Origin of the sequence: Pseudarthrobacter sp. AG30, from assembly GCF_003116525.1 — a bacterium.
Classification (GTDB): Bacteria; Actinomycetota; Actinomycetes; order Actinomycetales; family Micrococcaceae; genus Arthrobacter.
In genome coordinates, this window is sequence record NZ_QEHL01000004.1 from 1 (window position 1) to 57671 (window position 57671).

The following is a 57671-nucleotide window of genomic DNA, read 5'->3' on the forward strand; positions in this document are numbered from 1 at the left end:
GAGCAACTTTCCAAACTTACCGGCTGACTTCCAGCGTGTCAAATCGGCGTCCGCGATCTTCCTCAGCATAAGCTTGGGGGATCGGTTGTCCGCCTGACTCCGTGGAGCAGCGCGGAAATAAACTCTACCACCACTTATTCGGGATCGCCAGTCGGCGTGGAGCGGCTGCCTGGGCCGTCCTCGACCGGCCGGGTTCGCCAACGCGAAGGGCCCGGAATCCTGCCGGATTCCAGGCCCTTCTAACTCACTGCGGAGTGTCCTCGGGTAATCAGGCCGAGGTGGGCGCTCCCGGCTTGAAGTAGGACGCGCCCAGCGGAGGCAGCGTCACCGTCAGGGTGGCCGGTTGCCCGTCCTGTCCTTCGGCGGTGGCTGTCAGCCCACCACTGTTGAGGACGCCGGAGCCGCCGTAGTTGGTGTGGTCGGTGTTGAGGACCTCAGTCCAGGCGCCAGCCGATGGCACGCCCAAGGTGTAGCCGACATGCGGGCCGCCGGAGAAATTGATGGCGCAGACGATCGGTTCACCGTCGGTGCCCCACCTGATGAACGAGAGGACATTACGGTCGGCGTCTCCCCCGTTGATCCACTGGAACCCGGCAGCGACGTTGTCCTGGGTGTAGAGCGCCGGCGTTGACTTGTACAACTCGTTGAGGTCCTTGGTCAGCAGCTGCAGTCCCTTGTGCGCCGGAATGTCTGCCAGCCACCAGTCCAGTCCGTGCTGTTCGGACCATTCTGCTTCCTGCCCGAATTCAGTACCCATGAAGATGAGCTGCTTGCCGGGGTGTGCCCACTGGTAGGCAAAGAACGCGCGAAGGTTTGCCAGCTGCTGCCAGCGGTCGCCGGGCATCTTGCGGAGCATGGAACCTTTGCCGTGGACCACTTCGTCGTGGCTGATGGGCAGCAGGAAGTTCTCCGTGAACGCATACACCAGGGAGAACGTCACCGTGCCGTGGTGCCACCTGCGGTTGTAGGGGTCCTCCGAGATGTACTTGAGCGAGTCGTGCATCCACCCCATGTTCCACTTCAGGCCGAAGCCGAGGCCGCCGTGGCTCGTGGGTGCAGTCACCCCCGGAAATGCCGTCGACTCTTCGGCGATCATGACGGCGCCAGGGTGTGTCTTGTAGACGGTGGCGTTGACTTCCTGCAGGAAGGAGATCGCTTCCAGGTTTTCCCGGCCGCCGAAGCGGTTGGGCCGCCACTCGCCTTCCTTCCTGGAGTAGTCGAGGTACAGCATTGAGGCCACCGCATCCACGCGCAGGCCATCGATGTGGAACTCGTCCAGCCAGTAGAGCGCGTTCGCCACCAGGAAGTTCCGGACCTCGGTGCGGCCGAAGTCAAAGATCAGGGTCCCCCAGTCCGGGTGCTCGCCGAGGGCCGGATCAGAGTGCTCGTAGAGGGGCTCGCCGTCGAAGCGTGCCAGCGCCCAGGCGTCCTTGGGGAAGTGGGCCGGGACCCAGTCCAGCAGTACGCCGATGCCGGCCTGGTGAAGCGTGTCCACCAGGTAGCGGAACTCGTCGGGGTGGCCGAACCGGGACGTCGGCGCGAAGTAGGACGTGACCTGGTAGCCCCAGGAGCCGCCAAACGGGTGTTCCGCCACCGGCATGAACTCCACGTGGGTGAACCCCAGCCATTTGACGTACTCCACCAGTTCCTTGGCCAGTTCCCGGTAGCCAAGTCCCAGCCGCCAGGAGCCCAGGTGCACTTCGTACACGCTCATGGCCGAGTTGTGCGGATCGCGCTGGGCGCGTGCTTCCATCCACTCGTCGTCCTTGAAAGCGTAGGACGGCTCCACCACCCGGGAGGCCGTGAGCGGGGGAACTTCGGTGCCGAACGCCAGGGGGTCGGCCTTTTCGACCCAGTATCCGCCGCGGGTCAGGATTTCGAATTTGTAGCAGGCGCCCGCTGCCACACCCGGGATGAAGACTTCCCACACCCCGGATGATCCCAACGAGCGGAGCGAGTTTTCGCGTCCGTCCCAGGCGTTGAAGTCACCCTTGACGCGGACGGCCTGTGCGTTGGGAGCCCACACGGCAAAGGAAACACCGTTGACGTCCCCCAGCGAAGACTTGTAGTGCCGGACGTGGGCGCCGAGGACTTCCCAGAGTTTCTCGTGCCGGCCCTCGCCGATGAGGTGGAGGTCCACTTCTCCTACGGTGGGCAGGTAGCGGTACGGCTCATCAACCGTCAGCGGCTCTTTGCCCGGGTACGTGACCGAGAGCCGGTAGTCGGGGACATGACCCTGCTGCACGGGTTCCAGCACGGCAACCCACACGCCGTGGGCCTCGTGTTCCATGGGAACTTCGCCGGCCTGGGTGACGACGGTGACTGCTTCGGCCAGGTGCTTGACGGTCCGGACGGTGACGTGGCCGTAGTCGTCCAGGTGCGCGCCAAGGACGGAATGGGGCGCGTGGTGTTCACCGTTCGCGATCTTGCCCAAGGTGCCTTCGTCCACGTGCAGCGGCACCCCCGGGCGGTCAGTTTGTGCTGAGCCTGTCATTTCGTTACCTTCCGATGCTGCGCCGGCCTGATCGCCGGCGCCATTACCGCTCAGGAGCCGCCTGGAGGCATTCACGGGGATCGCCAGCCAGTCGGGCCTGTTACGCATTTCATAAACAACTTCGTACAGCGCCTTGTCCAGCCACAATGCCACAAACAAGGGCGAGGTCCGGTCCACCGTGCCGGGAATGACGGCCCCGTACCCTTCCAGGAAGGCGTCAGCGCAGTCGTCCACCCAGGTGTCCGGGACCTGGGCGCCTTCCTGCTCGCGTTGGGCGGCGCCGGCCGCGTAGTCGAACGACCGCAACATTCCCACGACGTCGCGCAGGGGCACGTCGGGGACGTTCCGTTCGGCGATGGGCCGCAGCGGTTCGCCCTCGAAATCGAGGATGGCCCACCGGGAATGTCCACCGGGTTGCCCTGCGACCTGCAGGATTTGGCCCAGGTGGAGGTCGCCGTGGATGCGCTGCAGGGGGCCCGTGGGTGCCCCGTCAAGGCCGGCCAGGAGGGCATCCAATGCGGCGTCATAGGGGCCGACGGCGGCACGGGCTTCCGCCCAGGCGCTGCGGACGCGGTGGGCTACGGCGGGTCCGATGCCCTTGCCGGCGCCGGGCTCCACGGATTGCCCCAGAGCCTCCGCCAGCCGCCGGTGCACGTTGGCCGTGGCGGCACCGAGGGCCCGTGCCTCCGCCGTGAAGTCGGCACCCTGGCGTGCGGCATCCACTGCCAGCCGCCAGGCATCACGGCCGCCGGCCAGGAATTCGTGGGCTACCGCAAGCTCGCCCTGGACGGGCTTGCCCTGCCCAAGCCACTCTCCGCGGACCCAGCCAAGGGTTGCAGGCACTTCGGGCGTACCGGCGGTGGTCAGCGCCGCCCCGACTTCGATCTCCGGGTTTGTCCCGTCAGACAGCACCCGGAAAAATTTCACCATCGCCGCCGATTCGCCATCGTCCACAATGACTGAACTGTTGGACTGCTCTCCGGACAGCACTTTCACCACCCCTTTGGCGGTGGGAAGCCGGTAGGGGCCGGCCACGCGATGTCCGGTGGCGGTCCCGCTTGCAGCCTTGTCCTCCTGCCGGATGAGCTCCAGCCAGGCGCCGACGAAATCGGGATCGTGCACGGCGTCGTAGACCCAGGGGCGGGTGGGGTCGGTTCCTGCCGCTTCGCCCACGAGCGCCCGTTCCATGCCACCTGCCAGGGCCGGGCGGAAGCTCAACGGCACCTGGACCACGGTGGTGCGGCGGCCGCCGTCGGGCCCGTCCGTGCTGGCACTGAGGAGGAACACGGCCAAAGCTGCGTGGCCGGTGGGGTCCGCCAGGCCCAGGCTGCCCACTTGGGACATGGCGAAGTCGGGAGTCTTGATGGGGAACCAACGCTGCTGCGGCAGCCATTCCTTGAGCAGCGCGGTCAGGGCGGGAGTGAGGATTGGCTGGTTCATCTCAGTTCTCTATCGACAGGATGGGCATGGCCTGGGTGTAGGGCGAAGACGGGTTCGACCCCGCCGTCCGCATCCGCAGCCAGAAGAAGTCATGGCTTCCGATGGTCAACGTGAGGCTTCCGTCATCACCGATGCCCGGGAAGGGTTGGCCGCCGAAAACATCGCGCAGACCCCTCCCCGCGTACTCGGGAACGGCCAGTGTGGCGGCCACGGGATGCTGGGAAAGGTTGAAGGCGCACAAAATTGTTTCGGCCGGGGCCCCGGCCGGGTTGTTGGCCGGCAGCTCGCGCAGGTACGCCAGGACGGCGTCGTGGTCTGCTTGCACGTGTTTGAACCCGCCAAGGCCGAACGCGGGGTGGTTCTTGCGGACGCTGAGGATTTGCCGTGTCCAGCGCAACAGCGACCCGGAGTGGGCGGCCTCGGCTTCGACGTTGGCCATGCCGTAGTTGTACACCAGCGACTGGATGGGCGGCAGGTACAGCTTGCCGGGATCGGCGTGCGAGAATCCCGCGTTCCGGTCCGGGTTCCATTGCATGGGGGTCCGGACGGCGTCCCTGTCCTCGAGCCAGATGTTGTCCCCCATCCCTATCTCGTCGCCGTAGTAGAGGAACGGGCTCCCCGGAAGTGAGAGCAGGAGCGCGTTGATCAGCTCGATCTCGGCCCGCGAATTGTCGAGCAGTGGCGCCAACCGGCGCCGGATGCCGATGTTGGCACGCATCCGGGGGTCCGGCGCGTACCAGCCCAGCATGGCCGCGCGCTCGTCAGCGGTGACCATCTCCAGGGTCAGCTCATCGTGGTTGCGCAGGAAGGTCCCCCACTGGGCACCGTCGGGGATGTCCGGTGTGTCTCGCATGGTTTCGATGATGGGCGCGGCCTTCTGGTCCCTGAGGGCGTAGTACAGGCGGGGCATGATCGGGAAGTGGAACGCCATGTGGCATTCGGGTTCCTCCTCTGTCCCGAAGTACTCCACCACCTCATTGGGCGGCTGGTTTGCCTCGGCGATGATCACCCGGCCGGGGTAGCTTTCGTCCACCATGGCCCGCAGGCTGCGGAGGAACTCGTGGGTGGCGGGCAGGTTCTCGCAGTTGGTGCCCTCTTCCTCGAAGAGGTAGGGGATGGCGTCCGCACGGAACCCGTCGATTCCCTGGTCCAGCCAGAACCTGACGACGTCGAACACGGCCTCGATCACCTTGGGGTTTTCGAAGTTCAGGTCCGGCTGGTGGCTGAAAAACCTGTGCCAGAAGAACTGCCGCCGGATGGGATCGAACGTCCAGTTCGATTCCTCCGTGTCGACGAAGATGATGCGTGCGTCCTGGTACTTCTCGTCCGTGTCGCTCCAGACATAGAAGTCGCCGAAGGGGCCGTCGGGGTCTTTCCGGGATTCCTGGAACCAGGGATGCTGGTCGGAGGTGTGGTTCAGCGGCAGGTCGATGATGACCCGGACGCCACGGGCATGGGCTTCCGCCACGAGCCGCTTGAAGTCGCTGATGGTGCCGAATTCGTCCAGCACGGAGTTGTAGTCCGAGATGTCGTAGCCGCCGTCGCGCAGCGGTGACTGGAAGAACGGGGGCAGCCAAAGGCAGTCGACGCCCAGCCACTGCAGGTAGTCCAGCCGGTCGATGAGTCCGGAGAAATCCCCGGACCCATCGCCGTTGGCATCCGCAAAGGCCCGGACCAGTACCTCGTAGAACACGGCCTTGCGGTACCACAGGGGGTCATGCTGAAGGCCGGGCGCATTTAGCTCGAACGTGCTTTTTGGGGTGAAGTGGCCGGAACTTTGCGGATTGAAACTCACGAATGCATTCTCCTCACGCTCAGGATGTGGGCCGGTTCCACGTGCGGGTCGAGCCGCACGTAGTTGTACTCGCCCCACTCCCAGCTTTGGCCGGAGATCAGGTCGTCCACGTAGAAGCCACCGCCTGCGGTGCGGTCCTGCGGGTCCAGTTCCAGGGCTGCCAGGTCCAGGACGACGCTGCATTCCTTGGTGACGTGGGGGTCCACGTTCACCACGACAATGATGGTGTCCTTGGTCCCGTCGGGGAGGGTCTTGTGCTTGGAGTAGACCACCGTGGATTCGTCGGTGCTCTGGTGGACCGTCAGGTTCTGCAGGTCCAAGAGGGCCGGGTGGTCCCGCCGGATGTGGTTAAGCCGCGTGATGTACGGTGCCAGCGAGCGCCCGGACTCCGCGGCGGCTTCCCAGTCGCGCGCCTTGTACTCGAACTTTTCGTTGTCGATGTATTCCTCGGCGCCGGGCCGGGCAACGTGCTCGTAGAGTTCGTAGCCGGCGTAGACGCCCCACAGCGGGCTTCCGGTGGAAGCAAGCACCGCCCGGATCCGGAATGCCGCGGGACCGCCGTACTGGAGGTATTCGGTGAGGATGTCAGGGGTGTTGACGAAGAAATTGGGGCGGAAGAACGCCGGGGATTCGTGGCTGACTTCGTCGAAGTACGCCTCGATCTCCTTCTTGGTGTTGCGCCAGGTGAAGTAGGTGTAGGACTGCTGGAAACCTGCCCGGCCCAGGGCGTGCATCATGGCGGGCCGGGTAAATGCCTCGGCCAAGAATACGACGCCGGGGACGGCCTTATTCACCTCGGCGATAAGCCATTCCCAGAACCACACCGGTTTGGTGTGCGGGTTATCCACCCGGAAAATCTTTACCCCGTGGCTGACCCACAGCAGCACAACGCGGAGAATTTCGCGGGAAAGACCTTCCGGGTCATTGTCGAAATTCAGCGGATAAATGTCCTGGTACTTCTTCGGCGGATTTTCCGCGTAGGCGATGCTGCCGTCCACCCTGGTGGTGAACCATTCGGGGTGCGTCTGCACCCAGGGGTGGTCGGGGGCCGCCTGCAGGGCCAGGTCCAGCGCAACTTCCAGGCCCAGTTCGTTGGCGCGGGCCACGAAAGCGTCAAAGTCCTCGAAGGAACCGAGATCGGGGTGGATGGCGTCGTGGCCGCCCTCCTTGGCGCCGATGGCCCAGGGCGAACCCGGATCATGCGGGCCGGCCACGAGGGTGTTGTTGGGCCCCTTGCGGTGCTGGACGCCGATGGGGTGGATCGGGGGCATGTAGAGGACGTCGAAGCCCATGGCCGCGACGGCGTCGAGGCGGCGGGCTGCCGTCCGGAAGTTTCCTGAGGTCCAGACGCCGGTGTTGTGGTCCTTGACAGCGCCTTCGGACCGAGGGAAGAACTCGTACCAAGCGCCCCGGCCTGCCCGGTCCCGCTCCACCAGAAGGGGGAACTTCTCCGAGACGGTCACCAGTTCGCGGATGGGCTGGCGGGCAACGATGTCCGCGATTTCCTGGCCGAACCCGGCCGCGAGGCGTTCCTCAGTGCTGCGGGACTGGTCAGCCAGGACCTCCGAGGCATGCCGGAGGGCCGCCTGGTCCACCTCGTCCCGGAAGTCTTCCGCGGAGGCTTCACCGAGCAGCTTGGCACCTTCGGCAAGCATGAGCTCGACGTCGATGCCGGCGTCGATCTTCACCTCGGCGTTGTGGTGCCAGGTGCCGTAGCGGTCGTGCCAGGCTTCGATGACGAAGGACCAGTCGCCGGTTTCCGACGGCGTGAGGACGCCCTCCCAACGGTCGGTCCCCATTCCGCGTTCCCCGCGGGGCGGGGAAAGCCGGACCCGCTGCCGCTCTGCACCCGTGGGGTCCAAGAGGACGGCGCTGACACCAAGTTGGTCATGGCCTTCCCGGAAGGCGGTGGCGCCCACAACGATGGCCTCGCCGGGAAGGGCTTTGGCGGGGACCTTTCCGCCGTCGACGACGGGCTGCACATTGGTGATGGGAAAACGCCCGAACCGCAGACCCTCGGTTATGCGGCGCTGGGGCATTTTGGTGGATGCGGCACTGGTTCCTGAGTTAGTCGTCACAGGCTCGACGTTAGCGAGAAATGCCCAGGATTGCTAAGGCTGCTCCCTAAAATCCATCGCGCCGCCGCCCAATTTCTTCACGCCCCCGTCATTTACCCAAAAGAAACCCAAAGCTTGTTCCGGCCCGGCAGGTTGTCGGTTAGTGTGGCGCAGGTGAAGGCAATCCGCAGGTTTACGGTCCGTACAGTCCTCCCCGAGCCCATCCGGCCGCTGGCCCGGTTGGCCAGCAACCTGCGGTGGTCCTGGCACCGCCCCACGCGCGAGCTCTTCGCCGGGCTGAACCCGCGCCTGTGGGAGGAAAGCGGGCAGGACCCCATCGGCTTCCTGGGCATGGTCAGCCGGGAGGAGTTCCAGCGGCTCGCCGCGGACCAGTCCGTCGTGGACCGGGTCCGCGCGGCCGAAGTGGACCTTGACCGGTATCTCGAGGAGCCGCGCTGGTACCAGGGCCTGGGCCCGGAGGCACCCGGCGCCATTGCCTACTTCTCGCCCGAATTCGGCATCACCGAGGTCCTCCCCCAGTACTCGGGCGGCCTGGGCATCCTGGCCGGCGACCACCTCAAGGCGGCCTCGGACCTGGGCGTTCCCCTGGTGGGTGTGGGCCTGCTCTACCAGGCCGGCTACTTCAAGCAGTCACTGTCCCGGGACGCCTGGCAGCAGGAGACCTACCCTGTCCTGGACCCCGACGGCCTGCCCCTCACACTGCTCCGCGAGCCATCCCCGGACGGCAACGGAAAGGCCTTGGAGGTAGCGCTCCCGCTGCCCAACGGACGCCGGCTCCTGGCACATATCTGGCGTGCCGACGTCGGCCGCGTCCCGCTGCTCCTGCTGGACTCCAACGTGCCCGGCAACGACGACGCCGCGCGGAGCATCACCGACCGGCTGTACGGCGGTGGTGGTGACCACCGGCTGCAGCAGGAGCTGCTGCTGGGCATGGGCGGTGTCAAGGCCCTGCGCGCATTCCAGAAACTGACAGGGTCCCCCGCCCCGGAGGTGTTCCACACCAACGAGGGACACGCAGGATTCCTGGGCATTGAACGCATCCAGGAACTGATGTCAGGGGAACAGGCCCTGACATTCGACGAGGCGTTGGCCGCCGGCCGCGCCTCCACGGTGTTCACCACCCACACCCCGGTCCCGGCCGGCATTGACAGGTTCGAGATCGCCCAAATCAGCCACTTCTTCCAGGCCGGCCTGGCACCCGCCGTCCCGCTGGACAGGATCCTGGAACTGGGCCGCGAAAACTACGCCGACGGAAACCCCGCCGTCTTCAATATGGCCGTCATGGGCCTCCGCCTTGCCCAGCGCGCCAATGGCGTGGCCAAACTGCACGGCGAAGTGTCCCGCGGGATGTTCTCCGCCCTGTGGCCGGGATTCGACCACTCCGAGGTCCCCATCACCTCCGTCACCAACGGCGTCCACGTCCCCACGTGGGTGGACAGCCGGATCTCCAAGCTGGCACGGGACCAGTTCGGCAGCGAAGCGGAAGCACTGGGCAAATGGGACCTGGCCTACAACGTCAGCGACGCCGACGTATGGGCACTTCGCCGCGAAATGCGGGCGGCACTGGTGGAGGATGTGCGCCGTCGGCTCCGTGCTGCATGGAAGAAGCGCGGCGCGGCCGACGCCGAACTGGGCTGGACGGACAACGTCCTGGACCCGGACATACTCACCATCGGGTTTGCCCGCCGCGTGCCCACGTACAAACGCCTGACCCTGATGCTGCGGGAACCTGCGCGGCTCAAGGCACTCCTGCTGCACAAGGACCACCCCATCCAGTTGGTCATCGCCGGAAAGTCCCACCCGGCCGATGACGCCGGCAAGAAGATGATCCAGGACCTGGTGCGGTTCACTGACGACCCCGAGGTCCGGCACCGCATCGCGTTCCTGCCCAACTACGACATCGCGATGGCCAGGACGCTGTTCCCTGGCTGCGACGTGTGGCTGAACAACCCGCTGCGGCCGTTGGAGGCCTGCGGTACATCGGGCATGAAGGCCGCCCTGAACGGGTCGCTGAACCTGTCCGTCCTGGACGGCTGGTGGGACGAGATGTACGACGGCGAGAACGGCTGGGCAATCCCGACGGCCAACAACGACGCATCCCCGGAAGAGCGGGACGACATCGAGGCCGCCGCCCTGTACGAACTGCTGGAAACCCAGGTGGCGCCGCGCTTCTACGGGAGCACGGTGTCCGATGGTGCGGGGGCGGCCGGCCCCTCCACGACCCGGAGCGAGACAGTTCCCACGCACTGGGTATCCATGATCAAGCACACGCTCTCGCACCTGGGACCCGCGGTCTCCGCCGAGCGGATGCTCCGGGACTACGTCAACATCCTTTACCGCCCGGCGGCTGACGCCGGGCGCAGCGCCACCGCGAATTCATATGCGCAGGCCCGGGCGCTGGCAGCCTGGTCTGCCAAGGTTCGCGGCACCTGGCCGCAGGTCCACGTGGAGCATGTTGATTCGGTGGGCGTTTCGGAGGATCCGCAGATCGGCGACACCCTCCAGGTCAATGCGTACGTGGCGTTGAACGCACTGACTCCGGAAGATGTCTGCGTCGAGGTGGCCTACGGAAGGGCCGAGGAGAATGACGCCCTGGCGGACATCACCATGATGGAACTGCAGGTGAAGGAAGACCTGGGCAGCGGCCGCCACCTGTTCAGCGGCTCACTGCTGATCGACCGCTCCGGACCGTTCGGCTACACGGTCCGGGTGCTGCCCCGGCACGAGGCGCTGGCCTCGAAAGCGGAGCTCGGCCTGATCGTCAACGCCTGACCTGGTGTCCGGCCTGCCCCCGGCCGGACACCAGGTGCCTGCGGAGCCCTCAGCTTGGAGCCGGGAGCCTCAGAGCAGGACAGCCGTGACGGCAAGGTCCTTGCCCGCGTACCGTTCTGCGTCCTGCAGGATCTCGCAGATGATCCCGAACGACCGGTCAGCGCGGAACGGGGCCGCAACCTGCCACAGGACGGTCACCGGCGGATTGCCGTTGTCCGTGATGTCGTCCGCGAAGTCGTGCAGCGAATCGTTCAGCGCATCCAGGTTCACACCGTAGTGCTCAGGAAAGTCCAGGACCTCGCCGAAGGTTTCCAGGACGGCGCGTTTGCTGTCGGCCGGCGGGACCACAAGGCTGCGGCGCCCGGCGTCCGCTACCTGCGCCTCCAGCTCTTCGAGGGTCCAGGTGTCGCCGGAAAGAATTTTCATGGGTGCGCTAGCTGCCTTCCGCTATGTACTTGAATGTCGCGTAGTGGTCTCCGGTGTAATACTTCTCCCCGCCGTTGCCTGCCACGATCCGGCGCGCGCCCCGGTCCGGTTCGCCGGGGGTTCGAACCGTGTACTCGCGGTAGTAACCCCGGTCCCGTGCAGGCAGGACGCGCTCAAAGTTGCCGAACACCTGGTCGTCCTGGCTGAACTGGTACGGGCCGCCGGTCCGGATCAGCGCCAGGACGCGGCGTCCTTCCACCGGGAGCGCGGACTCCCGGATTTCCGGCAGGCTGGACGGGTTGGCTCCCCGGTGTGGCGCCGCGCTCTTTCCCGGCGCCGGCGTCCCCGGGCCGCCGGGAGCCGTACTCGCTCCGGAGGCCGCGCCCGGCGTCGTGCCTTCCCCTTGGCCGCCCAACAGCCCGGCCCCGCCGAATGCCACCAGCGCCAGCACCACCAGGGCGGTAAGGAGCAAGGGAAGCATGGAGCGGTTACGCATTGGGGTGTACCTGCCGGCCGGTTGTACTGGGTCTAGGTTCGGTAGATGCTGATGGAGTTGGCCTCGGCAACATCGGTCTCGCCCGAGGCAACCCGGATGCCCTGCCGCTGCTCATGGAGCGGCGATGTGGTCAGGCGCAGCTCGAAAAGGCTCGGCGCCGCCCGCCCGAGGTCCGGCAACGTGATTTGTACATCCGTGGCACCGCCGTTCACCACCACCAGCCCGGCGAGGGCGCCGCCGTCATCGCCCAGCAGGAGTTGCAGGACCCGGTGGTGCGGATCGTTCCAGCGTTCAGCGGACATCGGCTGCCCGAATTGGTCGAACCAGTAAAGGTAGGACTGCTCGTCCCGGACGGGGAAATCATGGGGCTGGGCGGCCAGGAATTCCTTGCGCAGCCGGATGTAGCGCTTGGTGCTGCGCAGCATTTCGTGCGCCTCCGGGGTCAAGGTCCAGTCAAGCCAGGTCATGGCGTTGTCCTGGCAGTAGGCGTTGTTGTTGCCCAGTTGCGTCCGGGCCAGCTCGTCACCGGCAGTGATCATGGGGACTCCGAGCGAGACCATCAGTGACGCCATCAGGTTGCGCCGGGACTGCGCGCGCCTGGCCAGGATCAGGCCGTTCTCGGTGGGCCCCTCCACGCCGTGGTTGTAGCTGCGGTTGTCGCCGTGCCCGTCCCTGTTCTCTTCACCGTTGTCCTCGTTGTGCTTCCTGTCGAAGGAGACGAGGTCGTTCATGGTGAAGCCGTCGTGGGCGGTAACGAAATTCACGGATGCCAGCCGTGAGCGGCCGGATGCCTGGAAGAGGCCGGCCGAACCGGAGAGCGAATCGGCGAGTTTGGCCATGGTTCCGCCGTGGCCGCCCGCATCCATGGCTGCCCGGTCCGCCAGCCAGAACGTCCGGACGGCGTCCCGGAAGTGGTCGTTCCAGTCCACCCAGCCTGGCGGGAACCGCCCGGTTTGCCAGCCGCCGTAGCCAATGTCCCACGGCTCGGCAATCAGTTTGACGCCGGAGAGGACGGGATCCGCGGCGATGGCGGTGAGGAACGGGTGGTTGGGGTCGAACTCGTTCCCGGCGTTCCGGCAGAGGGTGACGGCAAGGTCGAACCGGAAACCGTCAACGTGGAACTCGTCCACCCAGTACCGCAGTGAATCGACCGCCAGTTGGACCACATGCGGTTCGCCGAAATTCAAGGTGTTGCCGCACCCGGTGGTGTCCACGTACTTTCCGTGGCTGTCCATCCGGTAGTACGCCTGCTCCCCCAGTCCGCGGAAGCTGATGACCGGACCGTCCTGGGTTCCCTCCGCTGTGTGGTTGTAGACGACGTCGAGGATGACTTCGAGTCCGGCGGCGTGCAGGGCCTTGACCATGCCCTTGAACTCGTCCTGGACAGCCTGCGGGCCCGCTTCCCGGGCGGCACGGGTGGCGTAGCCGGGGTGCAGGGCGAAAAACGCGGCGGTGTTGTAGCCCCAGTAATTGGTGAGCCCCAGGTCCTGCAGGTGCGGCTCGTCGAGGTGGAAGTGCACAGGCAGGAGCTGCACGGCAGTGATGCCCAGGCCGGTGAGGTGCTCCACCACGGCTGGGTGGCCCATGCCGGCGTAGGTGCCCCGTAGGTCCTCAGGCACGTCGGGGTGGAGCTTGCTCTGGCCCTTGACATGGGCTTCATAGAGAATTGTGTTGCGCCACGGCAGGGCCGGACGCTCGTCCGATCCCCAATCGAAATCGGGTGCGGTCCGGACGCTGGCCAGCAGTCCGTCCTGCTCGTCCACCCCCCGGCCGTACGGGTCCAGCAGCAACGGCGGGTTGCCGGCGTCGTCCCCGTTTCCCGAGGCGGAGGCGTGCGGCGGCAGGGGCCGGCGGTCTGAGGACGGGCGGAACCCGTACCGCGAACCAAAGGGCAGGTCCTCGACGATGCCGTGATGGACGCCGCGCGCCACGTTCGGCAGGGTCCGGGACCGCCACTGGCCGCCCGGGGGGCAGTACACGATGTCCAGGCTGGGCACGGCTGGCGCGAAACAGGCAACATTGGCGCGGCCGCCGGCGTGGTGGCGTGTACCGCCGGAATCAACGCGCGGGACACTGACACCGAGGGGAACAGCCGAGGAGGCGTCCATGGTGGATGCGGTGTCGAAAAGCGGCATGACCATCACCTAAATGATAGCCGCCCGGGGCGGTTGACCTGCCCCGTCACCCCGGCACTGCAAGGCAATCGTGCCCCCGCACCGGGGGCGGTGGGCCACTACCCCGCCGCGCGCTGGCGGGAGACCTCGTACAGCGAGATGCCCACGGCCATGGAGGCGTTCAAGGACTCCATGGCGGAGTCGATCGGGATGGAGACAATCTGGTCGCAGTTCTCCCGGACCAGGCGGCTCAGGCCCTTGCCTTCCGAGCCCACCACGATGCACACCGGCTCGGTGGCCAAAGTGAGGTCGGGCAGCGAGACGTCGCCGTCGCCGTCGAGCCCCAGCACGAAGATGCCCATGCCCTTGAACTGCTTCAGGGCGTTGTTCAGGTTGGAGGCGCGGGCAACGGGGACGCGGACCGCCGCGCCGGCGCTGGTCTTCCAGGCCGAGGCCGTGACACCGACGGAGCGGCGCTCCGGAACAATGACGCCGTGGCCGCTGAACGCGGAGACGGAACGGATGATCGCTCCGAGGTTCCGGGGGTCGGTGATGCCGTCAAGGGCGACGAAGAGCGGCGCGTTGCTGACGTGCCCCTTCTTCCACTTCTCCACCGTCTCCTCGGCCAGTTCGTACGCGTCCTGGTACTCGTAGGGCGGGATCTGGAGCACCAGGCCCTGGTGGACGGCGTCGTCGGTCATCCGGTCCAGTTCGGGCTTGCCGGTTTCGAGCAGCGGGATGCCGCGTTCGGCGGCGAGCTTCAGGGACTCCTTGACGCGGTCGTCCATCTCGATGCGGATGGCCACGTGCAGGGCCTTGGCCGGGATGCCCGCGCGGAGCGCTTCGACCACGGAGTTGCGGCCGGTGACCACTTCTTCGGTGGCGCGTCCCTTGGGGCCTGACTTGGCGGCACCGGCGCTGCGTGCACCCGGGCTGCGCTTGGCTGCGGACCGTTCGGCCAGCTGCTTGGCCTTGTGCGCCTTGTGGTACGGACGGTCCTCGGCCTTGGGCGTCGGGCCCTTGCCTTCGAGGGCCTTGCGGCCATGGCCACCGGTTCCGATGGTTGGGCCCTTCTTCGCTTTAACCGATCGGCGACCATTGTTGGCCATGATGTTCCACCCTTGATTGTGCTGACTGAGTCTGCCTACCAGTCTACTGACCGAAGAAAAATCGACGCGCGGGGGCTGCGGGCGTGCTCAGGGGCAGTGGCTGATCAGTCCCGCTTGAGGCTCCAGGTGGCACCGTCCGGGCCGTCTTCCACCAGGACGCCGGCCTGGTTGAGGGTGTCCCGGATGGCGTCGGAAGCAGCCCAGTCCTTGGCGGCACGGGCAGCGGCACGGGCCGCCAGCTGCGCCTCCACCAGGACGCCCAAGGCGTCGGCCTCCCGGCTGCCCGCCTGCCCGGAACCGGCGACGGCGTTGAGGCCCAGGACGTCGGTCATGGTGACGACGGCGTACATCGCTTTCCGGGCAGCGTCGTCGTCCCCGTCCGCCAGGGCCGTGTTCCCGGCCCGCACGGCCTCGTGCAGCGCCGCCAGGGCACGGGGAACATTCAGGTCGTCGTCCATCGCAGTTGAAAACGCGTCCAGTGCCTCAGCCGGGTCAGCGGAGCCGCCGGCCACAAACCCGAAATCGGCGCCGAAGCGCGCCACGGCCTTCGCCAGGAACCCGTCGATGCGTTCGACGGCGGCAGCGGCTTCCTGGAGGGACGTGGGCCGGTAGTCCAGGACGGAGCGGTAGTGGGCCTGGCCAAGGTAGTAGCGGACAACCCGGGGGGAAGCGAGTTCCAGCATTTCGGTGGGGCTGATGGTGTTCCCAACGGATTTGGACATCTTTTCGCCCTGGTAGGTCACCATGCCGTTGTGCATCCAGAAGTTGGCGAAGCCATGTCCAGCAGCCTGCGACTGGGCCATCTCGTTTTCGTGGTGCGGAAAACGCAGGTCCAGTCCGCCGCCGTGGATGTCGAAGGCAGTTCCCAGGTACTTGGTGACCATGGCGGAGCATTCCAGGTGCCAGCCCGGACGCCCCGCACCCCACGGCGAGGCCCAGCTGGCGGTGGCCGGCTCGCCTTCTTTGGAACCCTTCCACAACGCAAAGTCGCGGGGATCCTTCTTCCCGCGGGGATCGGCGTCGGGCGCTGCCTGCATGTCGTCGATGTTTTGCCGGGTGAGTGCCCCGTAGTTGCCCCAGGAACGGACGTCAAAGTACACGTCGCCTGATTCGTCCAGCGCGGGGTAGGCGTGGCCGCGGTCGATGAGCTGTTGGATCAGGGCGTGCATCTCGGGGATGTGCCCGGTGGCCCGGGGCTCGTACGTGGGGCGGGAGACGCCGAGGGTGTCGTAGGCCGCCAGGAATTCCCGCTCGTAACGGTATGCCAGCGCCCACCACTCCTCCCGCGGCACTTCTCCCGGCTCGGGGATGAAGTCCGGCGCGAATGATGCCTCGGATTTGGCGAGGATCTTGTCGTCAATGTCCGTGACGTTGCGGACCACAGTGACGCGAAGGCCCCGGTATTGCAGCCAGCGGGTCAGCTGGTCGAAGGCGATGGCGGAACGGATGTGCCCCACGTGGGGCATTCCCTGCACCGTGGCCCCGCAGTAATAGAGGCTGACCTTGCCCTCAACGATCGGGGTGAAGTTCCGGACTTCGGCGGAGGCGGTGTCATAGAAGCGCAGGGTCACCGCTCCAGACTAGCCGATGGTGCCGCTGGTCCGTGGGTAGACCAAGGCGGTAGCCACCGCGGAGATGCCCTCGCCACGGCCGGTGAATCCCAGGCCGTCGCTGGTGGTGGCAGTGACGCTCACCGGTGCACCGGCGGCCTCTGAGAGGACGTGCTGAGCTTCTTCCCGGCGGGGACCGAACTTCGGCCGGTTGGCCACGAACTGGACGGCGATATTGCCGATCTCGAAACCCGCAGCCCGGACGATCCGCGCCGCTTCGGCGAGCAGCGTCACACCCGACGCACCGGCGAATTCCGGGCGGTCGGTGCCGAAGTGGGTGCCAAGGTCGCCGATGCCGGCGGCGGAGAACAGCGCATCCGCTGCGGCGTGGGCCACCGGGTCGCCGTCAGAATGGCCGGCCAGGCCGCGTTCGCCGGGCCAGAAGAGTCCGCCGAGCCACAACGGGCGGTCCTTGCCGTGGGCGGCGTATGCATGGACGTCGATACCCACACCGGTCCGCGGCAGGATCATGTCCGCGCTCACCCTTCCACCCACCGGGCGCCAAGGGGACCCTCAAGGAGCCCTTCGGCGAAGATCAGGTCAAGCGGCGTGGTGATCTTCAGCGACTGGGTTGAGCCGCGGACAGCGTAGACCGGCGTCCCCAGCATCTCCACGAGCATGGCGTCATCGGTGACGGCCGCCGACTCCCGCCGGTCCAGGCCCTCGGCGGACCGGTGCGCCTGCACCAGCGTGTCGAGGGTGAATCCTTGGGGTGTCTGAACGGCCCGCAGTTCCTCGCGGCGGGCCGTTCCCGTGACCACCTCCGGCGCGAAAACGCTGTCCCCCCCGGACGTGGCTGCAACGGTCTTGATGGTGTCCACGACGGGGAGAACGGGAATGACGGCGGCAGCGCCGGCGGCAAGGGCTTCCGTTACGCGGTGGAAGACGGACTCGGGCGTCAGCGCCCTGGCGGCATCGTGGACCAGGACCGCTTCCGTGCCGTCCATCAGGGCAGCCATACCGGCGCGGACGGAGTCAGCCCGGGTGGCGCCGCCGTCCACAAGGGTGAGGAGGGGGCCGCCGTCGGCCAGTTCGTCCCGGAAACTGCCGCAGAGACGGCGCAGGCCTTCGTCCCCTGCGGGCAGCACCACGCAGACCTGGCTCGCAACACCGGAGGCGACGATGCCCCGCAACGCATGCATCAGGATCGGTTCGCCTCCGAGGGGGACAGCCGCCTTGGGCATCCCGTAGCCGAGCCGCTGCCCGGAACCGGCGGCCACCACGATGACTCCCGTGACAAGGGGCGTTGATTCACTCATGCGGACTAGCCTACGACGCCGTGGCGGCTGCGCCGTGCCCGGGTCGCAGCCCGGTTCCGGGCAAAAAGAAGCCCCGGCGGCACGTGGGTGCTGCCGGGGCTAAATTCTTAGGAAGCCAGGACCTCGTCGAGAACGCTTGCGGCCTTCTCCTCGTCGGTCTTTTCAGCCAGCGCCAACTCTGAAATCAGAATTTGGCGGGCCTTGGCCAGCATTCGCTTTTCGCCTGCGGAAAGGCCCCGGTCGTGATCCCGGCGCCACAGGTCGCGAACGACCTCTGCCACCTTGATGACGTCACCGGAAGCAAGCTTCTCCAGATTTGCCTTGTACCTGCGTGACCAGTTGGTGGGTTCTTCGGTGAACTCGGCACGAAGCACATCAAACACGTGCTCCAGGCCTTCCTTGCCCACTACGTCCCGAACCCCAACAAGGTCCACGTTTTCTGCTGGAACTTCAATGGTCAGATCACCCTGAGCCACCTTGAGCTTGAGATACATCTTCTCTTCGCCCTTGATGGTGCGCATCTTGATTTCTTCAATCTTCGCAGCACCGTGGTGAGGGTAAACTACTGTCTCGCCGACCTCAAATACCATGTGGACATTTCCCCTTTCCCGCAGACCAGTTTATCACGATTCAGGCATATGACCGGCCGGAGAAAGGGCTCCCAACCGCGAAAATACGCGGAAAAACGGCCCAATCGACCTCCTCAACCCCCTTGACGGATGAGGATATTAGTGCATCAGGTGAGCGTTCCCACAGTCGATGTGACAGCCTCGAATCCTCGTTTGACCCCGTTTGCGGATAGGCTATGGCTGCAAAAGACTTCAAATTTCTCGAGGAGTACGTGACGTGCGTTCCACTGCGATGAACCGGGCCCAGCGCGGCAAACTGGCACTGACGGCTGCTGCCCTTGGCGTCAGCCTGCTGACTGCGGGCTGCGGTTACATCACGCCCCAGCAGACCAGCCACCAGTACTCCGCCTCGGACGGCATCCGCGCAGACCTCGGCCCGCTGCAGCTGCGGAACATCCTCATCGTTTCCAGCGGCGAAGACGGACCCGGCCGCCTGATCGGCGCGGTCTACAACTCCTCTTCCAAGGACGTGAAGCTCACGGTCAACGGCGCCAAGGGCTCACAAACCGAAGTTCCGGTGAAGGCGAACTCGTACACGCTGCTGAACGAAAACACCGACCCTGCCATCCTGAGCACCACCGGCGGAAAGCCGGGTTCGCTGGTGGACGTCAAGATCAGCGAGAACGGCACCAACGTCACCAGCACGGTCAAGGTGCCGGTCCTGGATGCCACATTGAAGGAATACAAGGACTACCTGCCCACCGCGAGCCCGTCGGCTTCGCCGTCGTCGTCCGCCGGTGCCAGCGCAACGGCCACCGCCACGCCAAGCGCAACGGCAACCGCCACCAGCCGCTAGCGGGGAGCCCGCCAAGGCGGGCAGCCCGAGACGTACAGCAAGGGGAGGGCCGGTTGGCCCTCCCTTTGCTGTTGCACTCGCCTGGACAGCCTTGGCCGCCCGGGCCTAAGGTTCGAATTTGTAACCGAGGCCCCGCACGGTGACCAGGAACCGGGGTGCGGAGGGATCTGGCTCGATCTTGCCGCGGAGGCGTTTGACGTGGACGTCAAGGGTCTTGGTGTCGCCGACGTAGTCCGACCCCCAGACCCGGTCAATCAGCTGTCCGCGGGTGAGGACCCGGCCGGAGTTGCGCAGGAGCATCTCCAGGAGCTCAAACTCCTTCAATGGCAGCAGGACCTGCTCGCCGTCCACGCTCACGACGTGGCGTTCGATGTCCATCCGGACCGGGCCGGCCTGGACCGTTGAGGAAATCAGTTCCTCCGGCTCGCCCTGGCGCCGCAGGACCGCCCTGACCCGGGCCACCAGTTCGCGGGAGGAATAGGGCTTGGTGACGTAGTCGTCCGCGCCGAGCTCCAAGCCCACGACTTTGTCGATCTCCGAGTCCTTGGCCGTCAACATGATCACTGGAACGCTGGAACGCTGCCTGAGCTGGCGGCATACCTCGGTGCCGGACAGGCCGGGCAGCTGCAGGTCCAGCAGGACAAGGTCGGCGCCGTTGCGGTCGAATTCCGTGATCGCGTCGAGGCCGTTGTCCACCACCTCAACCTCGAATCCTTCCTTGCCCAGCAAATAGGACAAGGGATCGCTGAACGACTCCTCGTCCTCAACTATCAAAATCCTGCTCAAGCGCTAGCTCCTCGTTCTGTTGCGCCGGCGGCGCGGGGTACTTGGGTGGGTGCAGGCTGGCCGGCCGGCTGCCGCGCCGGCGACGGTGCCGGAGCGTCAGGGACCGGACGGTCGCTGTCCTGTCCTTCCATCTCGGGAAGCCGCAGCGTGAAGGTCGATCCTTGGCCCGGCTGGGACCAGAGCGTCACCTCGCCGCCATGGTTTGAGGCCACATGCTTGACGATGCTCAGGCCCAGGCCGGTGCCGCCGGTCTGGCGCGAACGGGCGGCATCGACGCGGTAAAAGCGTTCGAAGACGCGTTCCTGGTCCTCGGGCGTGAGCCCGTCCCCCTGGTCGGTCACGGAGATGGACACCAGGCCCTCCCTGGAACGTACGCCGATTCCCACCCTTGTGTTGGCCGGTGAATAGCGGATGGCGTTGTCGATGAGGTTGCGCAGCGCGGTGACCAAAAGGTCCTGGTCGCCGAAGACCTTGCCCTCAGTGCGGCCGCCCACCACGATGCTGATGTTCTTGCTCTCGGCGGGCAGCTGCGACCGGTCCACGGCCTCGGCGATGACCGCGTTGATGTCCACGGGGCCGCCTTGCTGCGTCACGCTGGCGCCCTGCAGCCGGGACAGCTCGATGATGTCCTGGACCAGTGCGGCGAGGCGGGCTGACTCCTTGTGCATCCGCTTGGCGAACCGGCGGACCGCTTCTTCGTCGTCCGCGGACGACTCGAGGGCCTCGGCCAGCAGGGAGATGGCGCCGACGGGCGTCTTCAGTTCATGCGAGACGTTGGCGACGAAGTCGTTGCGGATCTCTTCCGTGCGGGTGATCTCGGTCCGGTCATCGGCCAGGAGCAGGATGTATTCCTCACCCAGCATGGCTGCCCGGACCTGGACGATGATGGTCCCCTGCCCCAGCGGTCCGCGCGGGAGCTCCAGCTGCTTCTCCAGGATGACGCCATCGCGCCGCACACCCGCGGTCATGTCCAGGAGTTCTTTGTGGACCACGGTATGGCCGCGGACCAGGCCGTAGGCGTAGGCTGCCGGGCTGGCACGGACAACGCCGTCGACGTCGTCCAGGACCACGAAGGCACGTCCGACGACGGCCAGCACCTCCGCCGCCCCGTCCGGCAGCGCAGGTTCCCCGGCGTCGACCTCCAGCAGCTCGCGCTGCTTCTCGCTGACCCGGAACGCCAGCACGCCGAACGTGCCAAGCGCCAGGCCGACGAGGCCTGCAACCAGACCAATGAGCATAGGATCCACAGCTCCACTTTATGCTCTTGCCCGGAGGCCACCGGCGCTTCGAAGCCCTTACCGCGAACGGTTCAACTAACGTTCACCTCCATGGGCATAATCGTTTACCGGGCGATGCCAGAGTTAATGGTTAGAGCGCCCCATGGCGACACGATTCCTGCTGCCCTGGAGCGGCCGGCAGGAGTTCCAAGGAAAGGACGCCTACGTGCGTAAGGTTTTTCAGGAAGAGCTCACCCAGGTCGGTGACCAGCTGGTGGAGATCTCCCGGCTGGTCAGCGAAGCCATAGACAAGGCCACCACTTCATTCCAGGTCGCGGACGTGGACCTCGCCCAGGACGTCATCGCGGCGGATGCGCGCATCGACTTCCTGCAGAACAGCCTCGATGAGCGGGCCATCGACATCCTGGCTTTGCAGGGTCCCGTGGCGAGCGACCTGCGCATGATCGTGGGCTCGCTGCGGATGAGTGCCTCACTGGAGCGGATGGGCGACCTCGCGCGCCACATCGCCCAGCTGGCCCGCCTCCGGTACCCGTCCACGGTCATTCCGGAGTCCATGACCGGGACCTTCAACCGCATGGCCGAACTGGACCAGGAGATCGCCGACAAATTGACGGTGCTGCTGGAGAGCCGCGACCTCGAGGTGGCCAGGGACATCCTGAAGGCGAACACCGCCATCAATGACCTGCACCTGAGCGTCTTCAAGGCCATCGCCTCACCCGAGTGGACCGAGTCGCCGGCGACCACCGTGGACGTGGCCCTCGCCAGCCGCTACTTCGAGCGGTTCGCGGACCACGGCGTCTCCGTCGCCCAGAAAGTGACCTACCTGGTCACCGGCGCGTGGCAGCCCAACGCGACTGAACACAGCTAACCAGGCGGATAACGACGGCGGGCTGGTCACCCCAGGTGACCAGCCCGCCGTCGTCGTTTCACATTTGACGCAGCGCGTACTTCGGCCGGAGTGCGTCTAAGGGAGGAACGACCGAGCACCCGGCGAAGAACCGCGAAGTCTTACTTCTTGCCCTGGTTGGCTACGGCCAGGATGGCCTGCTCAGCGGCCTCCGGGTCCAGGTAGGTTCCACCGGGCTTGACCGGCTTGAAGTCATCGTCGAGGTCGTACACCAGCGGAATGCCGGTGGGGATGTTCAGCCCGGCGATGGCCTCGTCACTGATGCCGTCCAGGTGCTTGACCAGCGCACGAAGCGAGTTGCCGTGGGCTGTGACCAGGACGGTCTTGCCTGCCTTGAGGTCTTCCTTGATGTCCGATTCCCAGTAGGGCAGCAGGCGTACCAGGACGTCCTTGAGGCACTCGGTGCGCGGGAGGGCGTCGCCGAGGCCGGCATAGCGGGGGTCGTGGGCCTGGGAGAACTCGGAGTCGTCATCCAGGGGCGGCGGCGGAGTGTCGTAGGACCGGCGCCATTCCATGAACTGCGCTTCACCGTATTCGGCCAGGGTCTGGGCCTTGTCCTTGCCCTGCAGCGCGCCGTAATGGCGTTCGTTCAGGCGCCAGTCACGCTTGACCGGGATCCAGCCGCGGTCGGCTTTGTCCAGCGCGATGTTGGCGGTGTTGATGGCCCGCTTCAGCAGGGAGGTGTACAGCACATCCGGGAGGATGTTGTTCTCCACCAGCAGCTCACCGCCCCGCGCTGCTTCCGCGCGGCCCTGGTCGTTCAGGTCAACGTCCACCCAGCCGGTGAACAGGTTCTTGGCGTTCCATTCGCTGTGGCCGTGGCGCAGCAGAATCAGCTTGTAAGTCATGATTTTCATCCTAGCCGAGCAGTGTTGCCGGCCGCCCAGCGTTACATGGCCGGGCAGGCTTTTGGACCCGCCTCCACCCCCGCGGGGATAGTGTTGGGGCCGTGGTTCAAAAGGCTGAACGGGTGAATACCCCACAACTTTCCGGCAGGACATCTGCCGGCCGGCAGGGCCGGCCGGTAGGCAACGTCACCCGGGGAACCACCAACCCCAACCGGATGCGGCGGGTGGACCGCTGGCTGACGGGACCGCAGGCGTGGCGGCTGCGGTCCGCGGCCGACCCCTTCGTGGTTGACCTGGGCTACGGCGCCACCCCGGCCACCGCCGTCGAACTCTTTGAGCGCCTTGCCACAGTGCGGGCGGACGTCCGCGTGTCCGGCATCGAAATCGAGCCCGGGCGCGTGCAGGCGGCGATCCCGCTCCAGCGTCCGGGACTGACCTTCCATGTGGGCGGCTTCGAGCTTCCCGTCCCCGGCCGTCCGGTCCTGGTCCGGGCCTTCAACGTGCTGCGCCAGTACGAGGAAGCGGATGTGCCGGGCATCTGGCGCCTGGTTCAGGACCGGTTGGCACCGGGCGGCCTGTTTATCGACGGCACGTGCGACGAAGTGGGGCGCCGGGTGACGTGGGTTGCGCTTGACCGTGAGCGGCCGCTGTCCTTGAGCATTTCGGTCCGCTTCGGCAGCTTCGACCTGCCCTCGGAGGTGGCCGAGCGCCTGCCGAAGGCCCTCATTCACCGCAATATTCCCGGTGAACGGGTCCACGACTTCCTGCTGGCGCTGGACCGGACCTGGCTGGAATGCGCCCCCCTTGCCTCGTTCGGGAACAGGCAGCGCTGGGTGGGCATGTGCCGGAGCCTGCGCGACGCCGGGTGGCCGGTCCAGGACGGCCCGGCCAGATGGCGGCTGGGCGAACTAACCGTGGGCTGGGACGCCGTGGAACCTGGCTACCAGGGGCCGTAGGGCCCCGTGTTGCGGCTGCCGCCGCGGCCGGCGTCCTTCACGGCGGGGCGGACATCGGCGAGGTAAACGGAGGCGGCCACGACCGCGGCGAGCCCAAACAGGCCAAGGGTGCTGACGATGCCGCCGCCGGCGCCGAACAGCGAAATCACGCCCACCAGTGTGGCGCCGCCGGTCAGCGCGAGCCAGAAGGCCTTGGTCCGCTTGCCAGTCGCCTCGAACGCGTTGGCGCGGTGCCGGGCACAGTCCACCAGCGCCCACAATTCCAGTCCCAGGGCCACCAGGCCAAGGATAAAGAACACTGCCTGTTCTACAGGCCGAATAATCAGTTCACCGTCCACGAACCCAGCCTAGCCGCCCAGCGTGTCCAGCGCCTGCTTCAGGTCCGCCCAGAGATCCTCCACGTTCTCGACCCCCACGCTGAGGCGAACCAGGTTGTCCGGCACGCTGGCAGGTTCTGCTGCGTGCCTGCGACGGCGTTCGATCAGGGACTCGACGCCGCCCAGTGACGTGGCGGGGAGCCATAATGCGAGGGCCTCCACCACCTTGTCCGCAGCGTCGGCACCCCCCAGGCCGGCGGCCGGCGCCACCTGCACGCAGATGATGGAGCCGAAGCCCTTCATCTGGGCCTGGGCCCGCTCATGGCCGGGGTCCGACGGGAGGCCCGGGAAGCGGACGGATTCAATGGCGGGGTGGGCCGCGAGGCGCTCCGCCAGCAGCATCGCGGAGCTTTGGGACCGCTCCACCCGCAGTGCAAGGGTCCGCAGTCCGCGCAGCGCCAGCCATGCTTCGAAAGGTCCGGCGATGGCGCCGTGGATGATGCGGTGGTGCAGCAAGGCGGACCGGATGTCCGGGTTGGATGTGACCAGCGCCCCAAGGACGACGTCGGAGTGCCCGGCGAGGTATTTGGTCACCGAGTGGAGCACGACGTCGGACCCGAGCCGGAGGGGCTGCTGCACCAAAGGGGTGGAAAAGGTGTTGTCCGTGACGACGATGGCTCCTGCGGCGTGGGCGGCCTCGGCGACGGCCGCCATGTCAGCGATCCCCAACATCGGGTTGGTGGGACTTTCCAGCCAGAGCATGGCCGCGGCCCGGGCCCCGGGACCGGTGGGCGCCAGGGCAGCTTTGACAGCATCGGTATCGGCGATGTCCACGGTGCGGAGCTCTATGAAGCCCTTCTGGGCAAGTTCGGAGGCCATGACCAGCGAGCCCGAATAGCTGTGGTCCGGCATCACCAGCACTCCCCCGGCCGGGATCAGGGACAACGCCGAGCTGACGGCCGCCAGCCCTGATGCGTACAGCAGGCCCGGCAGCGCGGAGCCTTCCAGCTGGCCCAGCGCCTCTTCGAAGGGATCCCACGTGGGGTTCGAATACCGGCCATAACCCCGGTCCCCGTCGCCCAGCGGACCGGTGCCGAAGTAGGTGGAGGACAAGGTGATGGGAGGGTTGACCGGCTGGTCCCTTTCCCGGGGCGGACGTCCGGCCGCGACCACGACGGTCTCGGGGGAAAGGGACGCGGCCTGGTGCTCGGAAAGACTCATGTTCAACAGCGTACTGTCCGTCCAGGATCCGCCTGAAAGGGGTGCCGCCGTATGGACGCCTTGCGTTCACCGGCCGTCCACACAGGGTGCGGCGGCAGGTCATGAAATGTCGGTCCGGCTCGGTAGGCTTGGGAGGTGAGCAAACAAATGGCGGGCGTGTTCATCGCATTCGAAGGTGGCGATGGCGCCGGCAAGTCGACGCAGGCGGCCCGGCTTGCGGCTGAACTGGAATCACGGGGGTACACCGTGCGCCGCACCCGTGAACCCGGCGGCACCCCCGTCGGCGAAAAGCTGCGTTCGCTGGTCCTGGACCATGGCAACGGCGAGATCGATGCCCATACCGAGGCCCTGATTTTTGCGGCGTCCCGGGCAGCCCACGCCGCCCAGGTCATCCGGCCGGCACTCGGCCGCGGCGAAATCGTGCTGACCGACCGCTACATAGACTCGTCAGTGGCCTACCAGGGGGCGGGCCGCGACCTCGGCCAGGACGCCGTCAAGTCCCTCAACGACTGGGCCACCTCGGGCCTGCAGCCCCACCTCACAGTCCTCCTGGACGTCGACCCGCGGCTTGGCCGCAGCCGCCGCACTGCCGGCCAGGCGGCCGAGGACCGATTGGAGTCCGAGGCAGATGACTTCCACACCAGGATTCGGAAGGCTTTCCTCGACCTCGCTGCCGCCCGCCCCGGAGCGTATCTGGTCCTGCCCGCAAAACTGCCGGTGGACGAACTCGCGGCGCAAATCCGGGACCGGGTCGACGCTCTGCTTGCCGGCCCGGCTCCTTCCAATGCGTTGCCCTCCCGGCACGGGACGGACGGTGGCGGCTCGTGACGGTGTGGGACGACCTCCAGGGCCAAGCCGCCGTCGTCGAACAGCTGCGCCAGGCGGCAAGCGGCGAAGGCCTGACGCACGCCTGGCTGTTTACCGGGCCGCCGGGCTCCGGGCGCTCCAACGCAGCCAAAGCTTTCGCAGCCGCGCTGAACTGCGACCAGGAGGACGTGGGCCTGCGGGGCTGCGGCCGGTGCCAAGCGTGCCGCACCATCCTCGGGGAAACCCACTCGGACGTGACCTTCGTCCGCACGGAGAAGGTCACCATCACCATTGATGAGGCCCGCGAACTGGTGGCAACGGCGGGGAACCGGCCGTCCGCGGGGCGTTGGCGGATCATCGTGGTGGAGGATGCCGACCGGATGGCTGAGCGGACCACCAACGTGCTGCTGAAGGCCATCGAGGAACCCACCCCGCGCACCGTGTGGATGCTCTGCGCACCGTCCCCGGCCGACGTCCTGGTGACCATTCGGTCCCGCTGCCGCAGTGTTGCCTTGCGGCTGCCGCCTGCCGCGGAAGTTGCAGCCCTGCTGGTCAGGCGGGACGGCGTTGATCCTGAGCTCGCCGAACGCGCGGCGCGGGCAGCGCAAAGCCACGTGGGGATCGCCCGCCGGCTGGCCCGGGACCCCGCCGCCCGGGAACGCCGCCTGGAGACGGTGCGGTTCCCGCTCGGGCTCCGTGGCGTCACAGCCGCGGTGATGATGGCGGACAAGCTGGTGAAGATCGCAACGGCAGAGGCCACCAGCTCCAACGAGGAGCGCGACGCCGCGGAAAAAGCAGCCCTCCTGGCAACACTTGGCGCGCCCGAGTCCGGCACGCTCCCCCCGGCGATGCGCAGCCAGGTGAAACAGCTTGAGGACGACCAGAAGCGGCGGGCCAAGCGCTCCATCACGGACTCCTTGGACCGGACCCTCACGGACCTCCTGTCCTTCTATCGGGACGTGTTGATCATCCAGCTGGGGAACGCCGTGGAGCTGGTCAACGTTGAGCTCAGGAGTGAGCTGGAGGAGTTCGCCGCCCGCAGTACTCCGGAAGGCACGCTTGCCCGGATGGATGCCATCAACAAAGCCCGCGAACGCATCACCACCACAAACGTCGCCCCGCTGCTGACCCTCGAGTCCATGGCGGCCAGCCTGATCCAGCCCTCCAAGGAGACCCGATGACTGCCCGCCCCCTGCCCGCACGCCACAGGTCCTTGCTGGCCGCCGTCCGCGCCGCGGGCGCCATGGCCCTGTTCATGGTCCTTGCCTCGTGCAGCCTCCTCAACGGCGGGGACAAGAACCCGCCGGAGGCGGCCACCGCCAAGGCCGACCCCTCGATCGTGGCGTCCGCGCCCGCCGGGCTGGAGAAGTTTTACTCGCAGGAAGTCGTCTGGCAGCCCTGCGAAGGCGAATTCCAGTGCGCCAAGGTGACCGTCCCGATGGACTACGCCAACCCGGCCGGCGACACCATCCAAATCGCGGCCCTGCGGGCCCCCAGCAGCGGCAAGAAAACGGGCAGCCTGCTGGTCAATCCGGGCGGCCCGGGCGCTTCCGGCTATGACTTCGTGAAGGACGCCGCTGCGACACACTTCTCGGCGGCCGTCCGCAATGCGTACGACCTCGTGGGCTTCGATCCCCGCGGCGTCAAGCGTTCCGCTCCCGTGACCTGCATGACCGACGCGGAGCGTGACGCGGCACGCGCCAAGACCTACGCCCTCGAAACCGACACCGGGCTGGCGGCGGCACTGGCGGACAACAAGGCAATCGCTGCCCAGTGCGCGGCGCAAACCGGCCCGGTCCTGGCGCATATCGACACCGTTAGCGCCGCCAAGGACCTGGACGTGCTGCGTGCGGTGGTCAATGACACCAAACTGAATTATCTCGGATACTCGTACGGGACCTTCTTGGGCTCCACCTACGCTTCATTGTTTCCGGACAACGTGGGCCGGATGGTCCTTGACGGCGCCCTCGACCCGTCCATCAGCAATGAGGACCTGACCAGCGGCCAGGCCCGCGCGTTCGAGAAGGCCATCCACACCTACGTCGCCAGCTGCCAGCGGCAGGGCAAGTGCCCGCTGACCGGCGACGTAGACTCCGGCGTGCAACAGATCCGGGACCTCATCGACGCCGTCCAACAGACACCCCGCACCGCCAAGGACGGCCGCCTGGTCAATGCGACGACGTTCGTCAGCGGCCTGATCACCCCGCTCTACAACGACCAGAGCTGGCCTGCCCTCACCCAGGCGCTGGAGGCCGCCATGAACGGGGATGTGAGCCTGGTGCTGCGCCTCGCCGACATCAGCGCCGACCGTGCGACCGACGGCTCGTACACCTCCAATTCCACGTTCGCGTTCAACGCGATCAACTGCCTTGACTACCCCATGGTCTCGGACACCGCCGGCATGCGGGCGGAGGAGAAGCGCCTGGAACAAGACTCCCCCACCTTTGGCTACTTCTTCGCCTACGGCGGGACCAGCTGCGCTGACTGGCCGTACAAGAACGTCCGGACGCCGCAGGCGGTCGAATACTCGGGGAACTCCCCGATCGTGGTCATCGGAACCACGGGCGACCCCGCCACCCCGGTTGATTGGGCTGCCTCCCTGCGCAAACAGCTGGGGAACGCCTCGCTGCTGACGTGGAAGGGCGAGGGGCACACAGCCTACGGCCGGGCCAACAGTTGCCTCGAAGATTCGGTGGACAACTACCTGGTCGGGGGCAAAGTTCCGGCCGACAACACCGTGTGCTGAACGCCTCAGCGGCCTGCACCTGCTCCATTTTGACCGCGGCGCAGAGACTCTATTAGAGTTGACTCTTGCATGAAGGGCCCGGTTCAGTCCGGGATTTTGTGCGGTGCTTCCTTAGCTCAGTCGGTAGAGCGTTTCACTCGTAATGAAAAGGTCATCAGTTCGATTCTGATAGGAAGCTCGGGATAAACCCCTAGGACTCAAGGGTTCTAGGGGTTTTTCGCTGGTTAAGCCGAGAGATCTTCTCGATGGCAGGGCACACTTAGACGCTCCCTTGAATGAACCTGTAACAGTGGGGTGATTCTAATCCCGGCCGCAAAGTGTCCTGTCCGGGATCGCCTCAACCTCTCGTCCGTGGGACGAATTGCGCCGAGGGAAACGAGCGCTAAAGGACCCGCTAAAATCCGAGCATGTCCTTGACCCAGATCCTCGAGGACATGCGCGGCGCTTACTGCTTCCGGACGGCTTGCGGCGCGAGGTCACCGAGCACATTCTTCAACAATTCCCGGCGCCGGATTGGGGCTGGCGACCACCAAGTCCATCGTCGAAAACCACCGCGGCCACATCACCCTCTCTAGCAGCCCGGGCAGCGGCACCAGGGCGGCGCTGAGCCTGCCAGCCGCTGACGCCAAACCCCCAGCGCTGGCGGTCGTCTAGCGCCTCATCACCTGAGCGGCCTGGAGCCGCTCGGCGCTTTCGTCCGTTCCGACGGGTTCAGTCATGGAAAATGGGCTTGCCCAATTGATCCTAAGCATGCTTCCTCTGGATGCAGTCGATCGCAAACGGCTGGGAACGGGGAGTTCGAAAAGGGTGCGCTCAGCGAACGGGGCGCACCTTTTCCTATGCCCGCCACGAGGCTCATCGGCTGCCGGGTACGCACATAAGTTCTCCATGCTGCGCGGGGGTTACGGCATCTGGACGGAACATCCGGACACAGTTCCCCGAACGGTTGATGAACACTCATCGAAGGCATGAATAACCGCGGTGTGTGGGAGGGCTCTATGACTTCCTGGCGCTCTAGTGTCGATAACCATGATCAGCCCCAATCATCGTCACCGCCGTGCGGTTATCACCGCCCTGGCCGTGTCCCTCCCTTTCGCCTTCCTCACCCCGGCAGGCGCCTCCACCGCGGCGCCAACAGCACCGGCACCTGACCAGCAGGCTGCCGCACCGGCACAGGCCTCACACCTGGACCTCGGCGCGCAGGACCTGCCTGAGACGCGGAACGTGACCACGCTGGCTCCGGGCCTGACCCGGACCACGATCACGCGCGGCGCCCCTAACCAGGAGTTCTTCTGGACTGCCGAAGTCGCGGTCCCGTCGACCTCTCTCGACCCCGACGCCCCGGCTTCCGCGCTGTCCACCCAGGCGCAGGCGCAGAAGGTTGCCGACAAGCTCAACGCCGCTGGTGTCACTGCCCGCATCGAGCACGTCCAGTCACCCCAGCTGGCCGACGCCGGCGGCGACCTCGGCTACCGGGTCCGTGCGGGCCAGTTCAGCTCGAAGGCCGACGGTGCTGCCACCGTGGACCAGATCAAAGCCGCGGGCTACAAGGCCTCGGTGATCTACACCGGCTGGGACGGTGACGCCGGCTCCAGCGAGGACGACCGCGGACCGTGGAATCTCCAGGTGCTCACGATTGATCCGAAGGAGTTCCACGGCGACCTCACCTCCTCCTTCGGCCCCAACCTCGAAAACCGCGAAACGACCAGCCAGCTCTCAGCCGCCGCCGGCGCCCTGGCAGCCGTGAACGGCGGGTTCTTCACCATGGACCCCGCGGCGGGTGCCCCCGGTGACCCCGCCGGAGCCGCAGTCCACGACGGCAAGGTCCTCAGCGAACCCGTCGGCGACCGGCCCTCCCTCGTCCTGGATAAGAACGGCACCTCCATCCAGCGGCTGCACTGGCACGGCACTGTCACCGCGCCGGGCGCGGCGGAACTCCCACTGGACGGCGTCGACCGGGTCCCGGGGCTGATCCGCAACTGCGGCGGCACCGACGACACCCCGACGAACCTGCCCCTGCACGACTTCACCTGCACGGACCCGGACGAGATCGTCTCCTTCACTCCCGAGTTCGGCCCCACCACCCCGGGCGGCCCCGGACTCGAAGTCGTCCTTGACCCGCAAGGCACCGTCACCGCCGTCAACCACGCGCGAGGCACCGCGGTGCCCGCCGGCGGCCAGACAGTGCAGGCGATCGGCGCCGACGTCGACAAGCTCGCCGCCCTGGCCGTGCCGGGCAAGAAGCTGAAGGTCGACACGGACCTGCTCGATGAAAGCGGAAAGACCCTGACGACCACCCCGACGACGGACGTCGTCAACGGCGGCCCGACCCTGGTCCAGAACGGCCAGCTGGACGTCACGGCCAAGCGCGACGGCATGGTCCGGACCAACGACAGCAACAGCTTCTTCTACGGCTGGGTCCACAAGCGCAACCCCCGCACCTTCGCCGGAGTGGACGCCCAGGGCCGCACCATCCTGGTCACCGCCGACGGCCGCCAAACCACCTCCCTGGGCCTGAGCCTGAACGAAGAAGCCCACGTGGCGAAATCGCTCGGCATGATCAACGCCATCAACCTCGACGGCGGCGGATCCACCACCATGGTCCAGGGCGACCAGGTCATGAACTCCCCCTCCGACGCCACCGGCGAACGCCCAGTCGGGGACGCCCTCCTCGTCTTGCCCGGCCGCAAGCCGTAACCCGGCCCACGCCCTTCACCTTCCACCCCGCCACAACCCCAACCCCGGAGAACCCATGAAGTGCACCAAGCTGCTGACCGCGGCCGCCATCACTGCCGGCCTTGCCCTGGGAACATCCCTCCCGGCCCACGCCGCCGACACCAACCCCAACGGCACCGAAAACCACTTTGACCTGCAGGCCCACCGCGGCGGCATCGGCCTGACCGTCGAATCGACACTCGCTTCCTTCGCCAAGGGCATCGAGACCGGCGTGTCCACCTTGGAGATGGACCTGCAGATCACCAAGGACGGCCGCGAAGTCATCACCCACGACCGGAAGATTGATGGCCGGAAGTGCAAGGACACCGCGCCTGTCACCCCGGGAGACCCGTCCTTCCCCTATGTGGGCAAGTACATCAAGGACCTCACCTTCGACCAGGTCCGCAGCCTGGACTGCGGCTCCCAGACGCTGCCCCAGTTCCCCGGCCAGCAGGTCTCCCCCGGAGCCAGGATGCCGACCCTGGCAGAGGTCTTCGACCTCGCCAACCGTTACCGGGCCAGCCAGGTCAAGTTCAACATCGAAACCAAGGTCGAGGCCGGCGCCCCGGAACAGACCGCCCCGCGCGAACAGTTCGTCGACGTCGCGCTGCGCGAAATCAACAAGGCCCACATGGCAGAGCGCGTCTCCATCGAAAGCTTCGACTGGGGCTCCCTGCGCATGGTGAAAGAGCGCCAGCCCGGCATCCGCACCGTCGCCCTGACCAACAAGGACTTCCTGCAGGCCGGCCAGCCGGGCAAGTCGCCATGGCTCGGCGGCATTGACGCCGATGACTTCGGCGGGGACCTGGTGGACGCCGCGGCTTCCCTTGGCTTTGACGCCATCTCCCCCGTCCATGGCACGCCCCAGAACGGCACCGTCACCGACCCAGGCTACGTCCCCTACGTGAACGCGGACATGGTGACCCGCGCCCACGCCAAGGGCATGCAGGTTATCCCCTGGACCGTCGATGACAAGCCGACCATGCGCAAGCTCATGGACGACGGCGTCGACGGCGTCATCACCGACTACCCCAACATGCTGCGTGACGTAATGGCCGAACGGTCCCTGAAGCTGCCCAAGCAGTACACCCTGGAGCCGGGCATGTCGGCAGCCAAGTAACCTGGCTGCCTGCGATCCAAAGCCCGAGGCTCCTGCTCGGCAGACTTGCCAACATAATCCTAAGCATGCTTACTATGGATGCAGCCGAATGCGAACGGCTGCCAACCAGAGGAGGAAACACCATGGGACTGGGCGACAAGATTGACAACGCTGCCGAGAAGGCAGGCGGCAAGGCCAAAGAGACGGCCGGCACCGCAACAGGCGATGAGAGCCTCCGGACCGAAGGCCAGGCAGACCAGGCCAAGGGTGATCTGAAGCAGGCCGGAGAAAAGGTCAAGGACGCCTTCAAGGACTGACAGTTTTATACGGGAAGGGCGCGCTCAGCGAACGGGGCGCGCCTTTTTTGTGTCCTCATGGTGTGGGCGTCTGTTTCTGGAAGGTGTTCTGATTCCAGCTCGTGGGGCGCGGTCAGGTATTCTTCGATCGATCCCCACTCCCGTCCGCTACAGCCGGTCGAGGGAGCCCTGTCGAATGCCGATCTCGCTGTGGGAGTCCGGGTCCGCTGCCGTGCGTCGTACGCTCACAGCCGCGCCAGCAGCGTCCTCGGATAGGGTTGGCCGGACAGGTGAGCGGCCCTCCAATCCGGAGTCCTGCGCCTCCGGGAGGTCTGCCGGGCGTGATCAGGAACTGACCAGCCCAATGCAGGGACGCAATCATGAACCGGACCAAAACGCCGGGCAGGCTGAGCGTGTGAGGGTCGTTGACGGGCCCGCCGTGGCGAGGCTTCCAGGCCGCTGCATTGACCACAGTCGTGCGGAAGAGCACAATCGCTGAATCAAGGCAAGCCAATCACTCGTTGTCCGGCCTGCAGGAGCTTCCTTGAAGATACAGAAGCCTCAATTACTAGCCCGAAAACCGCAAAGTGGTAATGAAAGTGGCGACACCGGAATATGACGAGATGGTTCTGAAGGGGCGCCTTTCTGGCCTGGACAGGAGAGCCAAGACGGCGTTCGCCGCAGCATGCGCAGAGAGCCTCGTCGCGCTTCACGAGAGATACTGGACCACAACTGGGGACAGCGGAAAGGCGGCGCGGGCACGGGAGATCCTCGACTCCGCCTGGGACGTTGCGTTCGCCGGCAATTCCGACGTCAGTTCGCTTGAATCGGAAGCCGTGTCGCTGGGCCCTACGGATGACGAGGAATGGTCGTTCGACAAGGGATATGCACAAAATGCCGCTGCGGCACTGGCCTACGCAGTCCGGACATGGCTGTCCGGTGACGCGCAGGAAGCGGCATGGGCTGCCCGGCAGGTGTACGAGGCGGCTGAGTACTCGGGCAGCCAGCCCGATGTGCAACCCGGTGAGCTGCTTGTCCGCAAGGTCAGCGATGTTGCTGTCCAGATCGCCGTCACCGATACTTCATCAGGCGTTCAGTCGGCCCTGGACTTCCTTGATCAAGCTCTCAGGATCTGCGAGGACATCCCCTTGCCCCGGGACCAACTACAGGTACTGGCCCAGTCTTCGGGCCAAACATGGGCCGCCGCATTCAGCTAGAGACTGAAGATCCGGGTCAACGTCGGAATGCGCTGCGAGATGGACGGACGGAACGATCGACGGCATGTTCTTCCAGGTCGCAAGTCAGACCGCAGTGGGCGATATGAAGACTGAACACCAACCGTTCGCTTCTTGGGTGGCTGTCAGTACCAGGGAAGCATTCCAACGTCGGAACGAGGCACCATGGTCCAAGTGGTTCAGGGCTACTTCCGTAGCGCTGTCCGCTTCCCGAAAAGGTCCACGGAACTCCTTCGTGGAATGAAAGCCGGCAGCCATGTGATCGGTGTTTGTTGGCTGGCGTTGTCCCTCCTTTGGGATGGCGCGTGGCAAACGATCCTGTGGGCCGTGGTCGGCCTGGCTGGACTTGTCCAGTCCGCTTTGGTAGAGAAAGAAATCCTTCGCAGGACGAATGGCGCCGGCAAGGGAGGATGCCCCATGGACGCCGAGTACAACGTAATGGCTGACTTCCACCAATTCACGGTCTCCGACCCGACAGCCGATTTCGGGGACCTCTGGGCGAAATGGACGGACGAGACGATCGACGCCATGTTCGTCCAGGGCGACCGCTACATCGCAATTGGCACCATGCGCAATATGTACGCACCGGTCCTCATCCGGCTCGACTCGGAGCGTTCCTTTACCGGCAGGGTCGACAAGGTCGCTACGGGGGTTCTGGAAGTTCCCAGCGGCGTAGTGGAAGTCTCGGGGTCCACGGACAACGGCATGAGTGGCGGGAAGGTGAAGGTGCCTCCCGGCACGTACCGCGTCGAGGTGCAGTACTTCAATCTGGATTCGATCTCTGACGATGGCCTTGAGGGCGATGACCGCTACATGATCACACTTTTCAGGACCGGTAGGTAGGCAGGGCGGCAGGGGGCGTAATCGTCCTAGACGCCAGCCTTGGGGTTCCAACGGAAGGCCGGCAGCAGTGCCAAGCCGACAACTCCTAATAATGGCAACCTAGTTATCGATGGCTTTCCGGTCCATGGACTTGAGCGCCGCGAGCCGTGCCTCCACTTCGGTCTGCTCTCCAAGGTCCTCAAGAGAGGCGAACTGTGCATCAAGGGATGAGGCAGCGAGTTCCTGCTGGCCGCGGACCGTCGCTTCCTGCCGGCGGATCCTCTCCTCGTAGCGGCCGATCGCCGAAGTTGGGTCCCCCGTGTCCAAGGCTTCGAGGGCGTCGTGGACCTGCGACTGCGCGGCGGCCACCCTTGCCCGGTTGACGAGCTGGTTGCGCTTGGCGGTCAGCTCACCGAGCTTGCCGCGCATCTGGTCCAGCCCTTGTTTGAGCTTGTTGACGACCTCGTTTTGCGCTGCCAGGGCAGGAGCCTGCGCCTTGGCTGTCGCTTCGGCGGACATCTGCCGCTGCAGGGCGAGCCTGGCGAGGGCGTCGAACTTGTCAGCGTCCACGCTGTTTCCCGCGGCCCGGAATTCGTCCGCCTTGCGGGACGCGGCAACCGCCTTGCGGCCCCACGTGCCGGCGTCCTCGACGGCGCGGGCGTAATCGTCCTCGGCCATCCGGAGATTGCCGATGGTCTGGGCAACAGCCGCCTCGGCCTCACGGATGTTCTCCGAGTAGTCCCGAACCATCTGGTCCAGCATCTTTTGCGGGTCCTCGGCGGAGTCCAGGAGGGCGTTCAGATTGGCCTTCGCGAGCTGCGCGACGCGGGCGAAAATACTCTGCTTCACAGTGCCTTTCTATCGGTACTGGTCGCCGGATTCAATGTGGACGGCACCAGCGAACGCAGAAGCTCCCTGCACGCCACCATGATTCGCCGGCAAGGACGGGCCCGGAGGTCGTGGTCCTCCCCGGGCTTTGCCGGTTACCGGCCACATTGGCGCGCAGGCGCACCGCCGCAGTTCCGTTTTCACGGAATGCCAAGGCTGGCGCGGTATCATCCCGTCATGACCCCCTTCGTTCCGGCTGCAGTTCCGTGCGCCGTCGCACAGCCGGCGCTGCCTTGCCCCGCCACGTCCAGCGCTCCCCGGTTCAGGGTCACCGGGGATCAGTCATGGGACGGCTTGAAGTCCCTGCGGGGTAACTGACCGTGGAACCACAAGGCGCACGCCACATGAGCCAGGACGGCAAAGGTCCCGGCCGCAGGACCGTACTGCTGGCCGCGGTGCTCACGCTGTCAGCTGCCGTACCGGATCTCCAGCCCGACCGGCGGCGGGCGGCTGACGCTGCAGAAACGGTCACGGAACCGTCAAGCGTTCCCTCACACGCGCCCGCCCGGATTGTCGACGTAAACCCGGACGATTCCTCGCCCCTCCCCGCCTCAATGCCGTCCGTGCCGTCCCGGGCCGACATTGTCGCCGCGTACGGAAAGCACCAGGCCCACTACTGGGGACTGGAAGCGCCCGGCGTCCTGACAAGGCTTCCACCCGCTTCACAGGGCATCTCGCTGACCTTTGACTTTTGCGGCGGACCGGGCGGCAGCGGCTATGACCAAGCGCTGCTGGACACCCTCCGCCAGAGGCACATCCCTGCCACGCTCTTCCTGAACTCGCGGTGGATTACCGCCAACCCCTCCACAGCACGGCAGTTGGCAGCGGACCCGCTGTTCGAACTGGCCAACCACGGAACATCGCACAAGCCGCTGTCCACCACTGGAAACAACGCCTACGGGATCCCCGGGACAAAGAACGCCGGAGAAGTCTATGACGAGGTCATGCCCAACGACCTGTCGCTGGCCGGGATCACCGGCGCCCGTCCCCGTTACTTCCGCCCCGGCACCGCCTACATGGACGACGTCGCTGCAGACATCCTCCATGCCCTGGGTGTCAGGCCTGCGGGCTTCAGCATCAACGGCGACGGCGGCGCCACCTACCCTGCCGCCGTCGTCGCCAAGGAAATCGGCAAGGCCAGGCCGGGGGACGTGGTGATCTGCCACGGCAACCACCCGAACGGCGGAACGGCTGAGGGCGTGGCCCACGCCATCGACAAACTGCTGGCGGCAGGCATGTCCTTCACCCACCTGCCCTGACCACCGCTGCTTCGGACGCTGGCGGCCCCACCGCTGATCCGTTACGTTGGCAGGGACGCCCGCATCCACCGGTCCGGCAGGACCGCGCGGGCAACAGTTGCACGCTGACGTTAGGAACCCCGAATGCCGGAACAGCACGAAGCCCCATCACTCGGCTGGGTCCCGGCCTGGGCCGACCTGCAGGGCCGCTCCGCCGAGCCGGCCGGCGCCGGGTTCATCCTGGACGCGGTCCCCGGTGCCCCCGCTGAAGGGGCGGAGTACGTGGCAAGCTGGCCCGGCCCGGACTGGGAAGAGCTTGCCGGCACGGCGGCAGCCAGGCCCGGGGCGCGGCTGACCCTGATCGTCGCCACAGCCGCAGCGCAGGCGCCCGCCCCGCCTGGATTCTCCCCCGCCGCCGAGAGGATTCTGCTGAACGCCCCGACATCCCAGCTGGACACCGGCGTCGACCTGCCCGAGAATTCCCAGGTGGCCCTGGCACCCATGGACAGCTACGACGCCGTCGAAATCACTGTCTTTGACCACCCGGTGGCCAGGGGCCGCGTCCAGGTGCGGGACGAAGCTGCCGCCGTCACCATCCTCGAAGTCCCGGAGGGCCCGGACAAAGAAGTCTTCACGCGGGCCCTGTTCGCGGCCATGGCTGAAGAAGCGTTCCTGCATGGCGCCGCGCACCTGCACATGGTGGTTGAACCGGATGCGGCCGCCGGCTTCCAGGAGTCCGGCTGGACCACCGCAGGCCGCGTCCTGGGTTACGCCACGGCATAACGACGGCGGCGAGCGCCTAGTCCGGCCGTCCCACCACCACCTGCGCCGGGCTGTGCGTGAGGTAACCATTCGCCCACGAGAACAGGGCCCGGATTTTCTGCTGGAATCCGGGCAGCAGGGCGAGGTGCACCGCGAGCCAGGACACGAATGCCAGCGGCCCCTGCAGTTGCAGCCGCCGGCGCCCCAGCTCCGCCACCGCGGCGCCCCGGCCCACCATGGCCATGTATCCCTTATCCCAGTAGCGGAACGGCTCCCGCGTGCCGCCGGTCAGGTCGGCATGGATGTTGCGCGCAGCCCATTTGCCCGATTGCTGGGCCACCGAGCCGAGCTGTGGCAATCTATCGCCGGCGGCATCGGTGATGTTGGCGGAGTCACCCAGCACGTAGACGCCTTCGAAGCCGGAAACCGTCAGGTCCGGTTGGACATCCACGCGCCCGCCCCGGCCCTGCGGCAGCCCGGACTCCGCGATGATCCGGCCCGCCTGGAGTCCACCGGCCCACACCACGATCCTGGCAGGAATAACCGTCCCGTCCTTGAGCGTCACACCGTCAGGCCTCACCTCGCCCACGGCCTGGCCCATGTGCAACTGGACGCCGAGCTTGGTCAGTCGGTCCCGCGCGTAAGCCTGGGATTTCTCCGAGAAGGCAGCCAGGACGTTGGGAACCATATCCACCAAATGCACATGGCAGCGTGCGGCCAGCCCCGGAGAAAAATACTTTGGCACCACGTATTTGACGTTCTCGGCCAGTGCCCCCGCGGTCTCCACACCCGTGGGGCCGCCGCCCACCACGATCACGTCGGCCCCGACGGCCGGCTCCCGGTCGGCCTCGTCCAGCACTGCCGTGATGGCCACGCTGAGGCGGGTGGCGTCTGCCACCGAGTACAGCGGGTAGGCGTGTTCGTCAGCGCCCGGCGTGTTGAAGTAATTTGGTACCGCGCCGGTGGCGACCACCAGCGCACGGGCCCGGTAGCTGGATCCATCACGGGTTGTCACCGTGCGGTTGGCAGCATCGATGGCTGTCACCTCCGCAGTCAGGACCCGCACGCTGTTGATGCGCCGGAATTCGGAGCGGAGTGGCCGGGTGACCGCTGAGACGCCGATCTGGGACGCGGCGACCTGGTAGAGCAGCGGCTGGAACTGCTGGTAGTTGTTCGTATCCAGCAGCAGCACCCGGATACCCTTGCGGCCCAACTCCTCGGCTGCCGACTTTCCGGCGAAACCGCCGCCAACCACAATCACCTGGTATGAATCGTCCATTCGAGCAACATACCCCTCCCCGCCTACGAGTAACAGGGACTCCGGGCACGGGCCTCCGGAAGGACGCGGCCGGCCGACCAGCCCGGGAGCGCCCAGGACCTTCAGGAGCCGGCACCTAAGATGGCGGCATGGAAGACGAACCCCTGGCGGACATTGCGGACAGGCTCTACGCCGGGGACCTCGACGGTTTCATTGCGGCCCGCGCTGCCGCGGCCAAGGAGGCTGCGGGGCAGGACAAAAAGTTGGCTGCGGCGGTCCGGGCGCTGGCGAAACCGTCCGTGGCCGCGTGGGCGGTTAATATGCTGGCCCGGCAACGGCCTGGCGTCCTGGCTGACCTGGCCGTCCTTGGGGAAAGGATGCGCTCAGCGCAGGAATCGCTGGATGCCGGCGCCCTCCGTGCGCTGGCACGCGAGCGCCGCACCCTGCTGGCTGCCGCCGTCGACACCGCACGGACCGTCGCTGCGGAGCAGGGGCGCCCCATCAGCGGCCCCATGGCCGCGGACGTGGAGGAGACCCTGCGGGCGCTGACCGCAGACGAAGGAGCAGCCGCGGCCGTTGCGAGCGGCCGCCTGCTGAAGGCCCTGACCGCCGATGGCGTCAACCAGGTGGACCTGGCCGGAGCGGTGGCGCTGCCCGGAATGCTGCCCGCAGTGCCGTCTTCCCCCAGGCCATCGCCGTCCCCGGCTGCACCGGACACAACGGCAGCAAAGACGCGGACGACGCCGCAACGCACCTCCCAGCCCAAGCCCGCCAAACCCCGCCTTGAGGCCGTGCGCCAAACTCCCCGGCCGGCGTCGCCCCCGGCGCTGGAACGGGCCAAGGCTGCCCATGCCCAGGCCAGGGCCGCCGAGGAAGAAGCCGTCCGGCGTTCGGCGGACCTGCAGGCGGAGGCCGAGGAGGCACGAACCGAGATCGCGGAACTGCGCCAGGAGACGGCCCTGCTCCGGGAGAGGCTGAAGGCCGCCGAGGAACGGCTGGAGATGGTCCGCAGGAAACTGTCCGGCATGGACGCCGAAGCCAAGCAGGCGGCCCGAGCCGCCGACAAGGCGCGCCGTGCCGCCATGCTGGCGCATGAACGCGTGCTGCGCCTGGGCAGCAACTGACCAGGAGGCACCCAGAGCCGTTGCCGGTCATCAACTGTGGATCACGGCCCCGCCTCCGGAATGGTCTGGTTCGCACCGCTTGGACGACATGCGCCCGCGGGGACAGCCGCGGCGGGCGTTCCTTTGTAACGTGGACACCAGCCGCACAGCCCGGCGTTCACGAGCTTGAAGGAACCCTGCAATGACAAGGTCACACCGGACACCGAAGCATGAGCCCGAAACAAGCGTTGAGCTGAACCCATTGTTCAGCCGGGCGGGTGAATCCACCCTCTTCCCCCGTTTCACGATGCCCGAGGGCGAATCCCTGCCCTCCACCGCCTACCAGGTGGTCCACGACGAGGCAATGCTGGACGGCAACTCGCGGCTGAACCTGGCAACGTTCGTGGGGACGTGGATGGAACGCGAGGCCTCACAGCTCTACGCGGAAACCTTCGACAAGAACATGATCGACAAGGACGAGTACCCGCAGACGGCGCTCATCGAGACCCGGTGCTGGCGGATGCTTGCGGACCTGTGGAACGCGCCGGATCCGGCGAAGACCGTGGGTACCTCCACCATCGGTTCCTCCGAGGCGTGCATGCTCGGCGGCCTGGCCCTGAAGCGCCGGTGGCAGCATCGTCGGCGCGCAGCCGGACAGCCGACGGACAAACCCAACATCGTGCTCAGTTCAGCCGTCCAGGTGTGCTGGGAAAAGTTCTGCAACTACTGGGAAGTGGAAGCGCGCTTCGTTCCCGTGTCAGCGGAACACCCCAAGCTGGACGGCCATGACCTGGAGCGGTACGTGGACGAGAACACCATTGGGGTGGTGGCCATCATGGGCGTCACGTACACAGGGGCCTACGAGTCCGTGGCGGGAATCTCCGCGGCCTTGGACGCCATCCAGGCAAACCGCGGCCTGGACATCCCCATCCATGTCGACGGTGCATCCGGGGCCATGATCGCGCCCTTCCTGCAGCCGGAGCTTGACTGGGATTTCCGGCTCCCCCGCGTAGCCTCCATCAACACCTCCGGCCACAAATACGGGCTGGTGTATCCGGGCCTCGGCTGGATCGTGTGGCGGGACGAGGAAGCGCTGCCCGAGGACCTCATCTTCCATGTCAGCTACTTGGGCGGGGACATGCCCACCTTCGCCTTGAACTTTTCCCGGCCCGGCGCCCAGGTGCTTCTGCAGTACTACCTGTTCCTTCGGCTTGGCTTCGCCGGCTACAAGTCCGTGCAGGCGACCTCCCGCGACGTCGCGCTCTACCTCTCCCGGGAGATCGGCGCCATGGAAGCTTTCACCCTGTGGAGTGACGGCTCCGACATCCCGGTCTTCGCCTGGCAACTCGCCGAAGGCCACACCAAGAACTGGAACCTCCACCACCTGTCCGAGCGGCTCAGGATGAACGGATGGCTTGTCCCGGCCTACCCGCTGCCCGAGGGACTCAGCGACACCACCGTGCAACGGATCGTGGTCCGCAACGGCTTCACCCGCGACCTCGCCGCCAGCTTCCTGGACGACCTCAAGAAAGAAGTCGCCTACCTGGACGCACTGACTTCGCCCATGCCCTCGGAGGGGCAGACGCCCGCCTTCCACCACTAGCAACCGGGAGCACGAGCCATGTGCCGATTGTTCGGGCTGCATGCCGGTCCGCGGACCGTCCGGGCGACATTTTGGCTGCTGGACGCCCCGGACAGCCTCACTGAACAAAGCCGGCGGGAGCCCGATGGTGCGGGCATCGGGACCTTCGACGCGGATGGCCGGGCCAGGCTGAGCAAACGGCCACTGGCAGCCTGGGAAGACCATGCGTTTGCCCGCGAAGCCCGGGAGCTGCGGAGCACCACGTTCCTGGCCCATGTCAGGTACGCGAGCACCGGTGCACGCACCGTGGCCAACACGCACCCGTTCGTGCAGGATGGGCGGCTCTTCGCCCACAACGGCGCCTTCACCGGCCTCGACCGCCTTGACCGCCACCTCGCCAGACTCGGCGTTGCGGACCTGGTGCGGGGCCAAACGGACAGTGAGCGGCTGTTCGCCCTCATCACGGCGCATGCCCGCACGTCAGGCGGCGACATCGGGCAAAGCATCCTCCGGGCCGTCGAGTGGATCTCGGCGGAGTTGCCCGTCTACAGCCTGAACCTCATCCTCACCACTGCCACCGACCTCTGGGCGCTCCGGTACCCGGCCAGCCACGAGTTGTACGTCCTGGAGCGGAACCCGGCCGCCGAACCGGCCCCGGCTGCACCGCTGGATGCCCGAAGCCGGCGGATCCATTCCCGGAGCACCGATCTGTCAGTGTCTCCGCACGTCGTCTTGGCCACCGAACCGATGGACCACAATCCGCGCTGGCGGGCCATGGGGCCCGGAGAGCTGCTCCATGTGGGCCCGTCGCTGGCGGTAACCTCCACTTTCCCGCTCCCGGTGGATCCTGCACACCTGCTGACCCTGGCCGACCTTGAACCAGCAGCTGCAGCGTCCCAAAAGCCGTGATGGCCGCCGGCGCCCAGGCCTGGACGCTCCCCCGGTTCCGGGCCGGATGGCAACACGCGGGCCGGATTCCAAAGAATGTCAGACCCCGGTTGCACACTGGATTCATGGAGAACCAAGCCGTACAGGAATTTCACGTCACCTACTACGACGCTGATTGCGGCCGTGCCCGCGCCGAGGTCTTCGACACCCTGGTGGAAGCCGAGCGTTTTGCCAGCAGGCAGTGCACGGGCGAGGACAGCTGGGCCGTGGTGGATGCCGTCACCGTGGAGCACGTCAGAATCGCTGCCTGACCGCCTGGCAGCGGGAACACGCAATGCAGTGATCCCGGGACCGGACCGCCGGCCGCGTTAAAGGCGTCAGCCCATGCGGCCTGGCGGTTGCCGGCAGCATGGGCTGACGTTGGAGTGGCGGGAGTCCACCGGCCGGGTGTGGCCGTGGGCCGCCGTCGCGGGTCTGTGGAACCCGCGGGCTTACTGGAAGTCGGAAACGGCGGGATCCGGTCCGATGCGGCCCTCGCCGCGGTCAGTCCGGTCCAGTGCGTTGATTGCCTCGACGTCGTCGGCGTCCAGGGAGACCTCAAGGGCTGCGAAGTTCTCCTTGATGCGGGACTCGGTCACCGACTTGGGGATGACCACATTGCCGATCGCGAGGTGCCAGGCGATGACAACCTGCGCCGGGGTGGCCTGGTGCTTGGCCGCGATGGACGCCACGGCAGGGTCCTCCAGCAGCTCGCCGCCCTGGCCCAGCGGGGACCACGCCTGGGTCAGGATGCCCTTGTCGGCACCAAACGCCCTCAGCTCACGCTGGCTGAAGTACGGGTGAAGCTCGATCTGGTGAATGGCCGGAACCACTCCGGTTTCGTCGATAAGGCGCTGCAGGCCTTCGGCCGTGAAGTTGGAGACACCGATGGACTTGACCCGGCCGCGCTTCTGCAGCTCGATCAGCGCTTTCCAGGTATCGACGTACTTGTCCTGCTTGGGCTGCATCCAGTGGATGAGGTACAGGTCCAGGGTGTCCAGGCCAAGGCGGTCCATGGACTCCTCGAAGGCGGCGAGGGTCGACTCGTATCCCTGGTCCGCGTTCCACAGCTTGGTGGTAATGAAGATCTGCTCGGGCGAGAGGCCTGAGCTGGCGATGGCGCGGCCCACGCCTGCCTCGTTGCCGTAAATTTTTGCCGTATCGATGTGGCGGAAGCCGGCTTCGAAGGCCTGGCGGACAACCTTTTCAGCCACATCGTCCTCAACCTGCCACACACCGTAGCCGAGCTGGGGGATCGTGTTTCCGTCGTTGAAAGTCAAGGTAGGTGAAAGAGTCATAGGTTCATCCTGCCAAAGCCGCAGGCCCACACGGCCCTTTTTCCCGCCCTGTCAGCCAGACGCGTAACGGCAATATTCGTTCGTCTGACCGGGAATAATTTCGTGCCCAGGGCGGGACTATTCCCCGCGGAGCCGGCGTTCGGCGTCGTCAACCTGCTCGTGGACCGCCTCAGCCCGGCGACGGACGGACGCCGCCCCAACCGGCACCGGCCCCACGGCGAGCCGAAGCATGGCTGCCGCCTCCGCGGTGGTGGCCAGCGAGTTGCCCGCCTTGGACAAGGCGCGGTGCACATCCGCCAGTTCAGCCGGGATGTCCAGGCCATCACTGGGCGAACGGCGCTGGGCCTCCATGCACACTGCCCTGACCCGCTGCAGCAGGGCCGCGAGCTCGTTGGCAATCTCTACCAGTTCGCCGTACAGCTGGTCATCCTCCACCCCTTCGAGCACCTGGTGGAAGCGGTCCAAACCCCGGTGGAAGCGGTCGTGCGCGCGGCGCCACAACCCCTTGCCAAGTTCGGCATCATCTTTGCGCCCCTGCCTGGCGGCGCTGAAAAAGCCCAAGCGCAGCCTACAAGTACTGCCCGGGACCGTGGTCCGGGTCTTCACGCTGGTTGGGCGTGCCCTGCGCCGGCGGCCGTGCCCCGGCCGGTGCCCGCTGGGGCTCCCCGTTTTCACCGATGACGACGCCGGGCGCAATCATGGTGCCCGGCGGCAGCTGGCGAAGCTGCAGCTGTGCCGCAGCGTGTTCCCGGGCAGCGTTCTGTGCCGCGATGGCCGTCTGGATGCCATGGAACAGGCCCTCCAGCCAGCCCACCAGCTGGGCCTGGGCGATCCGGAGTTCAGCATCCGACGGGGTGGCATTGTCGGAGAACGGCAGGTTGATCCTGTCCAGTTCAGCCACCAGTTCGGGGGCGAGGCCGTCCTCGAGTTCCTTGATGGAACGCTTGTGGATGGCTGCCAGCCGGCCCCTCGCGGCGTCGTCCAGAGGTGCGGACTTTACCTCTTCCAGCAGCTGCCTGATCATGGTGCCGATCCGCATCACCTTGGCCGGCTCGTCAACGAGGTCGTGCAGGCTGCTGCGCTGCGGCCTTCCGTCCGTTGCCCGCGGAGCCTGGAGCGGCGACGGGTCGTCCTCGACGGGGGTGCCTTCTACCGGGAGGTCCTCAGCTGCCTGAGTGTCATTGGGATCGCTCATGCGTTCATACTCTCATGCGCCATCGGGCCCCGGGACACTCCCTGAACGCCTCCGGGGCCTTGTCCGCTGCGGGCTCAATCAGCAGCACCGGCCCTGCGGGTTGCGGTCCTGGCGGTCCGTGCGGTCCCGCCAGAATTCCCGCTCACCCAGGGGTGGTTCCTGGTGCCCGGAGGCCTTGTGGTGCTCCAGGTACTTGGCGTAGGCATCCGCACCCATGACACCACCCAGGTACCGCGCAAACCCGCGGAAGCCATTCGTAACCGCCGTGATTCCGGCGCTCATCAGTGTCCGCCCCGCCCAAGGCGGGCGTCGGCGGGCACCTTGTCCCACTCCGCGCCCAGCGCGCGCTCGGCGGCTGTTGGTACCAATCCGGCGGGGGCGAACACCCTGGAGGGCACGGCGGGGTCTTCGTTGTCCGTGGTGGCAGTCTCGGACGCCCGGTCCCGGAACGCCTTGGCTGTAGCCAGTACCGCCGTCGCGATCACGATGATGCTCAGCAGGACGAAAATGACTGACAGCCACCCTTGGATGGCGGTGTTTCGGACCACGGCCTCCATGGCTGCCACGGACTTGGCCGTGCCGAACTCCGTCTTGCCGTCGGCCAACGCCTTGCTGAACGCAGCGTTGTTGGCGAAGTACCCCACGGCCGGGACGGGCGAGAAGATCTTCTGGTAGCTGGCCGTAACGGTGACCACCGCGGCGAAGGCCAGCGGCAGGGCAACGATCCAGAGGTACTTGAAGGTGCCGCGTTTGGCGACGATGGCCAGGCAGACAGCCAGCGCAATGGCCGCCAGGAGCTGGTTGGCGATGCCGAACAGCGGGAACAGGGTGTTGATGCCGCCGAGCGGATCGGTAACGCCCATCAGCAGCACGGCACCCCACGCGGCGACCATGACGGCGGTGCAGAGCCAGGCACCCGGGCGCCACGAAGCCTCCTTGAATTTGGGGACGAAGTTTCCGACTGAGTCCTGCAGCATGAACCGGGCCACGCGGGTGCCGGCATCCACGGCGGTGAGGATGAAGAGCGCCTCGAACATGATGGCGAAGTGGTACCAGAAGGCCATCATGGCCGTCCCGCCCACGAACTGGTGCATGATGTGCGCCAGCCCCACGGCCAGGGTGGGTGCACCGCCGGTGCGGGAGACGATGCTTTGTTCGCCCACGTTGGCGGCGGTTTCGCTCAGCAGCCCGGGGGTGATGTTCACCCCGCTCAGGCCCAGGCTGTTGACCCAGGCCGCTGCGGTTTCCACGGTGCCGCCGGTCAGTGCCGCGGGTGCATTCATAGCGAAGTAGAGGCCGCGGTCGATCGAGATGGCTGCCACGAGCGCCATGATGGCCACGAAGGATTCCATCAGCATTCCGCCGTAACCGATGTACCGGGTTTGCCGTTCCTTTTCCACCAGTTTGGGGGTGGTGCCCGAGGAGATCAGGGCATGGAAACCGGACAACGCACCGCAGGCGATGGTGACGAACAGGAAGGGGAACAGCGCACCGGAGAAGACCGGCCCGTTCTCGCGGCCGGCGAACTCGCTGAAGGCAGGGACGGTGATTTCCGGGCGGACCACCACGATGGCCAGCGCGAGCATCACGATCACGCCGATCTTCATGAACGTGGAGAGGTAGTCGCGTGGAGCCAGCAGCAGCCAGACCGGCAGGATCGCGGCGATGAAGCCGTAAATGATGAGGCCCCAGGCGATGGTCACCTTGTCCAGGTGGAACACGGCGGCGCCCCATTCGGTGTGCGCGACCATGCCGCCGCCGATGATGGCGGCCATCAGCAGGACGAAGCCGATGATGGAGACCTCCATCACCTTGCCGGGCCGGAGGTAGCGCAGGTACACGCCCATGAACAGGGCGATGGGGATGGTCATGCCCACGGAGAAGACGCCCCACGGGCTTTCGCCCAGGGCATTGACGACGACGAGTGCCAGGATGGCCACGATGATCACCATGATGAGCAGGGTGGCAATGAGGGCGGCGGTGCCGCCGATGACGCCGAGTTCCTCGCGGGCCATCTGGCCAAGGGACCGGCCGCCGCGGCGCATGGAGAAGAACATCACCAGGTAGTCCTGGACCGCGCCGGCGAAGACGACGCCGACGATGATCCAGATGGTGCCGGGCAGGTAGCCCATCTGGGCCGCGATGACCGGGCCCACCAACGGCCCGGCGCCTGCGATGGCGGCGAAGTGGTGGCCGAAGAGCACGTTGCGGTCGGTCCGGACGTAGTCCTTGCCGTCGGCCTTGTACTCTGCCGGGGTGGCGCGGCGGTCGTCAGGCTTGGTGATGTAGCGTTCGATCACCTTGGAGTAGAAGCGGTAGCCGATCAGGTAGGTGCAGACGGAGGCGAACACGAACCAGATGGCGTTGACGGTTTCCCCGCGGACCACCGCCAGCATGAACCAGGCGACACCGCCCAGCAGGGCGATCGCCGCCCAGAGCGCGATCTTTCCCGGCGTCCATTTCCGGTCTTCGGCTTCGAGCGTTGCCTGGTCCACGGCGGGCGGGGGAAGGTCCGGGTCCGTCGCCAGCCCGCCCTCCGCCCGGGATCCGTTGTTCCGCTGGTCCGGTATTCCGGCCATGTCTCCTCCTTGAGAGTGTTCCCGCTTCTGCTAACCGGCACCCTACCAAGGCTCCGTCGGGCAGGAACGGCGGTGCGCGGCGCGCCTTGGGGCTGTGCGGTGAGCGGCGGCGAACCGGCGACGAACGAGCGGGAAACATGTGCCGGAAACGGGGTGGGCGGCTGCCGGCTCCGGTTCCTAACCCACGCTGCGCCGGGACATGGGCAGCCTGGCACGGGTGAGGGCCCACGCGAGCGCCGCCCCCGTCAACGGCACCGCCGCCACGAGGACGGACAGGTGCAGCCACGGGACTTCGACGGCGGTCCGCAGGTCCGTGGAGAGCGCCAGGAGGACGGCGGGCACGGTTCCAGCCAGTGTTCCCAGCACCACCCCGACGCCGCTGGTGAACAGTGCTTGGGACCCGGCCAGCGTCTTCCGCAACCGGGGCGCGGCGCCCACCCCGGCCAGCGTGGCATGGTCTGCGCGGGCGTCCGCCATTGACAGGCCGGTGGTGATCCCCGCAGCGCTGAAGGTGATGAGCGCACTGACGGCGACAATGACCCAGGTGGTCCACTGGCTGCCCTGGGAGATGCCCGGTTCAGCCCGGAAGGTCATGCCCGGCAGCCCGTAGACCGATGCCGCCGCGGCGGACGCCGCATCCGTTTCCGCCTCCGACGGGGCGCCGGCCAACTGGACCAGCAGGGCCGCTGGTTCCGGGTGCAAATCGAGCCGCTGCGCCGTGGCGGGTGACACGATGCCGTAATAGGGGACGGGAACCACCGGCTCGAGCACTGCCGCCGCGAGCGGCGTGCTGCTGACCGTGGACGGGACCGTGCCGGGCCCTTGTACCGCCGCCTCATGCGTCCGCACGTCCTGTGCCTGGAGCAGCACGTGTCCGCCGCTGACGAAAACCGGGTTGGTCACCACCATCCCGCCGGCGTTCAGCACGGCCAGGGCCTCTGGGGTGGCGTCCCGGCCGAGCACGGCGCGAATATCCTTTTCGCCGCCCACCAGCACCGTCCCGTCGTAGGACGACCGAAGGGCCATCGAGCCGCGGCACCGCCAATCACCCGGATCCGCCAGCCGCCCCTGCGGCGTTCGCGGACACGCGTTGGCCTCTGGCAGGGCCAGCGAATACTGCAGGCAGTTGGACGAGGACGTCCGGGCCGGCAGCCCGGGGCCGGCCTGGCCGTCCATGCAGGTGCGGGTGCTTTCCGGGGCGGTGATGGGGTGGCTCCATTCCACCGTGCCCAAAGCCCCGGCCACGGCAGCGGAAAGTGCGGACGCGTCCACGTGCACAGGCGGTTGCCTGCTGCCGCCACCCGTCGGCGGATCCACCACCAGGGGAAGCGACGCCTGGTTCTCCAGGCCTCCCCACCAGTGCGATTGCCGCATCCCGGCTTGTTGGCTGGCCGAGAGCACCATGGCGGCGCTGGCCAGCGCCGCTGCTGCAAGTACTGCGGCGACGGCGGGAACGCTCCGCCCCCGGTTCCTGGCCGAGTCCCGTGCCGCCATCCGGAGGGACAGGGTCATCCACTGCGTGCGGGAGGTGAGGCGGAGGACCAGCCAGCCGGTGACCATGACCAGGCCGGCAACGCCAAGCACGGCGCCGAGGATCAGGATCGTGACCACCAGGGGCAGCTCCGCGGCCCGCTGGTCGGGATCTGAGGTGGGCGTGCCCAGGACCCAGCCTGCCAGCAGGAGGACCGCCGCAGCCACCAGGGCCACGGCACCTGCAACAGTGGACCGCCGCGCCGTCGGAGCCGGTGCCCGCCCCGATTTCAACGCGCCAAATACCGCCTGGCGTGACACCTGCCGGGCCGGCACCAGGGCTGCAATAACGCAGGCCACCAGGCCCATGGCCGCGGCGGTCAAGGTCATGGGGACGTCCGGGTGCACGCCCGCCAGCCGGACGGATCCGGCCAGTCGGACCAGATGGACGACGACGGCAGCGCCTCCCAGCCCCACCGCGGCCCCCGCGGCAACAGCGATGCCGCCAAGCCACAGTCCGCCTGCGGTGACTACCGCGCGGATGGTGGGGCTTTCCGCCCCGGATGATGCCAGGAGTGCCAACTCCCGCACCTGCTGCTTGGCTCCCACGGCGAACGCGGCGCCGGCCAGCAGGCCAACTTCCAGGAGTGCGAGCGCGCCCACCAGGCCGAAGGTGGCGTAGACGGCCATCAGTGCCGAGGAGTCGTTGTGGGGCTGCGAACCCGGGACGACGCGCTGTTCGAGGGGCGGCGGGTCCAGGACCACGCTGCGGGACAGCACGGCCACGCCTTTGCTGTTGGCGTCCTTGATGTAGTCCCAGGTCACGGGCTCGGGCCCTACCAGGTAGTACGACACCGACAGATGGGTCTGCGGTCCGGCGGCAAGATTCGAGGGCACCTGGCGGGACTGCAGGTACAGGAAGCTGTTGCCGTCCGAGGCCCCGGCATCGCGAATGGTGCCGACGGGCACGAAGGTTCCTGCCGACGTCGTGATTTCCTGGCCGAAGGCGAGGTTGAAGCGGGCCATGAGCCCGGGTGAGGCGAGGACCTCCGCCGCGCCGTGCGGGGGCCGTCCGTCCAGGAGCGTGAACTTGCCGGCAAAGGCAGGATTGAGTGCGTCCACTTCCCTGCCCTGCAGTGCTACCAGGGCTTCCCCAACCCCTGTGGTCAGCTGCAGCTGGCGCTGTGGCAGGACCTGGTAGCCGGCCGGCAGGACATCGCGGGGGTCGGCCGGCTTGAAGTCCGGGTCGTAGCGGCCGGTACTGGAAGCCACCATGGCATCGTTCAGCGGGTCCTGGAGCGAGTCGGCGCCGGGAACCGGGAGGGCGCTGAACCGGGCCTGCGTTCGGCCGAGTTCGTAGTCCACGATTTCCGCGGGCGTCCGCTGGGAGCTCTGGTAAAGGGTGGCTGCACCTGTCATCCCGGCCACCGGCACCATGATCAGCAGGATGATCAGCAGGGACCGCCCCTTGTGGCGGGCGATGTCGCGGCGCGCGAGCCGCACGGCAACGCGAAGGCTGCTCCGGCGGCCATGGGGCGCCGGAGCCACGTCCAACGGCATCAGAGTCCGGCCTGGGTGAGGAGCATGGTGGGGTCGTGCATGGCGGTGGCCTGGTCGATGATCCGGCCATCCCTGAGGAAGACCACCCTGTCAGCCCAGGCGGCATGCCGCGCTTCATGGGTGACAAGCATGACGGCGGCACCGGCGTCGGCTCGGGACCGCAGGACCTCCATGACCCCCTGGCCGGTGGTGGAGTCCAGGGCCCCGGTGGGTTCGTCGGCCAGGATCAGCCGCCGTTGGCCCACGATGGCCCGGGCAATGGCCACGCGCTGCTGCTGGCCGCCGGACATCTGGTCCATGTACCGGGAGGCGAGCTCTGGTATCCCCACCTGCCGGAGCGCGTCGGCTGCCTGCCGGCGCGCCTTCCTGGCCGATGTCCCGTCCAGTTCCAGGGGCAGTGCCACGTTCTCCTCGGCCGTCAGCGTGGGAACCAGGTTGAAATCCTGGAACACGTACCCCACTGCGCGGCGGCGCAGCCGGGCCAGCTCGTTCAGGCCCAGCCCCGCCAGGGGCGTGGACTCCACGAAGACAGCGCCCGACGTCGGGCGGTCCAGGCCGCCGGCCAGGGCCAGCAGGGAGGACTTGCCGGAGCCCGAGGGGCCCATGACGGCCACGAACTCCCCCGCGCCGATGGTGAGGTCCACATCGCGAAGCGCGGCGACCGCCGTCGCGCCCGCACCGAAGGTCCTGCCGACTTTGGCGAGCTCAAGGACCTGCTGCGGCCCCTGGACGCTCACCGGCGGGCGTCCGCGTTCAGCGGGGAATCTTCCGTGGCCCCGTTGGATGCCTTCCGGGCAGTGGCCGCCGCGGCGGACTGTGCCTGCTGGACCATCCTGGCCTCGCAGAGGTCCAGCCAGCGGACCTCCGCTTCGGTTTGGAAGATCAGCGAGTCAAGCACCAGCAGCCAGGCGGTGTCCGCCGCGCGCTGGTTCGCCGCGGTGTCGCGGCGGGCCTTGGTGTAATCCTGCAAGGCCCTGATGGATGCCACGCGCTGGGCCTGGATGATGGCCTGGACGTCCACGCCGGGCAGCGTCACGGCGAGCGCGAGCTTGATGGCGAGCTCGTTGCGGGGCGGGTTGCTGCGTTCGACGGGCGCGGCGAACCAGCTGCGGACCTCGGCCTGGCCGGCCGGGGTGATGCTGTAGACGACGTGGCCCTCGCCGTCGTCGCCGTCCTTGGCCACCAGCGCATCACGTTCCAGCCGGTCCAGCGTGGTGTACACCTGCCCGATGTTCAAGGGCCAGGTGGCCCCTGTGCGGTTCTCGAACTCGACCCGCAGCTGGTAGCCGTAGCGCGGCTGGTCCTGCAGCAGGGCGAGGAGGCTGTGGCGTATGGACATTGTGCTCCCCCGGGCTGGCATCTACCGGTATGCACGAGCCCCCAAGACTCGTGCATACCGCGTATGGACCACACTAACGGGCAGAGCACGTTCCTGGCAATACTGAGTATCTAGCTCCCTACATGACCAGAAGGACCTTGCCCACATGGTCCCCACTGTCGAAATAGCTGTGGGCCGCACTGACCTGGTCCAGCGGAAAGGTCTTGGCAACGAGCGGGCGGATCCTGCCATCCACGATCAGCGGCCACACGGCGTCCCGGACGGCACTCATGATGGCCCCCTTCTCCGCCACGGGCCGGGGCCGCAACGCCGTGGCCACCACGGCCGCACGCTTCTTCAACAGCAGCCCCAGGTCCAGCTCCCCCTTGGTGCCGCCCTGCAGGCCGATCACCACCAGCCGGCCGTAGTCGGCCAGGGCATCCACATTCCGGGAAAGGTACTTGGCCCCCACGACGTCCAGGATGACATCGGCACCCTTGCCCTCATTTTGGCGGCGCAGGCTCTCGGGGAAGTCCTCTTCCTTGTAGTTGATGGCGATGTCCGCACCGAGGAACGCCTTGGCGGTGCCCACCTTCTCGTCCGTGCCTGCCGTAGCGGCAACCTTGGCGCCAAACGCCTTGGCCAACTGGATGGCCATGGTGCCGATTCCGCCCGTGGCACCGTGGATCAGGACCGTCTCACCCGGCTGCAACTGCGCTGTCATGACCAGGTTGGAATATACCGTCGCCGCCACCTCGGGCAGCGAGGCCGCAGTGACCAGGTCGACCCCGTCGGGCACGCGCAGCACCTGTTCGGCCGGGACCGCCACCTGCTGGGCGTAACCGCCGCCGGCCAGCAGGGCCACCACCTTGTCCCCCACCGAGAACGGCTTGCTGACGCCGGGGCCGAAACCTGAGATCCGGCCCGATACTTCCAGCCCGGGGATTTCGGAGGCACCGGGAGGCGGCGGATAGAAGCCGCGGCGCTGCTGCACGTCCGCCCGGTTCAAGCCGGCAGCCACCACATCGATCAGCACTTCGCCCTGGCCGGGTACCGGCGCATCCACGTCGCGGACTTCCAGCACTTCCGGGCCGCCCGGTTCTGAGATGTAGACGGCTTTCATGGACCTCTCCCGTTCCTGATTCAAATCCTGGCTGCAACCAGTGTGCACCGGACTCCTGCCCGCGGCCTGTTTTGTTGCAGGCAAGTGCCTATGAAACACTACTAGCTGAGGAAGGTTGTCCGAGCGGCCGAAGGAGCTGGTCTTGAAAACCAGTGTGCGGTAACCCCGTACCAAGAGTTCGAATCTCTTACCTTCCGCAAGGGAACCCCTGGCAGCCGGCACCGGCCGCCAGGGGTTTTTTGCTTTAAGTCCCCGTGCCCGGCCGTGTTGCCGGTACGTAAATTCTTTGGATAAAGCCGCCGCAAACACCTGGACGCAATGCTACTGGCGGGTATCGTTTGTGACTGCCGGCACACCCCCGGGTTGCCGGCGAGCATCACTCCCGCCACCAGCATCTCCGGAACGGGCTTGGGGAAAAGCCCGGGCCGGACGGTGGGGCGCTCCGCTGGGGAACGCCCCACCGAATGCACGCGCCAGCAACCTTGCGTTCATTCAGTGCTGTTGTCATGTGCCTGGACAACCAACAGGCCAGGCACATTCCTGCCCAGTCCGTTCCATGAAGCATGGACGCACCCACCGGACCACCCACCCGGTACTCCTCAATGAAAGTAAGAGCGGATGCATCAAACACCCTGGAAGTCAGCGCTCGGCGCAGCATTGTCAGCGGGGCTCATCGCAGCCCCGCTGGCTGCTGTTCCGGCGGCCGCGGAGGTCTCAGCCGCGGCCGGCACATCCCCCGTTGTCATCAACGAGGCCTACCTGAGCGGCGGCAGCAGCGGCGCCGCGTACAAGAACAAATTCGTGGAACTGTACAACAGCTCCAACGCGCCCGTCTCCCTGGACGGCTGGTCGGTACAGTACCGCTCCGCCACCGGAACGGCCGCTCCCAGCGCAGTCGCCGCATTGTCGGGGTCCATTCCCGCCAAGGGCTACTACCTGGTGCAGGGCGGGAGCAACGGCGCCAATGGTGCAGACCTGCCCGCACCGGACCTCGTGGCCGGGGCGCTCAACTTCGGCGGCAGCGGAGGCACCATTGTGCTCGCCAAGCAGCCCACCGCCGTCGGACTTCCCACCGGGTCCGCGGTGGAGCCCGCAGGCGTGGCCGACCTCCTGGGCTACGGCAGCTCCAACACGTTTGAGACCAAGGCCGCCGCGGCACCCGCTTCCAACACCGACGTGAAGAGCCTGAACCGGACCGGAGGCGCGGACAGCAACAGCAATGCCGCTGACTTCACGCTCAGCGCCGCCATCACCCCCACGTCCTCCGGCGGTACCGCACCGGACCCCACACCGGTCCCGGACCCGGTCGACAAAACCATCGCCGAAATTCAGGGCACCGGCGTCGAAAGCCCGCTGGCCGGAGCCGCCGTCACCACCAAGGGCAAGGTCACCGCGGCCTTTCCCACGGGCGGACTGAACGGCTACTACATCCAGACCCCCGGCACGGGCGGCGACCTGAGCGCCACCAACCACTCCGCCTCCGACGGCATCTTCGTCTTCTCGCCCGCCACGGTGGGATCGGTCCAGGCCGGAGACTATGTCCAGGTCACGGGCACGGTTGCCGAGTACTACGGGATGACCCAGCTGAATGTCACGGCGGCCACCGGCCTCACCAAACTGTCCGAGGCCGCACCCGAGGTCAAGCCCACCGTCTTCACGCTTCCGGCCGGCGAGGCCTTCCGCGAGTCGCTGGAAGGCATGCTGCTGGCACCCCAGGGCCCCATGACCGTCAGTGACAACTACAGCCTGAACCAGTACGGCGAGATCGGCCTGGCCGGCGGCACCACCGCGCTGGAACAGCCCACCGCCGTGGCACCCTACGGCTCGGCAGAGTACGCCGCCGTCGTGGCTGACAACGCCGCCCGCGGCATCAAGCTCGACGACGGGTCCAGCACCAACTTCCTCAAGGACGCCACCACCAAGGCCGAAGTGCTGCCCTACCTCACCACCGCCGATCCGGTCCGGGTGGGCTCACCCGTCAGCTTCACCACCAACGTGGTGCTGGGCTACGCCAACAACTCCTGGAAGTTCCAGCCGCTGACCCACCTGACGGAGGCCAACAAGGCCACCGTCCAGCCGGCCCGCTTCGGCGCCACCCGCACCGAGGCCCCCGCGGCCGTGGGCGGCAACCTGAAGCTCGCCTCCTTCAACGTGCTGAATTACTTCCCCACCACCGGTGACCAAATCGCCGGCTGCAAGTTCTACACCGACCGCGCAGGCAACCCCATCACCGTCAGCGGCGGCTGCAACGTCCGCGGCGCCGCCAACGCCGAGAACTTCAAACGCCAGCAGGACAAGATCGTGGCCGCCATCTCCAAGTCCGGCGCCGACGTCGTCACCCTGATGGAGGTGGAGAACTCCGCACAGTTCGGCAAGAACCGGGACGACGCCCTGGCCAAGCTGGTGGAGGCCCTTAACATCCCCACCCCAGGCATCTGGGACTACGTCCGCACCCCCGCGAACGCACCCCCGCTGGCCGACGAGGACATGATCCGCACAGCGTTCATCTTCAAGAAGGCCGCCGCCGAGCCGGTGGGCGAATCCATCATCCACAACGACACGGTCGCCTTCGCCAGCGCCCGCAAGCCGCTGGCCCAGGTTTTCAAGCCCGTAGGCGCGCCTGATGACAAGAAGTTCATCGCGATCGCGAACCACTTCAAATCCAAGGGCTCGGCAGCCACACCGGACGACACCGACAAGGGCCAGGGAAATTCAAACCTCGCCCGTACCGCCCAGGCGCAGTCCCTGCTGGCCTTCGCCGACGAGCTGCAGAAGTCCAAGACCACCGACAAGGTGTTCCTGATCGGCGACTTCAACTCGTACGGCAAGGAAGACCCGATCAACGTCCTCACCGGCGCAGGGTACGTCAACCAGGACGACAAGGCCAGGAATGCCGACGGCACGGCCAAGCACTCGTACCTCTTCGGCGGCCTGGTGGGCTCCCTGGACCACATCCTCGCCTCCCCGGCGGCCAACGCGGTGGTCACCGGTGCGGACATCTGGAACATCAACTCGGTGGAATCCGTGGCGCTGGAGTACAGCCGCTACAACAACAACGTCACCGACTACTACGCACCAAACCAGTTCCGCGCCAGCGACCACGACCCCGTGGTGGTGGGCCTGGACCTCCCGGCAGCTCCAGCCACCGTTGACCTGAACCTCCTGAACATCAACGACTTCCACGGGAGGATCGATTCCAACACCGTGCAGGTCGCCGGGACCATCGAGAAGCTCCGCGCCGCGGCAGCTCCGGGTGCCACGGCCTTCCTGTCGGCCGGGGACAACATCGGCGCCTCGCTGTTCGCGTCCGCGGTCGCCAAGGACCAGCCCACCATCGATGTCTTGAACGCCTTGGAGCTGAAAACGTCCGCCGTGGGCAACCACGAGTTCGACGGCGGCTGGGCGGACCTGCGCGACCGCGTCATCGCGGGCGGCGCCAACGCGAAGTTCCCCTACCTGGGCGCGAACGTCTACAAGAAGGGCACCACCGAGCCGGTCCTGCCGGAGTACACGGTGCTGGACCTGAACGGCATCAAGGTTGCCGTGATCGGCACCGTCACCCAGGAAGTCCCCTCCCTGGTGACTCCCGCCGGCATCGCCGACCTCGACTTCGGCGACCCGGTGGACGCCATCAACCGGGTGGCCGCCAGGATCACGGCGGAGAAGCTGGCGGACGTGATCATCGTTGAGGACCACGACGGCGCCGGGTCGGGGGTGGCGGAAGGCGCCACGCTGGAGCAGGAAGTGGCAGCCGGCGGGCCTTTCGCCAAGCTGGTCACCGAAACCTCCCCCGAGGTGGATGCGATCTTCACGGGCCACACCCACAAGGAGTACGCCTGGGACGCCCCGGTGCTGGGCGCCGCGGGCAAGACCCGGCCGATCGTGCAGACCGGCAACTACGGTGAGAACGTGGGCCAGATCCAGCTGACCGTGGACACGGCCACCAAGCAGGTGACCGGGTACAAGGCCGGGAACGTCAAGCGCACCACTGACGCCGCCGCCGGCCTGGTCGCTGCCTACCCGCGCGTGGCCGCCGTCGACGCCATCGTCAAGAAGGCCCTTGCGGACGCGTCCGTGGTTGGCAACCAGCCCATCGGCTCGGTCACCAAGGACATCACCACGGCGTTCACCACCGACGCCACCGGTGGTGCCAAGCGCGATGACCGCGGCAGCGAATCCACCCTGGGCAATCTGGTGGCCGACTCCCTGCTCTCTTCCCTGCAGCCGGCCGAGCTTGGCGGTGCGGAGATCGGCGTCGTCAATCCCGGCGGCCTGCGCAACGAGCTGTACTACGCACCGGACGGCACCATCACCTACGCCGAGGCCAATGCGGTCCTGCCGTTCGTGAACAACCTGTGG

General features: G+C 66.7%; 46 protein-coding genes, 2 tRNA genes and 1 pseudogene (1 of these 49 running past the window's edge). 22 read left to right on the forward strand and 27 right to left on the reverse strand.

Annotation, left to right across the window (positions count from 1 at the left end; genetic code table 11):
• Positions 1-268: 268 nt before the first annotated feature.
• Genes DC347_RS05540 through DC347_RS05550 form a run of 3 tightly spaced genes read right to left on the reverse strand, consistent with a single transcriptional unit; the run spans position 269 to position 7768 of the window.
• On the reverse strand, positions 269-3934 hold the full coding sequence (locus DC347_RS05540; protein WP_109044710.1) for a 1,4-alpha-glucan branching enzyme: 3666 nt from the start codon (positions 3932-3934) through the stop codon (positions 269-271).
• Position 3935: 1 nt separating this feature from the next.
• Positions 3936-5729 carry a maltose alpha-D-glucosyltransferase gene (treS, locus tag DC347_RS05545; RefSeq protein ID WP_018762301.1) on the reverse strand — a complete coding sequence of 598 codons (1794 nt, stop codon included), beginning with the start codon at positions 5727-5729 and terminating at the stop codon, positions 3936-3938.
• On the reverse strand, positions 5726-7768 hold the full coding sequence (locus DC347_RS05550; protein ID WP_109044711.1) for an alpha-1,4-glucan--maltose-1-phosphate maltosyltransferase: 2043 nt from the start codon (positions 7766-7768) through the stop codon (positions 5726-5728). Before DC347_RS05550 ends, treS begins: the two co-directional genes overlap by 4 nt.
• A gap of 192 nt (positions 7769-7960) precedes the next feature.
• Between DC347_RS05550 and glgP the strand changes: the two genes are divergently transcribed.
• Entirely contained in the window at positions 7961-10579 is a 2619-nt protein-coding gene (gene glgP, locus DC347_RS05555) for an alpha-glucan family phosphorylase (RefSeq protein WP_206073887.1), read from the forward strand.
• Between the two features lie 69 nt (positions 10580-10648).
• Here the strand turns inward: glgP and DC347_RS05560 are convergent, their stop codons facing one another.
• From DC347_RS05560 to DC347_RS05595, 8 genes are all read right to left on the reverse strand, one after another.
• Positions 10649-11005 carry a barstar family protein gene (locus DC347_RS05560; RefSeq protein WP_109044713.1) on the reverse strand — a complete coding sequence of 119 codons (357 nt, stop codon included), beginning with the start codon at positions 11003-11005 and terminating at the stop codon, positions 10649-10651.
• A gap of 7 nt (positions 11006-11012) precedes the next feature.
• Positions 11013-11501, reverse strand: coding sequence for a ribonuclease domain-containing protein (locus DC347_RS05565; protein ID WP_018762305.1), 489 nt, complete (start codon positions 11499-11501; stop codon positions 11013-11015).
• Positions 11502-11533: 32 nt separating this feature from the next.
• A complete protein-coding gene (gene glgX / locus DC347_RS05570; RefSeq protein WP_109044714.1) occupies positions 11534-13642 on the reverse strand; it encodes a glycogen debranching protein GlgX in 2109 nt (702 codons plus the stop codon).
• 92 nt (positions 13643-13734) lie between these two features.
• The gene (rlmB, locus tag DC347_RS05575) at positions 13735-14724 is read right to left on the reverse strand and encodes a 23S rRNA (guanosine(2251)-2'-O)-methyltransferase RlmB (RefSeq protein WP_109044715.1); all 990 of its coding nucleotides are present in this window, start codon (positions 14722-14724) and stop codon (positions 13735-13737) included.
• Positions 14725-14828: 104 nt separating this feature from the next.
• The gene (cysS, locus tag DC347_RS05580) at positions 14829-16295 is read right to left on the reverse strand and encodes a cysteine--tRNA ligase (RefSeq protein ID WP_109044716.1); all 1467 of its coding nucleotides are present in this window, start codon (positions 16293-16295) and stop codon (positions 14829-14831) included.
• Positions 16296-16304: 9 nt separating this feature from the next.
• The gene (gene ispF, locus DC347_RS05585) at positions 16305-16805 is read right to left on the reverse strand and encodes a 2-C-methyl-D-erythritol 2,4-cyclodiphosphate synthase (protein ID WP_026264734.1); all 501 of its coding nucleotides are present in this window, start codon (positions 16803-16805) and stop codon (positions 16305-16307) included.
• Between the two features lie 8 nt (positions 16806-16813).
• Complete coding sequence (gene ispD, locus DC347_RS05590) at positions 16814-17593, reverse strand: 2-C-methyl-D-erythritol 4-phosphate cytidylyltransferase (RefSeq protein WP_018762310.1); 780 nt, start codon at positions 17591-17593, stop codon at positions 16814-16816.
• 107 nt (positions 17594-17700) lie between these two features.
• Positions 17701-18183 carry a CarD family transcriptional regulator gene (locus DC347_RS05595; protein ID WP_011690592.1) on the reverse strand — a complete coding sequence of 161 codons (483 nt, stop codon included), beginning with the start codon at positions 18181-18183 and terminating at the stop codon, positions 17701-17703.
• 271 nt (positions 18184-18454) lie between these two features.
• Here DC347_RS05595 and DC347_RS05600 point away from each other — a divergent pair, with 271 nt between their 5' ends.
• The gene (locus DC347_RS05600; RefSeq protein WP_018762312.1) at positions 18455-19018 is read left to right on the forward strand and encodes a hypothetical protein; all 564 of its coding nucleotides are present in this window, start codon (positions 18455-18457) and stop codon (positions 19016-19018) included.
• Positions 19019-19123: 105 nt separating this feature from the next.
• Here the strand turns inward: DC347_RS05600 and DC347_RS05605 are convergent, their stop codons facing one another.
• Together DC347_RS05605 and DC347_RS05610 are read right to left on the reverse strand one after the other, a co-directional pair.
• Positions 19124-19804, reverse strand: a complete 681-nt coding sequence (locus DC347_RS05605) for a response regulator transcription factor (protein WP_026264738.1) — start codon at positions 19802-19804, stop codon at positions 19124-19126.
• Positions 19801-21042 (reverse strand): cell wall metabolism sensor histidine kinase WalK, encoded by a 1242-nt coding sequence (locus DC347_RS05610; RefSeq protein WP_109044717.1) that lies wholly within the window; start codon positions 21040-21042, stop codon positions 19801-19803. The genes DC347_RS05605 and DC347_RS05610 overlap by 4 nt, the downstream gene beginning before the upstream one ends.
• Positions 21043-21247: 205 nt before the next feature.
• On the opposite strand from DC347_RS05610, the gene phoU reads away from it, so the two are divergent.
• Entirely contained in the window at positions 21248-21910 is a 663-nt protein-coding gene (phoU, locus tag DC347_RS05615; RefSeq protein ID WP_026264739.1) for a phosphate signaling complex protein PhoU, read from the forward strand.
• A 140-nt stretch (positions 21911-22050) separates the two neighbouring features.
• On the opposite strand, the gene DC347_RS05620 is transcribed toward phoU, so the two are convergent.
• Entirely contained in the window at positions 22051-22797 is a 747-nt protein-coding gene (locus DC347_RS05620; RefSeq protein WP_018762316.1) for a phosphoglyceromutase, read from the reverse strand.
• A gap of 122 nt (positions 22798-22919) precedes the next feature.
• Between DC347_RS05620 and DC347_RS05625 the strand changes: the two genes are divergently transcribed.
• The gene (locus tag DC347_RS05625; protein ID WP_240617702.1) at positions 22920-23753 is read left to right on the forward strand and encodes a class I SAM-dependent methyltransferase; all 834 of its coding nucleotides are present in this window, start codon (positions 22920-22922) and stop codon (positions 23751-23753) included.
• Here the strand turns inward: DC347_RS05625 and DC347_RS05630 are convergent.
• Both DC347_RS05630 and DC347_RS05635 read right to left on the reverse strand, forming a co-directional pair.
• Positions 23738-24091, reverse strand: a complete 354-nt coding sequence (locus DC347_RS05630) for a DUF2516 family protein (RefSeq protein WP_018762318.1) — start codon at positions 24089-24091, stop codon at positions 23738-23740. The genes DC347_RS05625 and DC347_RS05630 overlap by 16 nt on opposite strands.
• A 9-nt stretch (positions 24092-24100) precedes the next feature.
• Positions 24101-25291 (reverse strand): PLP-dependent aspartate aminotransferase family protein, encoded by a 1191-nt coding sequence (locus DC347_RS05635; protein ID WP_018762319.1) that lies wholly within the window; start codon positions 25289-25291, stop codon positions 24101-24103.
• A gap of 135 nt (positions 25292-25426) precedes the next feature.
• Between DC347_RS05635 and tmk the strand changes: the two genes are divergently transcribed.
• From tmk to comJ, 10 genes and pseudogenes are all read left to right on the forward strand, one after another.
• Positions 25427-26119 (forward strand): dTMP kinase, encoded by a 693-nt coding sequence (gene tmk, locus DC347_RS05640; protein ID WP_109044719.1) that lies wholly within the window; start codon positions 25427-25429, stop codon positions 26117-26119.
• On the forward strand, positions 26116-27279 hold the full coding sequence (locus DC347_RS05645) for a DNA polymerase III subunit delta' (RefSeq protein ID WP_109044720.1): 1164 nt from the start codon (positions 26116-26118) through the stop codon (positions 27277-27279). Before tmk ends, DC347_RS05645 begins: the two co-directional genes overlap by 4 nt.
• Positions 27276-28844: an alpha/beta hydrolase gene (locus DC347_RS05650; RefSeq protein WP_109044721.1), complete on the forward strand. Its 1569-nt coding sequence runs from the start codon at positions 27276-27278 to the stop codon at positions 28842-28844. Before DC347_RS05645 ends, DC347_RS05650 begins: the two co-directional genes overlap by 4 nt.
• 105 nt (positions 28845-28949) lie before the next feature.
• A tRNA-Thr gene (locus tag DC347_RS05655) sits at positions 28950-29022 on the forward strand.
• A gap of 317 nt (positions 29023-29339) precedes the next feature.
• Positions 29340-29498 (forward strand): annotated as a pseudogene (locus tag DC347_RS05660) (ATP-binding protein); the annotation flags it as partial.
• A gap of 375 nt (positions 29499-29873) precedes the next feature.
• Complete coding sequence (locus DC347_RS05665; RefSeq protein WP_109044722.1) at positions 29874-31541, forward strand: phosphodiester glycosidase family protein; 1668 nt, start codon at positions 29874-29876, stop codon at positions 31539-31541.
• Between the two features lie 55 nt (positions 31542-31596).
• Positions 31597-32679, forward strand: coding sequence for a glycerophosphodiester phosphodiesterase (locus DC347_RS05670; RefSeq protein ID WP_109044723.1), 1083 nt, complete (start codon positions 31597-31599; stop codon positions 32677-32679).
• 122 nt (positions 32680-32801) lie between these two features.
• Positions 32802-32975 (forward strand): CsbD family protein, encoded by a 174-nt coding sequence (locus DC347_RS05675; RefSeq protein ID WP_018762327.1) that lies wholly within the window; start codon positions 32802-32804, stop codon positions 32973-32975.
• A gap of 572 nt (positions 32976-33547) precedes the next feature.
• Entirely contained in the window at positions 33548-34171 is a 624-nt protein-coding gene (locus tag DC347_RS05680) for a DUF416 family protein (protein WP_109044724.1), read from the forward strand.
• 435 nt (positions 34172-34606) lie between these two features.
• Entirely contained in the window at positions 34607-35032 is a 426-nt protein-coding gene (comJ, locus tag DC347_RS21620; protein ID WP_165837981.1) for a competence protein ComJ, read from the forward strand.
• A gap of 99 nt (positions 35033-35131) precedes the next feature.
• On the opposite strand, the gene DC347_RS05690 is transcribed toward comJ, so the two are convergent.
• Positions 35132-35860 carry a PspA/IM30 family protein gene (locus DC347_RS05690; protein ID WP_109044726.1) on the reverse strand — a complete coding sequence of 243 codons (729 nt, stop codon included), beginning with the start codon at positions 35858-35860 and terminating at the stop codon, positions 35132-35134.
• Positions 35861-36243: 383 nt separating this feature from the next.
• Between DC347_RS05690 and DC347_RS05695 the strand changes: the two genes are divergently transcribed.
• Together DC347_RS05695 and DC347_RS05700 are read left to right on the forward strand one after the other, a co-directional pair.
• Positions 36244-37158, forward strand: coding sequence for a polysaccharide deacetylase family protein (locus tag DC347_RS05695; RefSeq protein WP_109044727.1), 915 nt, complete (start codon positions 36244-36246; stop codon positions 37156-37158).
• A gap of 123 nt (positions 37159-37281) precedes the next feature.
• Complete coding sequence (locus tag DC347_RS05700) at positions 37282-37920, forward strand: hypothetical protein (protein WP_109044728.1); 639 nt, start codon at positions 37282-37284, stop codon at positions 37918-37920.
• A 16-nt stretch (positions 37921-37936) separates the two neighbouring features.
• Here the strand turns inward: DC347_RS05700 and DC347_RS05705 are convergent, their stop codons facing one another.
• Positions 37937-39178 carry an NAD(P)/FAD-dependent oxidoreductase gene (locus DC347_RS05705; protein ID WP_109044729.1) on the reverse strand — a complete coding sequence of 414 codons (1242 nt, stop codon included), beginning with the start codon at positions 39176-39178 and terminating at the stop codon, positions 37937-37939.
• A 128-nt stretch (positions 39179-39306) separates the two neighbouring features.
• Between DC347_RS05705 and DC347_RS05710 the strand changes: the two genes are divergently transcribed.
• The 4 genes from DC347_RS05710 (at position 39307) to DC347_RS05725 (ending at position 43041) form a co-directional block, all read left to right on the forward strand.
• Positions 39307-40281, forward strand: coding sequence for a hypothetical protein (locus tag DC347_RS05710; RefSeq protein WP_109044730.1), 975 nt, complete (start codon positions 39307-39309; stop codon positions 40279-40281).
• Between the two features lie 181 nt (positions 40282-40462).
• Complete coding sequence (locus tag DC347_RS05715; protein ID WP_109044731.1) at positions 40463-41863, forward strand: glutamate decarboxylase; 1401 nt, start codon at positions 40463-40465, stop codon at positions 41861-41863.
• Between the two features lie 18 nt (positions 41864-41881).
• Complete coding sequence (locus tag DC347_RS05720; protein WP_109044732.1) at positions 41882-42751, forward strand: class II glutamine amidotransferase; 870 nt, start codon at positions 41882-41884, stop codon at positions 42749-42751.
• A 104-nt stretch (positions 42752-42855) separates the two neighbouring features.
• Positions 42856-43041, forward strand: a complete 186-nt coding sequence (locus DC347_RS05725) for a hypothetical protein (protein WP_109044783.1) — start codon at positions 42856-42858, stop codon at positions 43039-43041.
• 180 nt (positions 43042-43221) lie between these two features.
• On the opposite strand, the gene DC347_RS05730 is transcribed toward DC347_RS05725, so the two are convergent.
• The 9 genes from DC347_RS05730 to DC347_RS05770 all read right to left on the reverse strand — a co-directional run bounded on the left by DC347_RS05730 (position 43222) and on the right by DC347_RS05770 (position 53312).
• Positions 43222-44067 (reverse strand): aldo/keto reductase, encoded by an 846-nt coding sequence (locus DC347_RS05730; protein WP_109044733.1) that lies wholly within the window; start codon positions 44065-44067, stop codon positions 43222-43224.
• A gap of 117 nt (positions 44068-44184) precedes the next feature.
• A complete protein-coding gene (locus DC347_RS05735; RefSeq protein WP_018762369.1) occupies positions 44185-44628 on the reverse strand; it encodes a hypothetical protein in 444 nt (147 codons plus the stop codon).
• A gap of 7 nt (positions 44629-44635) precedes the next feature.
• Complete coding sequence (locus tag DC347_RS05740) at positions 44636-45262, reverse strand: bacterial proteasome activator family protein (RefSeq protein WP_109044734.1); 627 nt, start codon at positions 45260-45262, stop codon at positions 44636-44638.
• A 78-nt stretch (positions 45263-45340) separates the two neighbouring features.
• Positions 45341-45544 (reverse strand): YbdD/YjiX family protein, encoded by a 204-nt coding sequence (locus DC347_RS05745; protein WP_018762371.1) that lies wholly within the window; start codon positions 45542-45544, stop codon positions 45341-45343.
• On the reverse strand, positions 45544-47841 hold the full coding sequence (locus DC347_RS05750; RefSeq protein WP_109044735.1) for a carbon starvation CstA family protein: 2298 nt from the start codon (positions 47839-47841) through the stop codon (positions 45544-45546). The genes DC347_RS05745 and DC347_RS05750 overlap by 1 nt, the downstream gene beginning before the upstream one ends.
• A 177-nt stretch (positions 47842-48018) precedes the next feature.
• Entirely contained in the window at positions 48019-50871 is a 2853-nt protein-coding gene (locus DC347_RS05755) for an FtsX-like permease family protein (protein ID WP_109044736.1), read from the reverse strand.
• Positions 50871-51608, reverse strand: a complete 738-nt coding sequence (locus tag DC347_RS05760; RefSeq protein WP_018762374.1) for an ABC transporter ATP-binding protein — start codon at positions 51606-51608, stop codon at positions 50871-50873. Before DC347_RS05760 ends, DC347_RS05755 begins: the two co-directional genes overlap by 1 nt.
• Positions 51605-52210 carry a PadR family transcriptional regulator gene (locus DC347_RS05765; protein ID WP_018762375.1) on the reverse strand — a complete coding sequence of 202 codons (606 nt, stop codon included), beginning with the start codon at positions 52208-52210 and terminating at the stop codon, positions 51605-51607. Before DC347_RS05765 ends, DC347_RS05760 begins: the two co-directional genes overlap by 4 nt.
• 118 nt (positions 52211-52328) lie before the next feature.
• Complete coding sequence (locus tag DC347_RS05770; protein WP_109044737.1) at positions 52329-53312, reverse strand: NAD(P)H-quinone oxidoreductase; 984 nt, start codon at positions 53310-53312, stop codon at positions 52329-52331.
• Positions 53313-53421: 109 nt separating this feature from the next.
• On the opposite strand from DC347_RS05770, the gene DC347_RS05775 reads away from it, so the two are divergent.
• Positions 53422-53509: transfer RNA gene (locus DC347_RS05775), tRNA-Ser, on the forward strand.
• A 421-nt stretch (positions 53510-53930) separates the two neighbouring features.
• Positions 53931-57671: the 5' portion of an ExeM/NucH family extracellular endonuclease gene (locus DC347_RS05780; RefSeq protein WP_109044738.1), read on the forward strand. The gene runs 777 nt beyond the window's last position; 3741 of the gene's 4518 nt are visible here — the first part of the coding sequence; the start codon lies at positions 53931-53933; its stop codon lies off the right edge, out of view.

Coding starts and splice junctions, on each gene's coding strand:
- DC347_RS05550 (WP_109044711.1), bottom strand. CDS start 7,768: ATGCCCCAGCGCCGCATAACCGAGGGTCTGCGGTTCGGGCGTTTTCCC.
- DC347_RS05695 (WP_109044727.1), top strand. CDS start 36,244: ATGAGCCAGGACGGCAAAGGTCCCGGCCGCAGGACCGTACTGCTGGCC.
- DC347_RS05700 (WP_109044728.1), top strand. CDS start 37,282: ATGCCGGAACAGCACGAAGCCCCATCACTCGGCTGGGTCCCGGCCTGG.
- DC347_RS05720 (WP_109044732.1), top strand. CDS start 41,882: ATGTGCCGATTGTTCGGGCTGCATGCCGGTCCGCGGACCGTCCGGGCG.
- DC347_RS05750 (WP_109044735.1), bottom strand. CDS start 47,841: ATGGCCGGAATACCGGACCAGCGGAACAACGGATCCCGGGCGGAGGGC.
- DC347_RS05725 (WP_109044783.1), top strand. CDS start 42,856: ATGGAGAACCAAGCCGTACAGGAATTTCACGTCACCTACTACGACGCT.
- DC347_RS05560 (WP_109044713.1), bottom strand. CDS start 11,005: ATGAAAATTCTTTCCGGCGACACCTGGACCCTCGAAGAGCTGGAGGCG.
- DC347_RS05730 (WP_109044733.1), bottom strand. CDS start 44,067: ATGACTCTTTCACCTACCTTGACTTTCAACGACGGAAACACGATCCCC.
- DC347_RS05745 (WP_018762371.1), bottom strand. CDS start 45,544: ATGAGCGCCGGAATCACGGCGGTTACGAATGGCTTCCGCGGGTTTGCG.
- DC347_RS05665 (WP_109044722.1), top strand. CDS start 29,874: ATGATCAGCCCCAATCATCGTCACCGCCGTGCGGTTATCACCGCCCTG.
- DC347_RS05650 (WP_109044721.1), top strand. CDS start 27,276: ATGACTGCCCGCCCCCTGCCCGCACGCCACAGGTCCTTGCTGGCCGCC.
- DC347_RS05565 (WP_018762305.1), bottom strand. CDS start 11,501: ATGCGTAACCGCTCCATGCTTCCCTTGCTCCTTACCGCCCTGGTGGTG.
- DC347_RS05595 (WP_011690592.1), bottom strand. CDS start 18,183: ATGGTATTTGAGGTCGGCGAGACAGTAGTTTACCCTCACCACGGTGCT.
- DC347_RS05675 (WP_018762327.1), top strand. CDS start 32,802: ATGGGACTGGGCGACAAGATTGACAACGCTGCCGAGAAGGCAGGCGGC.
- comJ (WP_165837981.1), top strand. CDS start 34,607: ATGGACGCCGAGTACAACGTAATGGCTGACTTCCACCAATTCACGGTC.
- ispF (WP_026264734.1), bottom strand. CDS start 16,805: ATGATCCTGCCGCGGACCGGTGTGGGTATCGACGTCCATGCATACGCC.
- ispD (WP_018762310.1), bottom strand. CDS start 17,593: ATGAGTGAATCAACGCCCCTTGTCACGGGAGTCATCGTGGTGGCCGCC.
- DC347_RS05765 (WP_018762375.1), bottom strand. CDS start 52,210: ATGTCCATACGCCACAGCCTCCTCGCCCTGCTGCAGGACCAGCCGCGC.
- DC347_RS05635 (WP_018762319.1), bottom strand. CDS start 25,291: ATGAGTCTTTCCGAGCACCAGGCCGCGTCCCTTTCCCCCGAGACCGTC.
- DC347_RS05710 (WP_109044730.1), top strand. CDS start 39,307: ATGGAAGACGAACCCCTGGCGGACATTGCGGACAGGCTCTACGCCGGG.
- DC347_RS05740 (WP_109044734.1), bottom strand. CDS start 45,262: ATGAGCGATCCCAATGACACTCAGGCAGCTGAGGACCTCCCGGTAGAA.
- DC347_RS05610 (WP_109044717.1), bottom strand. CDS start 21,042: ATGCTCATTGGTCTGGTTGCAGGCCTCGTCGGCCTGGCGCTTGGCACG.
- DC347_RS05755 (WP_109044736.1), bottom strand. CDS start 50,871: ATGCCGTTGGACGTGGCTCCGGCGCCCCATGGCCGCCGGAGCAGCCTT.
- DC347_RS05680 (WP_109044724.1), top strand. CDS start 33,548: ATGAAAGTGGCGACACCGGAATATGACGAGATGGTTCTGAAGGGGCGC.
- DC347_RS05540 (WP_109044710.1), bottom strand. CDS start 3,934: ATGAACCAGCCAATCCTCACTCCCGCCCTGACCGCGCTGCTCAAGGAA.
- DC347_RS05620 (WP_018762316.1), bottom strand. CDS start 22,797: ATGACTTACAAGCTGATTCTGCTGCGCCACGGCCACAGCGAATGGAAC.
- DC347_RS05770 (WP_109044737.1), bottom strand. CDS start 53,312: ATGAAAGCCGTCTACATCTCAGAACCGGGCGGCCCGGAAGTGCTGGAA.
- glgX (WP_109044714.1), bottom strand. CDS start 13,642: ATGGTCATGCCGCTTTTCGACACCGCATCCACCATGGACGCCTCCTCG.
- DC347_RS05705 (WP_109044729.1), bottom strand. CDS start 39,178: ATGGACGATTCATACCAGGTGATTGTGGTTGGCGGCGGTTTCGCCGGA.
- DC347_RS05670 (WP_109044723.1), top strand. CDS start 31,597: ATGAAGTGCACCAAGCTGCTGACCGCGGCCGCCATCACTGCCGGCCTT.
- DC347_RS05715 (WP_109044731.1), top strand. CDS start 40,463: ATGACAAGGTCACACCGGACACCGAAGCATGAGCCCGAAACAAGCGTT.
- rlmB (WP_109044715.1), bottom strand. CDS start 14,724: ATGGCCAACAATGGTCGCCGATCGGTTAAAGCGAAGAAGGGCCCAACC.
- DC347_RS05600 (WP_018762312.1), top strand. CDS start 18,455: ATGAACCGGGCCCAGCGCGGCAAACTGGCACTGACGGCTGCTGCCCTT.